Source organism: Allobosea sp., assembly GCF_017308015.1.
Lineage (GTDB): Bacteria > Pseudomonadota > Alphaproteobacteria > Rhizobiales > Beijerinckiaceae > Allobosea.
Genome location: NZ_JAFKFW010000019.1, coordinates 55,633 through 102,774, shown reverse-complemented (window position 1 = coordinate 102,774; position 47,142 = coordinate 55,633). Strand labels below are relative to the sequence as shown.

The 47,142-nt window shown below is 67.1% G+C and carries 42 protein-coding genes; 34 read left to right on the top strand and 8 right to left on the bottom strand.

Annotated elements, in window-relative coordinates; genetic code table 11:
• On the bottom strand, positions 1-909 hold a 909-nt coding region (locus tag J0I42_RS16420; RefSeq protein ID WP_291656296.1), incomplete at its 3' end, for a HAMP domain-containing protein.
• Positions 910-1,269: 360 nt separating this feature from the next.
• Between J0I42_RS16420 and hslV the strand changes: the two genes are divergently transcribed.
• The 17 genes from hslV (at position 1,270) to trmB (ending at position 17,961) form a co-directional block, all read left to right on the top strand.
• On the top strand, positions 1,270-1,839 hold the full coding sequence (gene hslV / locus J0I42_RS16415; protein ID WP_291656294.1) for an ATP-dependent protease subunit HslV: 570 nt from the start codon (positions 1,270-1,272) through the stop codon (positions 1,837-1,839).
• A gap of 41 nt (positions 1,840-1,880) precedes the next feature.
• Positions 1,881-3,191 carry an ATP-dependent protease ATPase subunit HslU gene (gene hslU, locus J0I42_RS16410; RefSeq protein ID WP_291656293.1) on the top strand — a complete coding sequence of 437 codons (1,311 nt, stop codon included), beginning with the start codon at positions 1,881-1,883 and terminating at the stop codon, positions 3,189-3,191.
• A complete protein-coding gene (gene murJ, locus J0I42_RS16405; protein WP_291656291.1) occupies positions 3,191-4,762 on the top strand; it encodes a murein biosynthesis integral membrane protein MurJ in 1,572 nt (523 codons plus the stop codon). Before hslU ends, murJ begins: the two co-directional genes overlap by 1 nt.
• Positions 4,763-4,808: 46 nt before the next feature.
• A complete protein-coding gene (gene trpS / locus J0I42_RS16400) occupies positions 4,809-5,858 on the top strand; it encodes a tryptophan--tRNA ligase (protein WP_291656289.1) in 1,050 nt (349 codons plus the stop codon).
• 73 nt (positions 5,859-5,931) lie between these two features.
• On the top strand, positions 5,932-6,426 hold the full coding sequence (locus J0I42_RS16395; protein WP_291656287.1) for a universal stress protein: 495 nt from the start codon (positions 5,932-5,934) through the stop codon (positions 6,424-6,426).
• A gap of 102 nt (positions 6,427-6,528) precedes the next feature.
• Positions 6,529-7,089, top strand: a complete 561-nt coding sequence (locus J0I42_RS16390) for a NifU family protein (protein ID WP_291656286.1) — start codon at positions 6,529-6,531, stop codon at positions 7,087-7,089.
• A gap of 55 nt (positions 7,090-7,144) precedes the next feature.
• Positions 7,145-7,831, top strand: coding sequence for a tRNA (adenosine(37)-N6)-threonylcarbamoyltransferase complex dimerization subunit type 1 TsaB (tsaB, locus tag J0I42_RS16385; RefSeq protein ID WP_291656285.1), 687 nt, complete (start codon positions 7,145-7,147; stop codon positions 7,829-7,831).
• 53 nt (positions 7,832-7,884) lie between these two features.
• Complete coding sequence (locus tag J0I42_RS16380; protein ID WP_291656284.1) at positions 7,885-8,382, top strand: GNAT family N-acetyltransferase; 498 nt, start codon at positions 7,885-7,887, stop codon at positions 8,380-8,382.
• An 82-nt stretch (positions 8,383-8,464) separates the two neighbouring features.
• Positions 8,465-9,265 carry a lysophospholipid acyltransferase family protein gene (locus J0I42_RS16375; RefSeq protein WP_291656282.1) on the top strand — a complete coding sequence of 267 codons (801 nt, stop codon included), beginning with the start codon at positions 8,465-8,467 and terminating at the stop codon, positions 9,263-9,265.
• 106 nt (positions 9,266-9,371) lie between these two features.
• Positions 9,372-10,742, top strand: coding sequence for a tRNA (N6-isopentenyl adenosine(37)-C2)-methylthiotransferase MiaB (miaB, locus tag J0I42_RS16370; protein ID WP_291656280.1), 1,371 nt, complete (start codon positions 9,372-9,374; stop codon positions 10,740-10,742).
• A gap of 249 nt (positions 10,743-10,991) precedes the next feature.
• Positions 10,992-12,098 (top strand): PhoH family protein, encoded by a 1,107-nt coding sequence (locus J0I42_RS16365; protein ID WP_291656305.1) that lies wholly within the window; start codon positions 10,992-10,994, stop codon positions 12,096-12,098.
• Positions 12,095-12,667, top strand: a complete 573-nt coding sequence (ybeY, locus tag J0I42_RS16360) for an rRNA maturation RNase YbeY (protein WP_291656278.1) — start codon at positions 12,095-12,097, stop codon at positions 12,665-12,667. Before J0I42_RS16365 ends, ybeY begins: the two co-directional genes overlap by 4 nt.
• A gap of 12 nt (positions 12,668-12,679) precedes the next feature.
• Positions 12,680-13,669 (top strand): hemolysin family protein, encoded by a 990-nt coding sequence (locus tag J0I42_RS16355; RefSeq protein WP_291656276.1) that lies wholly within the window; start codon positions 12,680-12,682, stop codon positions 13,667-13,669.
• A complete protein-coding gene (gene lnt / locus J0I42_RS16350) occupies positions 13,669-15,264 on the top strand; it encodes an apolipoprotein N-acyltransferase (RefSeq protein WP_291656274.1) in 1,596 nt (531 codons plus the stop codon). The genes J0I42_RS16355 and lnt overlap by 1 nt, the downstream gene beginning before the upstream one ends.
• 126 nt (positions 15,265-15,390) lie before the next feature.
• Positions 15,391-15,804 carry a helix-turn-helix domain-containing protein gene (locus J0I42_RS16345; RefSeq protein WP_291656272.1) on the top strand — a complete coding sequence of 138 codons (414 nt, stop codon included), beginning with the start codon at positions 15,391-15,393 and terminating at the stop codon, positions 15,802-15,804.
• A gap of 152 nt (positions 15,805-15,956) precedes the next feature.
• Positions 15,957-17,162, top strand: a complete 1,206-nt coding sequence (gene metK, locus J0I42_RS16340; RefSeq protein WP_291656270.1) for a methionine adenosyltransferase — start codon at positions 15,957-15,959, stop codon at positions 17,160-17,162.
• 109 nt (positions 17,163-17,271) lie between these two features.
• Positions 17,272-17,961 carry a tRNA (guanine(46)-N(7))-methyltransferase TrmB gene (gene trmB / locus J0I42_RS16335; protein ID WP_291656268.1) on the top strand — a complete coding sequence of 230 codons (690 nt, stop codon included), beginning with the start codon at positions 17,272-17,274 and terminating at the stop codon, positions 17,959-17,961.
• On the opposite strand, the gene J0I42_RS16330 is transcribed toward trmB, so the two are convergent.
• Positions 17,936-19,024 (bottom strand): DUF2336 domain-containing protein, encoded by a 1,089-nt coding sequence (locus tag J0I42_RS16330; protein ID WP_291656267.1) that lies wholly within the window; start codon positions 19,022-19,024, stop codon positions 17,936-17,938. The genes trmB and J0I42_RS16330 overlap by 26 nt on opposite strands.
• A 219-nt stretch (positions 19,025-19,243) precedes the next feature.
• Here J0I42_RS16330 and rimP point away from each other — a divergent pair, with 219 nt between their 5' ends.
• The 7 genes from rimP to J0I42_RS16295 all read left to right on the top strand — a co-directional run bounded on the left by rimP (position 19,244) and on the right by J0I42_RS16295 (position 27,082).
• Positions 19,244-19,939, top strand: a complete 696-nt coding sequence (gene rimP / locus J0I42_RS16325) for a ribosome maturation factor RimP (protein WP_366509837.1) — start codon at positions 19,244-19,246, stop codon at positions 19,937-19,939.
• A gap of 5 nt (positions 19,940-19,944) precedes the next feature.
• Complete coding sequence (nusA, locus tag J0I42_RS16320) at positions 19,945-21,537, top strand: transcription termination factor NusA (RefSeq protein WP_291656264.1); 1,593 nt, start codon at positions 19,945-19,947, stop codon at positions 21,535-21,537.
• Between the two features lie 14 nt (positions 21,538-21,551).
• Positions 21,552-22,244, top strand: a complete 693-nt coding sequence (locus tag J0I42_RS16315) for an RNA-binding protein (protein ID WP_291656263.1) — start codon at positions 21,552-21,554, stop codon at positions 22,242-22,244.
• Entirely contained in the window at positions 22,241-25,063 is a 2,823-nt protein-coding gene (infB, locus tag J0I42_RS16310) for a translation initiation factor IF-2 (protein ID WP_291656261.1), read from the top strand. Before J0I42_RS16315 ends, infB begins: the two co-directional genes overlap by 4 nt.
• 155 nt (positions 25,064-25,218) lie before the next feature.
• Complete coding sequence (gene rbfA / locus J0I42_RS16305; RefSeq protein ID WP_291656259.1) at positions 25,219-25,677, top strand: 30S ribosome-binding factor RbfA; 459 nt, start codon at positions 25,219-25,221, stop codon at positions 25,675-25,677.
• Positions 25,667-26,614, top strand: coding sequence for a tRNA pseudouridine(55) synthase TruB (gene truB / locus J0I42_RS16300; RefSeq protein ID WP_291656257.1), 948 nt, complete (start codon positions 25,667-25,669; stop codon positions 26,612-26,614). Before rbfA ends, truB begins: the two co-directional genes overlap by 11 nt.
• Positions 26,615-26,620: 6 nt before the next feature.
• Complete coding sequence (locus J0I42_RS16295; protein WP_291656255.1) at positions 26,621-27,082, top strand: DUF3592 domain-containing protein; 462 nt, start codon at positions 26,621-26,623, stop codon at positions 27,080-27,082.
• Positions 27,083-27,088: 6 nt separating this feature from the next.
• Here the strand turns inward: J0I42_RS16295 and hemA are convergent, their stop codons facing one another.
• From hemA to J0I42_RS16280, 3 genes are all read right to left on the bottom strand, one after another.
• Entirely contained in the window at positions 27,089-28,300 is a 1,212-nt protein-coding gene (gene hemA, locus J0I42_RS16290; protein ID WP_291656253.1) for a 5-aminolevulinate synthase, read from the bottom strand.
• Positions 28,301-28,380: 80 nt separating this feature from the next.
• The gene (locus tag J0I42_RS16285; protein WP_291656251.1) at positions 28,381-29,640 is read right to left on the bottom strand and encodes an allantoate amidohydrolase; all 1,260 of its coding nucleotides are present in this window, start codon (positions 29,638-29,640) and stop codon (positions 28,381-28,383) included.
• 97 nt (positions 29,641-29,737) lie between these two features.
• Entirely contained in the window at positions 29,738-30,484 is a 747-nt protein-coding gene (locus tag J0I42_RS16280) for an SDR family NAD(P)-dependent oxidoreductase (RefSeq protein ID WP_291656250.1), read from the bottom strand.
• Positions 30,485-30,896: 412 nt separating this feature from the next.
• Between J0I42_RS16280 and J0I42_RS16275 the strand changes: the two genes are divergently transcribed.
• Both J0I42_RS16275 and J0I42_RS16270 read left to right on the top strand, forming a co-directional pair.
• Complete coding sequence (locus J0I42_RS16275; protein ID WP_291656248.1) at positions 30,897-31,700, top strand: WecB/TagA/CpsF family glycosyltransferase; 804 nt, start codon at positions 30,897-30,899, stop codon at positions 31,698-31,700.
• A 10-nt stretch (positions 31,701-31,710) separates the two neighbouring features.
• On the top strand, positions 31,711-32,613 hold the full coding sequence (locus J0I42_RS16270; RefSeq protein ID WP_291656246.1) for a DUF6492 family protein: 903 nt from the start codon (positions 31,711-31,713) through the stop codon (positions 32,611-32,613).
• Here the strand turns inward: J0I42_RS16270 and J0I42_RS16265 are convergent.
• Positions 32,605-33,843, bottom strand: a complete 1,239-nt coding sequence (locus J0I42_RS16265; RefSeq protein WP_291656244.1) for a lipopolysaccharide biosynthesis protein — start codon at positions 33,841-33,843, stop codon at positions 32,605-32,607. The two genes, J0I42_RS16270 and J0I42_RS16265, sit on opposite strands and share 9 nt — an antisense overlap.
• Before the next feature lie 111 nt (positions 33,844-33,954).
• Between J0I42_RS16265 and J0I42_RS16260 the strand changes: the two genes are divergently transcribed.
• Both J0I42_RS16260 and J0I42_RS16255 read left to right on the top strand, forming a co-directional pair.
• Positions 33,955-35,049 carry an endo-1,4-beta-xylanase gene (locus J0I42_RS16260; protein WP_291656242.1) on the top strand — a complete coding sequence of 365 codons (1,095 nt, stop codon included), beginning with the start codon at positions 33,955-33,957 and terminating at the stop codon, positions 35,047-35,049.
• 9 nt (positions 35,050-35,058) lie between these two features.
• Entirely contained in the window at positions 35,059-37,518 is a 2,460-nt protein-coding gene (locus J0I42_RS16255) for a Wzz/FepE/Etk N-terminal domain-containing protein (protein ID WP_291656240.1), read from the top strand.
• A gap of 25 nt (positions 37,519-37,543) precedes the next feature.
• Here the strand turns inward: J0I42_RS16255 and J0I42_RS16250 are convergent, their stop codons facing one another.
• Positions 37,544-38,593, bottom strand: a complete 1,050-nt coding sequence (locus tag J0I42_RS16250) for a glycosyltransferase family 2 protein (RefSeq protein ID WP_291656238.1) — start codon at positions 38,591-38,593, stop codon at positions 37,544-37,546.
• A 167-nt stretch (positions 38,594-38,760) separates the two neighbouring features.
• Between J0I42_RS16250 and J0I42_RS16245 the strand changes: the two genes are divergently transcribed.
• A complete protein-coding gene (locus tag J0I42_RS16245; protein WP_291656236.1) occupies positions 38,761-39,930 on the top strand; it encodes a glycosyltransferase in 1,170 nt (389 codons plus the stop codon).
• Positions 39,931-39,936: 6 nt separating this feature from the next.
• Here J0I42_RS16245 and J0I42_RS16240 read toward each other — a convergent pair whose 3' ends face one another.
• On the bottom strand, positions 39,937-41,043 hold the full coding sequence (locus J0I42_RS16240; RefSeq protein ID WP_291656234.1) for an AbrB family transcriptional regulator: 1,107 nt from the start codon (positions 41,041-41,043) through the stop codon (positions 39,937-39,939).
• 380 nt (positions 41,044-41,423) lie between these two features.
• On the opposite strand from J0I42_RS16240, the gene J0I42_RS16235 reads away from it, so the two are divergent.
• The 5 genes from J0I42_RS16235 (at position 41,424) to J0I42_RS16215 (ending at position 47,113) form a co-directional block, all read left to right on the top strand.
• Entirely contained in the window at positions 41,424-42,506 is a 1,083-nt protein-coding gene (locus J0I42_RS16235; protein WP_291656232.1) for a DMT family transporter, read from the top strand.
• Between the two features lie 110 nt (positions 42,507-42,616).
• Positions 42,617-43,660, top strand: coding sequence for a GMP reductase (locus J0I42_RS16230; protein ID WP_291656230.1), 1,044 nt, complete (start codon positions 42,617-42,619; stop codon positions 43,658-43,660).
• A gap of 97 nt (positions 43,661-43,757) precedes the next feature.
• Positions 43,758-44,789, top strand: coding sequence for an amino acid ABC transporter substrate-binding protein (locus J0I42_RS16225; protein WP_465247688.1), 1,032 nt, complete (start codon positions 43,758-43,760; stop codon positions 44,787-44,789).
• Positions 44,790-44,909: 120 nt separating this feature from the next.
• Positions 44,910-46,073 (top strand): amino acid ABC transporter permease, encoded by a 1,164-nt coding sequence (locus J0I42_RS16220; protein ID WP_291656228.1) that lies wholly within the window; start codon positions 44,910-44,912, stop codon positions 46,071-46,073.
• Positions 46,070-47,113: an amino acid ABC transporter permease gene (locus J0I42_RS16215; protein WP_291656227.1), complete on the top strand. Its 1,044-nt coding sequence runs from the start codon at positions 46,070-46,072 to the stop codon at positions 47,111-47,113. Before J0I42_RS16220 ends, J0I42_RS16215 begins: the two co-directional genes overlap by 4 nt.
• Positions 47,114-47,142: the final 29 nt, after the last annotated feature.

Sequence of the window (47,142 nt, the reverse complement as noted above, 5' to 3'; positions counted from 1 at the left end):
GAGCCGGGCCGAGAAATCGCCGGCTGCGGCCGCCGCGACGACCTCCCCGACATCCGACACAACCGCTTCCATCGACTGCGCCCGGGCGAGCCGCGCAGATGCCGCAGCCCGCTCCTGTTCCTGCAGCAGGGTGACCTGCTCGGTGCTCTGGCGCAGCACGGAGACCGCACGCGCCATGGCGCCGATCTCGTCCGGACGAGTGGAGTGAGGGACCTCGACGCTGGTGTCGCCGGCGGTCAGCTTTTCCATGACCCGGCTGAGATCGAGGATCGGGCGGGTGATCGAGCGCTGCGCGAAAACGAGCGCAACGCCGACCGAAACCAGGAGCGTCGTCAGCAGGACGATCGGCAGCAGCCACTGGACCTGCCGGGTGAAGGCGGTCGCCTCGTCGCTGATCGCGTTGCCGGCCTTCTCGACACGTTGGCTGTAATTGATGAGCAGGTCGTTCAGGGCCTTGCGATTGGCGCGGTTGGCCTCGTTGTTGCCCTGCTCGTTCGCCGCTGCGGGCGATACCTCGCGGCCAAGCCGAGCGGTTTCGGTCCGGAACGTGATGAATTCCTCGACTGCCCGGGCAATCTGCTCGGCAGTATTGCGCTCTTCGGCGGGTGCGATCCTCTGCAGAGCGGCGCTGAACTTACGCAGGGTCGGGAAGCGGTCCTCGACACCTTTGACGAAGGGCTCGGCTTCCTTGCTGGTCTTCGCCATGTAGATGCCGCGAGAATCCATCACCACGGCTGTGACCACGCCGTTGATGCGCTGGGTCAGCAGCGCGACATCGGCCTGGATCTCGGAGCGCGTGTTCAGATCGTCGGCCTTGTGCAGACCGTACAGGCTGATGATTGCGGACAGGATCGCTCCGCCGGCCACGATAGCCAGCATGGCGAGAATTTTCAGGCGGATTGATTTCATGAATGTCGCCCCGAGGCGGCTTCCCCCCAATGGAAACCGTTACAGACGCCGACCTTTGGGGATTAATGATAAAAAACTGCTTAAAAGCTTAGGCGGCGAAGCCATTCAGCTCTGCTGCCAAGGCTTCAAGGCAGGCAAAAGACTCTCCCGCGACGCGACTGAACTGATCCTTGGCGGGGCTTCCGGGCTATGACGAATGCTGCCATTCGTCTTCGAGAGGGCGGTTTGATACGAGGGAGGAAGGGCTTCTGCCAGCTCGCCGGGCGAATGGCATGATGGCCTGCCCCTTGATAGAGCGTCCTCGCCTGAACATGTTTGGCATCATCCGCTGCCCCGTCCCGATCTCCGGTTAGCTATCTCATGTCCGAAAACAGCAATGCTCCCGTCATGCACGCCACCACCATCCTGATGGTGCGCAAGGGTGGGCGCGTCGTTATCGGCGGAGACGGTCAGGTCTCGCTGGGCCAGACCATCATGAAGGGCAATGCCCGCAAGGTGCGCCGCCTCGCCAAGGGCGACGTGATCGCGGGCTTCGCCGGCGCCACCGCGGATGCCTTCACGCTGTTCGAGCGACTCGAGAAGAAGCTCGAGCAATATCCGACCCAGTTGCTGCGCGCCTGCGTCGAGCTGGCCAAGGACTGGCGAACCGATCGCTATCTGCGCCGGCTGGAGGCGATGCTGCTCGTCGCCGACAAGGAGGTTTCGCTCCTGATTTCGGGGACCGGCGACGTGCTGGAACCGGAGGCGAGCGAGCACGGTGCGGTGATGGCGATCGGCTCCGGCGGCAATTACGCGCTCTCGGCGGCGCGCGCGCTGATCGATGTCGAGCCCGACGCCGAGGCGATCGTGCGCAAGGCGATGAAGATCGCCGGCGATATCTGCGTCTACACCAATCATTCGCTCGTCATCGAGACGCTCGAAGCGGCCTGAGATTCGCGGCTCGCACCATTTCACCCGGATACAGCACGACCATGACCAGCTTTTCCCCCCGCGAGATCGTCTCGGAGCTCGACCGCTTCATCGTCGGCCAGAAGGACGCCAAGCGCGCCGTCGCCATCGCGCTGCGCAACCGCTGGCGTCGCCAGCAGCTCGAAGGGCCGCTGCGCGAGGAGGTTTCGCCGAAGAACATCCTGATGATCGGGCCGACCGGCTGCGGCAAGACCGAGATCGCCCGTCGCCTCGCCAAGCTGGCGAATGCGCCCTTCCTCAAGGTCGAGGCGACCAAGTTCACCGAGGTCGGCTATGTCGGCCGCGATGTCGAATCGATCGTGCGCGACCTCCTCGAAGTCGCCATCGCGCTGGTGCGCGAGAGCCGGCGCAAGGATGTCCAGGCCAAGGCCCATGTCGCGGCCGAGGAGCGCGTGCTCGACGCGCTCGTCGGCGCGAATTCCAGCCAGGCGACGCGCGATTCCTTTCGCCGCAAGCTGCGCAACAACGAGCTCGACGACAAGGAGATCGAGGTCGAGGTCGCTGCCGGTGCGGGCGCATCCGCGCCGATGTTCGAGGTTCCCGGCATGCCCGGCGCCTCGATCGGCGCGATCAACCTCTCCGACATGCTCGGCAAGGCCTTCGGCCAGAAGGGCAAGCCCAGGCGCGTCCTGGTCAAGGATGCCTACCAGCCGTTGCTGGCCGAGGAGAGCGACAAGCTGATCGACCAGGATGCGATCATCCAGGCCGCGATCCGCGAGGTCGAGGAGAACGGCATCGTCTTCCTCGATGAGATCGACAAGATCTGTGCCCGCGAGGGCAAGGGCGGCGCCGATGTCTCGCGCGAAGGCGTGCAGCGCGACCTGCTGCCGCTGATCGAGGGCACGACCGTCGCGACCAAGCATGGTGCGGTGAAGAGCGACCACATCCTCTTCATCGCGTCGGGAGCCTTCCACGTCTCGCGCCCCTCCGACCTGCTGCCGGAACTGCAGGGCCGCCTGCCGATCCGCGTCGAGCTCAACCCGCTCGATATCGAGGATTTCAAGCGCATCCTGACCGAGACCGAAGCGAGCCTGATCAAGCAGTCGGTGGCCCTGATGGCGACCGAGGAGGTCGCGGTGACCTTCACGCCGGACGCGATCGACGCCATCGCCCGCATCGCCGTCGAGGTGAATTCGACGGTCGAGAATATCGGCGCCCGCCGGCTCCAGACAGTGATCGAGCGCATTCTGGACGAGATTTCGTTCACGGCGCCGGACCGCTCGGGCGAGGCCGTGACGATCGACGCTCCCTATGTCGAAGCGCGCATCGGCGACCTCGCCAGGAACGCCGACCTGAGCCGGTTCATCCTCTGATGGAGAAACCGGCGGCATCGGCCCCGGATTCCTCCCGTCTCGCACGCGATTCGGCCATCGTCGGCGCGGCCACGATCGCCTCGCGCCTGCTCGGCTTCGCTCGCGACGTGCTGATCGCGCGGTTGCTCGGCGGTGGCCCGGTGGCGGATGCTTTCCTGGCGGCCTTGCGCCTGCCCAATCTCGTGCGGCGCGTGCTCGGCGAGGGCGGGCTCAATGCCCCCTTCGTGCCGCTCTATCTCGCCGTCAAGGGCGAGCGCGGTGAGGCCGCGGCGCGCGGCTTTGCCGGAGAGGCGGCCGGGCAGATCGGCCTGCTGCTGCTGGTGCTGGTCGGCCTGGGCGAGCTTCTGGCCCCCTGGCTCGTGCTCGGCCTTGCCGGCGGCTTCGCCGATTCACCCGAAACCCTGGCGATGGCGGCGTCCTACACGCGATTGATGCTGCCTTTCCTGTTTCTGACGACGCTCGCAGCCATGCTGGCGGCGTTGCTCAATGCCGAGAAGCGCTTCACGGTCGCCGCGCTGGCCCCGGCGTTGATGAATGCGATGCTGCTCGTCGTGCTCCTGCTGTTGCACGCAAAGGGCGTACAGCCCCAGACCGGTGCGCGCTGGCTCGCGCTCTGTACGAGCCTGACCGGCCTCGCCCATCTCGTGATGATCCTTTTGGCCCTGCGCGGTCCCGGCCTGCCGCGCCCGAGCCTGCGCTGGTCGCCGGACCTGACCCGGCTTGTCCGCACGGGTGGAGCGACCCTGCTCGCCGCTTCCGCCGCCCAGCTTGTCCTGCTGGTCGCGACGCAGATCGCCTCGACCGGCCCGGGAGCGGTCGCGGCGCTCTATTATGCCGACCGCGTCTTCCAGCTCCCACTCGGCTTCGTCGGTGTCGCGATGGGCACCGTCGTGCTCTCCGACATGGCGCTGGCGGCGAACCGTGAGGGCCCCGACGCCATGCTCGGTCAGGCGCTGGCGCTGGGTCTTGCGCTCGCCTTGCCGGCGGCGACCGCGCTCGTTGCGCTCGCCGAGCCGATTGTCTCGGCGCTCTTCGAATATGGCCGCTTCGATGCCGCCGATCGCGCTCGGACGGCCACGGCGCTCGCCGCCTTCGGCTACGGCCTGCCCTTCGCCATCGCCGCCAAGGTCTTCGGCCAGGTTTATTTCGCCCGCCGGGCGCCGCGCCTGCCGCTTGTCTCGGGCGGCCTCGCGGTGCTGGTTGCTGCCTTTATCGGCTTCTGTCTGGCGGATGAAGGCAACGCGGCCGGGATGGCGGCGTTGGCTGCGACCTTTGCTTTCGTGGCGCAGGCCTGCCTGCTCGGCGGGATGCTCCTGCGCGATGGCATCTGGCGCCCCAGCGTCAGCAGCTTGCGGCCGATCGCCGCCAGTCTCGCAGCCAGCGCGATCATGCTCGCCGTGCTGGCGCTGCTGCTCGGGCTGCTGAACGGGCCGTTGGCCTTCGATCAGCCGGCTCTGCATCGGATCGGGGCGCTTGGTCTGCTCTGCCTCGCGGGGCTCGCGAGCTATGGCGCAGCGGGCTGGGTGTTCGGGGCCTTCGGCGCTCTCCCCTTGCGCAAGCGGCGGGGTTGAGCCAGAAGCGCCGCTTCCCTTCTCCATCGTGACGACGGAGCACCCCATGTCGGGTTTTCATCAGCGCGTATTCTCAGGCATGCAGCCGACCTCGACGCTGCATCTCGGCAATTATCTCGGCGCGCTGACCAATTGGGTGGCGATGCAGAGGACGCATGATTGCGTGTTCTGCGTCGTCGACATGCATGCGATCACGATGTGGCAGGATCCGGCCGATCTGAAACGCGCTATCCGCGAGGTTACCGCCGCCTATATCGCGGCCGGCATCGATCCGCAGAAGAGCATCATCTTCAACCAGAGCCAGGTTTCGGGCCATGCCGAGCTCGCCTGGATCTGCAACTGCATCGCGCGGCTGGGCTGGATGAACCGGATGACCCAGTTCAAGGAAAAGGCCGGCAAGGACCGCGAGAACGCCTCGCTCGGCCTCTATGCCTATCCGAGCCTGATGGCGGCAGACATCCTGCTCTACAAGGCGACGCATGTCCCGGTCGGCGAGGATCAGAAGCAGCATCTGGAACTGACCCGCGACATCGCGCAGAAGTTCAACAACGACTTCGGTCCGCAGATCGCCGAACTTGGCCTCGGCACGGGCGAACTGGGCTTCTTTCCGCAGCCCGAGCCGATGATCATGGGGCCGGCCCAGCGCGTGATGAGCCTGCGCGACGGTACCAAGAAGATGTCGAAATCGGACGCCTCCGACTATTCGCGCATCAACCTGACCGACGATGCCGAGGCGATCGCCCAGAAGATCCGCAAGGCCAAGACCGATCCCGAGCCGCTGCCCTCCGAGGAGAAGGGCCTGGAGGGCCGACCGGAGGCCGAAAATCTCGTCGGCATCTATGCGGGCCTGTCGGCTTCGTCGAAGGATGCGGTGCTCAAGCAGTTCGGCGGCGGTCAGTTCTCCGGCTTCAAGGCGGCGCTGGTCGATCTCGCGGTCGAGAAGCTCGCGCCCATCGCCGGCGAGATGCGCCGTCTGCTGGCCGAGCCCAGGCACATCGACGACATCCTCGGCGCAGGCGCGGACCGGGCCGATGCGATCGCGGCGCCGATCATGCGCGAGGTCAAGGACATCGTCGGCTTCGTCCGGAGCCGGTGACGCAGGGTGCACTTGCGCCGGGGTGCCGGCGCAGGCCACCATGCCCTTCCCTGAAGCGGCGGCAGGACAGTTCATGGTCAAGAGACGGCGGTCCTACGAGACGGGCCATCGCCCGAAATTCCTCGCCGTGGTCGATGGCAGCGAGGAGTGCTCCAAGGCGATTCGCTTTGCAGCGCGCCGCTGCGCGCGCGTCGGCGCGGCGATCGTCCTGCTCGGCGTCGCGACCCCGCCCGAGCACGAGACCTGGCTCGGCGTCGGCGAAGTCATGCAGGCCGAAGCCGAGGCAGAGGCCGAGAAGCGTCTCGAAGGTGCGGCTGCGGCTGTGCGTGCGCTGGCCGGCCTCGAGCCCGAAAAGGTCGTGCGCGTCGGCAACAAGGCCGATGAGCTCGTCAGGCTGATCGAGGAGGACGAGGATATCTCGCTGCTCGTCCTGGCGGCGGGCACCAGCCGCGAGGGACCGGGCCCTCTGGTCTCGGCGCTGGCCGGCAAGTCATCGGCGAGCTTCCCGATTCCCGTCGCCATCGTGCCCGGCCATCTGGAGGACGAGGAGATCGACGCCCTCGCCTGAGGATGTCGCCTGCGATTCCATGCCGCTGGAATGATTCCAGCCGGCGGCCTATATCGGAGCCAGGAACGGCGACCTTGAATCGCCTGTACCGGAGGCAAGTCCATGTTCATCCAGACCGAAGCCACGCCGAATCCGGCGACCCTGAAGTTTCTTCCCGGCCGCGCCGTCATGCCCGACGGTACGCTCGACCTGCGCGACGTCACGGACGCCGAGCGCTCGCCGCTGGCGCAGCGCCTGTTCGGCGTTTCCGGCGTTTCCGGCGTCTTTCTCGGCTCCGATTTCATCACCGTCACCAAGTCGGACAGCGAATGGCCGCATCTGAAGCCCGCGATCCTCGGCGCCATCATGGAGCATTTCATGTCGGGCGCTCCGGTCCTGGCAGCCGGCTCGGCCGCCGATGTGATCGAAGAGGGCGAGTTCTTCGATCCCGCTGATGCGCAGACCGTCGAGACGATCAAGGACCTGCTCGAAACCCGTATCCGTCCGGCTGTTGCCGGCGATGGCGGCGACATCACCTTCCGCGGCTATCGCGACGGCACGGTCTATCTGGCGATGAAGGGCTCCTGTTCGGGCTGCCCCTCCTCGACCGCGACGCTGAAGCACGGCATCCAGAATCTGCTGCGCCACTTCCTGCCGGATGTGCGGGAAGTCGAAGCCATCTGAGCGGAACGGAATTGTTGGTGACGATGAGCCGGGCCTTTCGCGGAATGACATCCTGATGCGCATTCTCGCGATCGATACCGCGCTCGGCGCCTGCTCGGCCTGCGTGCTGGATACGGCCGATATGGCGAAGCCCATCGCGATCGAGCAGATCGCGATGGACCGCGGCCATGCCGAGGCATTGATGCCGCTCGTCGAGCGCGTCATGAAGAATGTCGAGGGTGGCTTCGGCTCGCTTTCGCGCGTCGCAGTGACGGTCGGTCCCGGCAGCTATACGGGTCTTCGCGTCGGCGTCAGCGCGGCCCGCGCCATCGCCTTCGCCACGGGCATCCCGGCGGTCGGCGTAACCACGGTCGCAGCCTGTGCCGCGCCCTTGATCGGGCGTGAATCGGGCCGGGTGATCGCCGCCGCGCTCGATGCCAGGCATGGCCAGGTCTGGTTCCAGGCCCTCACCGCCGAAGGCAAGCCGCTGGTCTCGCTCCGGCAGGTCAGCTATCGCGACGCGGCCCGCGCCATCGGCGCGGGTCCCGTCAGCCTCGTCGGCTCTTCGGCTCTGGCCGTCGCCAACGAAGCCTGGGCGATCGGCCTCGATGCGCTGGTGATCGACGATGCCAAGGCGCCGGATATCGCCTGGGTCGCCCGGCTCGGTTTCATCGCCGATCCGGAAACAGCGCCCCCTCGGCCGCTCTACCTGAAGGCGCCCGAAACGACGCCGCAGGACAAAGCCCGCCTGCCGCGCCGGTGAGCCCATCCCCCAAATGGTGGTTGCCCCTGGGTCAGCCTGTGCGAACAGGCGGTATGGCTTGGCTTCGCAGACTGCTTCACCCTGATTCGGTCCCGCTGCGGACGAGGCGGCTCGATGCCGGGCATGCCCTTGATGTCGCGACCCTGCATCATCACGGTGGTTTCGCCCGCGGTTGGGAGCCGGCCGAATGCGCGGCACTGATCGCCGATTCGGCGGTGGCGGCGGATGGCGTCTTCAGCGGCGGCGGTCATCGTCCCGAGGGTTTTGTCATCTCCCGGAAGGCTGCCGACGAAGCGGAGATCCTGAGCATCGTGGTCGCGCCGGTGCGCCGGCGCGACGGTTTCGGCCGCGCGTTGCTGGCGGCGCATCTCGCCCGGCTGGCCGAGGAAGGCACTACCCAGGTCTTCCTCGAGGTCGAAGAAGGCAATCTACCGGCGGAGCGGCTCTATCGTCATTTCGGCTTCCGCGAGGTTGGCCGGCGCAAGGGCTATTACCCGAAGCCGGACGGCACCCGTGCCACCGCGATCGCGATGCGGCTCGATCTTGCGTGACAAGCCGATGCAATCGCGCCATTGACGGCACTCCGACCTCCGATGAGACCGCCCTTGCGCCGATGACCGGACCCGCCTCAGCATGAACGGCCTGCGCTTCGGTGCGCTCGCACGCCTGGCGATGCTGTGCACGGGCACGCTCGGGCTCGTCCTTGCCCAGCTCGTTTTCATGCGGGTCATGCCGTCGCGGCGCGGGGCCTTGCCGTTGCGTTTCCATCGCCTGACATGCCGTTGCCTTGGCGTGCGCACGCGGGTGCGGGGCAATCCGCCGCCGGCCGGAACCGGGGCGCTGATCGTCGCCAATCATGTCTCCTGGCTGGATATCGGCGTCATCGGTGCCGAGCGTGAGCTCGCCTTCGTCGCCAAGAGCGAGGTCGGCGAATGGCCGGTGGTCGGTTTCCTCGCCAATCTCCAGCGCACGCTCTACATCGACCGGCAGCGCCGCAGCGCGACGGCAGGCGTCGCGGCAACCATGGGCGCGCGCATCGCCAATGGCGAGGAGGTCGTGCTTTTCGCCGAGGGGACCACCGGCGACGGAACGCGCATCCTGCCCTTCCGCTCCTCGTTGCTCGGCGCGGCGCATCAGGCCATGGGCGATGCCGCGGCGGACGTAACGGTCTACCCGCTGACCATCACCTATACCGGCTCGCAGGGCTTGCCGGGCGGGCGCGACGGGCGGGCCGGGCTCGCCTGGTATGGCGATACCGAACTCTGGCCTCACCTGAAGCATGTGCTGGAACGCGGCACCGTCGATGTCGAACTGGTCTGGGGCGAGCCGATCGTCATGGGCCGGGCGACTTCGCGCAAGCAGGCGACGCGGCTGGCGGAGGCGTCGGTCCGCAAGGCCCGGCGGCAGGCCGTCACCGGCCGCCCCGAGGAATGACGCCGGCTGCTCCGCGGCCAGCCGTCGCTCGCTTTGCATCCCGCAGCCGTTTCCAAGGCGCCCGATCCGCAGTAAAGGATGCGTTTTGGAGACCCGATCTGCCGCGATGAAGAAAGTCCATATCAAGTCCTTCGGCTGCCAGATGAACGTCTATGACGGGCAGCGCATGGCCGACATCCTGAGCCATCAGGGCTATGAGGAAGCGGCGACGCCCGATGGCGCGGACCTGATTCTGCTCAATACCTGCCATATCCGCGACCGGGCGGTGCAGAAGGTCTATACCGAGCTCGGCAAGCTCCGTGACCTCAAGAACGCCCAGGGCGCGCAAGGCCAGGAGACGAGGATCGTCGTTGCCGGCTGCGTCGCGCAGGCCGAGGGCAGCGAGATCCAGCGACGTCAGCCCGCCGTCGATCTCGTGGTCGGTCCGCAGGCCTATCATCGCCTGCCCGAGCTTCTGGCCGAGGCCCACAAGCGCCGCGTCGTCGATACCGACCTGCCGGTCGAGGACAAGTTCGGCTTCCTTCCGGCGCCGAAGCGGCAGGCTATTCTGGCGCGCGGCGTCTCGGCCTTCGTCACGGTTCAGGAAGGTTGCGACAAGTTCTGCGCCTTCTGCGTCGTGCCCTATACGCGCGGCGCCGAGTTCTCCCGGCCGGTCGCGCAGATCATGGCCGAGGTCGAGCGCCTCGCCGACGCCGGCGTGCGCGACGTCACCCTGATCGGCCAGAACGTCAACGCCTATCATGGCGAGGGCCCGGACGGTGCCGTCTGGAGCCTGGCGCGCCTGATGCACCGCGTCGCGGAGGTGCCGGGCATCGCCCGCATCCGCTATACCACCAGCCACCCACGCGACATGGGCGACGATCTCATCGCGGCCCATCGCGACCTGCCGCAGGTCATGCCCTTCCTGCATCTGCCGGTGCAGGCGGGTTCGGACCGCATCCTCGCCGCGATGAACCGGAAGCATACCGGCGACGAGTACCGCCGCCTGATCGAACGCATCCGCGAGGCAAGGCCCGATATCGCGCTCTCCTCGGATTTCATCGTCGGCTTCCCGGGCGAGACTGACGCCGATTTCGAGGACACGATCCGCCTCGTCGACGAGATCGGCTTCGCTTCCAGCTATTCCTTCAACTATTCGCCGCGCCCCGGCACTCCGGCGGCCGATCTCGACGCGCAGATTCCACGCGAGCTGATGAACGAGCGGCTCTACCGTTTGCAGGAGCGCATCGAGCATCACCGGCAGGCCTTCAACCGCGCCATGATCGGGCGCACGGTGGATGTCCTCTTGGAAAGGGTGGGACGCTATCCGGGACAGCTTGCGGGCAAGTCACCCTATCTGCAGGCTGTGCAGATCGAGAGCGACGCGAATCAAATCGGCGATATCGTGCGGGTGGTGATCGAGAAGACGAGCACGAATTCGCTTTTCGGCCGGCTGACGGAAGCCGGGGATAGCGACGGAAAGGGCCTGGCCGCTTGAACGCGCCCGGTCACATTGCCGCTTGCGAGGGACGGGTGGTGGCCTGTCATCAGGCTGAAATCGTTGCGTCCGGTTATGCTGCGAGACGACCCGGCCGGGCACTCCTGCCCGTCTGGAACAGGTGCCGGCGACAGGCCATCCGCCACTCCGGCCCGAAGCGAGGCGACGCATTTGGCACAAGCTGATTCGACGCAAAGACCCGACCGGAACCCGCGGCGCGATCTCGCGCCCACCCGCCCCGAGGGCGGCGTGCGCGAAAGCGCGGGCCGTGAGGGGCTTGCGGCGACCGAGGTCGTGCTCTCCTTCGACGACAACCGCCTCGCAAACCTCGTCTTCGGCCAGTACGATCAGAATCTCGCCCATCTCGAGCGCCGGCTCGGCGTCGTGGTCAGCCCCAACGGCAATCACGTCACCGTGAAGGGCGCTCGTGAGACGGCCGAGCAGGCCGGGCGTGTGCTGAAGACGCTCTATGCCCGGGCCAAGGCCGGCGCGCCGGTCACGCTCGGCGAGGTCGACGGCGCGATCGAGGAAAGCAACGTCCAGCGCTCGCTGTTTCCGACGGCGGATGCCGCCAAGGCTTCGTTCGATGCGGTCGTGACGCGCAAGCGTGGGCCGGTCCGCGCACGCAACGCCGCGCAGGACGCCTATCTGCGCCAGCTCAAGCGTCACGAGCTCGTTCTCGCCGAGGGCCCGGCCGGCACCGGCAAGACCTGGCTCGCGGTCGGCCATGCGGTGTCGCTGATCGAGCAGGGTGTGGTCGAGCGCATGATCCTGTCGCGCCCGGCGGTGGAAGCCGGCGAGCGGCTCGGCTTCCTGCCGGGCGACATGCGCGAGAAGGTCGATCCCTATCTGCGCCCGATCTACGACGCGTTGAACGATTTCATGGAGGCGCGCCATGTCGAGCGCGGCCTGCAGACCGGCATGATCGAGATTGCGCCGCTCGCTTTCATGCGCGGCCGCACCCTGACCAATGCCGTGGTGCTCCTCGACGAGGCCCAGAACGCCACCTCCATGCAGATGAAGATGTTCCTGACCCGCCTGGGTGAAGGCTCGCGCATGATCATCACCGGCGATCCCTCGCAGATCGACCTGCCTCCGGGCCAGCGTTCCGGCCTGGTCGAGGCGGTGAAGCTCCTCAAGGATGTCGAGGGTGTCGGCTATGCCCGCTTCGAGGAAGGAGACGTCGTCAGGCATGAACTGGTGCGACGCATCGTCATGGCCTATGAGAGCGCGGCGCGTCATGAGCGCGCGGAACGGGAGGAGCGCTTGCGCAATCCCGAAACGCCCCCGGATCTCCACCGGGAAGGCGACAGCGAAGGGCTGAAGCGGATGTTGGCGCGGGAGCGGCCGCGATGAACGATCGACCTCGCGGGCGGCGCTCGGCGCCGCCACCCGAGAAGACGTCTCCTGAGATCCATCTCGACGTCAGGGCGCAGTCGCGTCGCTGGCACGAGTTCGGCAAGCTGCCGGGCCTGCGTGCGCTGCTGAACGAGGCGCTGGAGGCCGGAATCGCGGTATCCCCGCGCAAGCCCATGCCCGGGGCCGAGCTCAGCCTGCTGCTGACCGACGATAGGCGCATCCGCATCGTCAACCGCGACTGGCGCGGCTTCGACAAGGCGACGAACGTGCTCTCCTTTCCGGCCGCGCCGGCGGAGCGCATCACCCAAAGCCCGCTGCTCGGCGACATCGTCATCGCCTATGAGACGGTGCTGCGCGAGGCGGAAGCCGAATCCAAAAGCGTGGCGGACCATCTGCGCCATCTCGCCATCCACGGCCTGCTCCATCTCCTCGGTGAGGATCACGAGACCGAGGCCGAAGCGCGCCGCATGGAAGCGCTCGAAGTCGCAGCCCTCGCTCGTCTCGGCGTGGCCGACCCCTATGCCGGTGCCGAGCTTGTCACGGCGCCCAGCCCCTCTTCCGTATAAGTCCCCGCGATCATGAGCGACGACAGTCGACAATCCCAGAACGAAACCGCCGGCCGTGGCCTCGGCCATTGGCTCGGCCAATTCCTCGAACGCCTCGGTCTGCGTGCCGGCGGCACCGCCCGCGAGGAGATCGTCGAGGCCCTGGCCGAGGAGAATGGCGAGCTCGCCGATCTCTCCACCCAGGAGCGCGCGATGCTCAGCAATGTGCTGAGCTTGCGCGAGCGCCGCGTCGGCGACGTGATGATCCCGCGCGCCGATATCGTCGCTGTCCCGGCCGAGGCGACGCTGGATGAATTGCTCGCGCATTTCCGAACGGCCGGCCATTCGCGCCTGCCGGTTTTCGACGACACGCTCGATGACCCCCGCGGCATGGTCCATATCCGCGACTTCCTCGAATACATTGCCGAGAAGGCCCGGCCGGGGGAGAACCAGCCGCCGGAAGAGAACGGCAAGCTCGCCATCCCGCATACGCTCTCGTCCGTGGACCTCTCGACGCCGCTCACCGAGACGAAGCTGTTGCGTCCCGTCCTCTATGTTCCACCCTCGATGCCGGCGGTCGACCTGCTCGTGCGCATGCAGTCGACCCGCACCCATATCGCGCTCGTCATCGACGAGTATGGCGGGACCGATGGCCTCGTCTCGATCGAGGATCTGATCGAGATCGTCGTCGGCGATATCGAGGACGAGCATGATCTCGAGGAGACGCCGATCGTTCCGGCCGGCGAGAACCGCTTCACCGCGGATGCACGCGCGACGCTGGCCGAACTCAAGGACGCGACCGGAGTCGATCTCTCCGGCAACGAGGTCGCCGACGACATCGATACGCTGGGTGGGCTGATCGTCACGCTCGCCGGGCGCGTCCCGGCTCTGGGAGAGACGGTGAAGGGCCCGGATGGGCTCAGCTTCGAGATACTTGATTCCGATCAGCGGCGCGTGAAGCGCCTGACCATCCATTGCCGCGGCGAACCCGCGGCCGAAGAAGCGGCGATGGAACCGGGCTGATGGGGCTGGCGGGGGCAGCCGAGGCCGTCATTCTGGGCTGGGGCTGGCGGAAGCGCCTGATTGCGCTCGCTGCCGGCGCAAGCGGCGCGCTTGCCTTGCCGCCGCTCGATCTCTGGCCTGTTATCGTCGTGCCGATGACCGTCGCCGTTTGGCTGATCGACGGCGCCGTGGGCATCACTGCCTGGCGCCGCTTCAGGGCCGCCTTCGCCGTCGGCTGGTGGTGGGGTTTCGGTTTCTTCCTCGCCGGCTTGTGGTGGCTCGGCGCCGCCTTTCTCGTCGAGGCCGACAAATTTGCCTGGGCGATGCCGCTCGGCGTCGTCGCCTTGCCGGCCTTCCTCGCGGTCTTCCCGGCCTGCGCTTTCGGTCTGGCGCGTCTGGCGTGGCCCGAGGGAGCCGGGCGCATCCTCATGCTCGCCGCGATGCTGGCGCTCAGCGAGTGGCTGCGCGGCCATGTCCTGACCGGCTTTCCCTGGAACCTCTACGGCATGATGCTGGCGGGCGAGATTCACCTCGCCCAGGCTGCCTCGCTCGTTGGGCTCTATGGCCTGACCCTGTTCGCGGTAGCGATCGGCGCGGCTCCGGCTGTGCTCGGGACGGCGCGGACACCATCCGGGCGTAATGTGCCGCCACTCCTGGCTCTCGCCGCGCTGGCCGGCCTCCTCGCCTTCGGATTCTGGCGCCTGCCGGCGAATCCTTCCCCGCTCGTGGCCGGGGTGAAGCTCCGGCTGATGCAGCCCAATCTACCGCAGGATGCCAAGTTCAACGGGCGCAACGGTGAGGCCATCCTCAACAATTACCTGGCCTTGAGCGACCGGGCGACCAGCCCGACCACACCCGGCCTCCAGAACGTCACGCATCTCATCTGGCCGGAATCGGCCTTCCCCTTCCTGCTGGGCCGCACGCCCGGTGCCTTGTCCCGCATCGCTGCTGTGCTGCCGCCCGACGTGACTCTGATCACGGGCGCGGCACGTGCAGGCGAAACGTTGCCCGGCGAAAGCCGACCGCCGATCTACAATGCCATCCAGGTGGTCAATGATGAGGGTGTCGTCCTCGCCAGCTACGACAAGGTCCATCTCGTCCCCTTCGGCGAATACCTGCCGCCGTTCCTCGATACCCTGATCCGGGGCGTCGGTCTGTCCCAGTTCGTCTCGATTCCCGGCGGCTTCGCGGCCGGAAGCGCCCGGACGCCGCTCGCGATCAAGGGCCTGCCCGCTGCGGCACCCTTGATCTGCTACGAGGCGGTGTTTCCCGGCGAGGTCGCTGCGCGCGGTCCCCGCGCCGGCTATTTCCTGAATCTGACCAATGACGGCTGGTTCGGCCAGACCAGCGGCCCCTACCAGCATTTCGCGCAGGCGCGCCTGCGCAGCATCGAGGAAGGCCTGCCGCTGGTACGCGTCGCCAATACCGGGATTTCGGCAGTGGTCGATGCTTACGGCCGGACGGTGGCGAGCCTGCCTCTCGGCGTCGAGGGCGTGCTGGACTCGGGCTTGCCGCGCCCTGGCCCCATCACGCTCTATGGAAGGGCGGGAGACTTCGTCTTCGCCGGGCTTCTGCTGCTTTTCCTCGGGTTCTCCCGCTTCCGCGCACGGGAATGATCCCGATTGGAACTTTTTCGCGGCAGAGGGTGGATTAGCCGTGAAGCCTATAATAAAGGGACGGTTACCGCGCCGACCAGGATGGCGGCTCCTGGTCATGACACTGATGCCTGAGCAGGGTGAATCATGATCAAGAAGGTCCCCAATCCGATCGACAAGCATGTCGGCAGCCGCGTCCGCATGCGTCGGATGCTGGCGGGCGTCAGCCAGGAAAAGCTGGGCGAAGCCCTTGGGCTGACCTTCCAGCAGGTGCAGAAATACGAGAAGGGCTCCAACCGCATCAGCGCGAGCCGCCTGCAGCAGATCGCCAAGATGCTGGATGTGCCGGTGGCCTTCTTCTTCGATGGTGCCCCGACCGGCGACATGCCGGAGCCCGGCTTCGCCGATTCCGCGGCGACGACGTATATTTCCGAGTTCCTCACGACCAGCGAAGGCGTGCAGCTCACAAAGGCCTTCACGCGGATCAAGAGCGGCCGGGTGCGCCGGCGGATCATCGATCTCGTCGAGGCCCTGGCGGAGGAAGACGCCGGAACGGCGTGATATCGCGCTCATTTCGTTCGGTGTGACGAACGATCTTCCCGATGAGCGGATATTCCGCTTGACGGCGAACGCGTCCGCTGCAATGACCATGTGTCCATTGGCCGGCGTTCCGCGCCGGCCTTTCCATGTGCCGATTCAGGGAATCCCCGACCGTGTCACGCCAGAATTACCTATTCACCAGCGAGTCCGTCTCGGAGGGGCATCCCGACAAGGTCTGCGACCGCATCTCCGACGAGATCGTCGATCTGTTCTTTAAGGAAGCGGTCAAGGCCGGCTATGAACCCGCCAAGGTTCGGGTCGCCGCCGAAACGCTGGCGACCACCAACCGCGTCGTCATCGCCGGCGAGGTCCGCACCCATCTCGACGAGAAGCAGATCAAGTCGAAGGTGAAGTCGGCGGCCCGCAAGGCGATCCGCAATATCGGCTACGAGCAGGACGGCTTCCACTGGAAGAAGTGCAAGATCGACGTGCTGCTGCATCCGCAGTCGGCCGACATCGCGCAGGGCGTGGACGAGTCCGGCAACAAGGACGTGGGTGCCGGCGACCAGGGCATCATGTTCGGCTATGCCAGCCGCGAGACGCCCGAGCTGCTGCCCGCCCCGATCTATTACGCCCACAAGATCCTCGAAAATCTGACGCTCGCCCGCAAGAAGGGCGAGGGCGACGCCGCCAAGCTCGGCCCCGACGCCAAGAGCCAGGTCACGATCAAATACGAGAACGGCAAGCCGGTCGGCGTGACCCAGATCGTGCTCTCGACCCAGCATCTCGACGAGAGCCTGTCCTCGGCCGACGTCCGCAAGATCGTCGAGCCCTATATCCGTCAGGCGCTGCCGGATGGCTGGATTTCGAAGGACACGGTCTGGCACATCAACCCGACCGGCAAGTTCGTGATCGGCGGCCCGGACGGTGACGCCGGCCTCACCGGCCGCAAGATCATCGTCGACACCTATGGTGGCGCGGCTCCGCATGGCGGCGGCGCCTTCTCGGGCAAGGACCCGACCAAGGTCGACCGTTCCGCAGCCTATGCGGCGCGCTATCTCGCCAAGAACGTCGTCGCGGCCAAGCTCGCCGACCGCGCCACGATCCAGCTTTCCTACGCTATCGGCGTCGCCAAGCCGCTGTCGATCTATGTCGATCTGCACGGCACCGGCAAGGTCGACGAGGCCAAGCTCGAGGACGTTCTCGGCAAGCTGGTCGATCTTTCGCCGAACGGCATCCGTACCCATCTCGGCCTCAACAAGCCGATCTATGCCAAGACCTCGGCTTATGGCCATTTCGGCCGCAAGGCGGGCCGCGACGGCTCCTTCTCCTGGGAGAAGACCGATCTCGTCGACGCGCTGAAAAAGGCCGTCGCCTGATCCTTCACGTATAGCTGAACCATCGAACCGGGGCGCGAGCCCCGGTTTTTGTTTGAGCTGTGGCACCGGAGGACTTGATGTCCGCGTGTCGAGCAGCCAAGGCGGGGCCATGACCGAGCACGACAACGACCGCGCCTTCTACGGCCGCCGCAAGGGCAAGGCCCTGCGCGACGGCCAGAGCCACCTCATGGAACACACGTTGCCGCGTCTGCGCCTGCCGGAAGGCGAGATCGCCGATCTCAGGGCGCTATTCCCGCAGCCGGTCGAGGCGGTCCGGCTGGAGATCGGCTTCGGCGGCGGCGAACATCTGCTGATGCGGATGCGCGAGAGTCCGCAGATCGGCTTCATCGGCGTCGAGCCCTTCATCAACGGCATGGCCAAGTTCCTGGCGGTCGCCGAGCGCGAGGGGCTGACCAATATCCGGGTTTGGGACGACGATGCCGCGCTCCTGCTGCCGCGCTTGCCCGCAGGCAGCCTCGACGCGATCGACCTGCTCTATCCGGATCCCTGGCCGAAGCGCCGCCAGCGCAAGCGCCGCTTCGTCTCGGAGCATACGCTTGGCCTGTTCGCCCGCGCGCTGAGGCCGGGCGGCCGTTTCCGCTTCGCCAGCGACATCGACGATTATATCGGCTGGACGCTGTCGCGTCTGATGGCCTCGCCCGATTTCGACTGGACCGACGAACGGCCGGGCGACTGGCGCACGCCCTATCCCGGCTGGATACGCACCCGCTACGAGGCGAAGGCGGTCCGCGAGGGCCGCATCTCCAGCTACCTTACGGCTTTGCGTCGCGCATCCTGAGGAAGCCGAGCACGCGCTGGGCGGTGCCCTGCGCGAGGTTGCGGAAGCTTTCGCGGGCGCGGTCGACAGCGGCCTGCGACTTGCCGAAATCCTTGCGCAGCGAGATCAGCGCCGCCGTGGTCTCCCACGACCAGCCGAGCGCACGTGCTACCAGCAGCACAGCCTCGCGGTCGCTGCCGAGGATGATCTGCTCGCTCGCCGGCAGGCCGAGCTGCGCCAGCACCGCGACGCCGCAGATCGCATGCTCGGTCGCGCCGTCGCGAGCATAAGTACGAACCTTGGCCTCGTCGAGCAGGCCGGCTTCGTTGAGCTCGCGGATTTCGACCAGCGCGGCGCTGATCGCGCCAAGCTCGCCCGGCATCTGGCCGCTGGCGGCGATGGCGTCCGCCCCGCGCTCGACCGCGCTGTCGACATCGCCGGCAAGCGTCGGTTCGAGGTTTTCACTCAGCCGGCGTCGGGCCGAATTCTTGGCCGCGGTCATGAGCTGGGCGACGAGTTCGGCCGGAATATCGCGCCTTAAGCCCAGCGTGGCCTGCAGTGCATCGTCCTGCGCCGCTCGCATCACCAGCACGCCCATGCCGTGGCGCGAGAAGCGTGCGGTCTGGTTCGCGGCGACCGCATGGGTCACGACGCGCCCGCCGCGCAGGATCAGGAAATCGGTGACGGGTTCGCCGAGCTCGGGCCGCTCGGTGATGGCGAGCATATGGTCGCGTCCCTTGGCGGCGGAGACCGCGACCAGATCCTGGTCGTTCAGCCGCGGCGATTGCACCAGCACGGCGCGTGCCACGGCGATCTCGTCGAGCGCGAGCTGACGGACGACGCCGCTGGGCGCGTTCGGAACCGGTGCGATCCGTTCGGAAAGCTCGACCCGGGCGCGCAGCTCGATGGCGCGCGAGAGCCTCCCGATCACCACGTCGAAAACCCCGATCTGCTCCTCGTCCATGTGAATGGCTGTCGCCAGGAACAGGTCCGTCAGCCGCGAGAGGATGTCGGCGCGCTCGTCGCTCGAGCCGCGCAGCATCGTGGATTCGAGATCTCGCAGGAGCGAGCCGACCGCACTCATACCAAGTCCTCAACCGGTATCCTGTTGCTTAATCTGTCACGCAAAGGATGACCATCGGGTTAGCGCCGCCGCAACCGAGCTTGCATATCGGGGCGATGCGGACTAAATAGCGGGCAACAGCTCTGGTATCGGTTAACGCCGATGATCAAGAGCGGGCCCACCGGCCCGCTCTTTTTTATTGGCCGCGACCCGCCGGAGGCAGACGGAACGGTCCGGGCCATGAGTGAACCCACCCACGAGCCGATAGCGGCACCCGATCAGGAACCACGCCTCGTCGTCGAAAGCGGCGTGGCCGCGCGCGTCGCCGCGATCATCGAGCCGGCGATTGTCGATCTCGGCTACCGGCTGGTGCGTGTGCGCATCACCGGCCAGAACGGCTGCACCGTGCAGATCATGGCCGAACGGCCGGATGGCACGATGAATGTCGAGGGTTGCGAGGAGATCAGCCAGGCGGTCTCGCCGGCGCTCGACGTCGACGACCCCGTCCAGACGGCCTATCACCTCGAGGTATCGTCGCCGGGAATCGACCGGCCGCTCGTGCGCGCCAGCGATTTCGAACGCTGGGCCGGCCACCTCACCAGGATTGACACCAGCGAGCCCGTCGCCGGCCGCAAGCGTTTTCGTGGTATCCTGCGCGGCACGGCCGGGCAGGACGCACTTCTGACGCGTGACGACGCCAAGAGCGAGGAAGAGCGCGAGGTCGCCATTCCGATGCGGGCGATTGCCGAGGCGCGGCTCGTTCTGACCGACGCGCTCGTCACCGAAGCGCTGCGCCGCGGCAAGTCCGGCCTGCCGCCGGAAATGCCGGCTGCCGAAGATATCGCCAGCCCGAAGAAGGGCCGAGGGAAATCGCTGGGACCGCGGCCGAAGAAGGCCGGCAAGGCGGACCCGCAAGACAATAACGAAGAGGAGTGAGCGTCATGGTCGTCAGCGCCAACCGGCTCGAATTGCTGCAGATCGCCGATGCGGTCGCGCGCGAGAAGTCGATCGACCGCCAGATCGTCGTCGATGCCATGCAGGACGCCATCGCCAAGGCGGCTCGCTCGCGCTACGGCGCCGAGACGGACGTCCATGCCGAGATCAACACCAAGACCGGCGAACTGCGCCTCGCCCGCCATCTCCAGGTTGTCGACACCGTCGAGAACCCCGCGATCGAGATCACGGTCGACGAGGCGAAGCGTCATAATCCGGCCGCCCAGGCCGGCGACGTCATCGCCGACCCGCTGCCGCCTTTCGATTTCGGCCGCATTGCCGCGCAGTCGGCCAAGCAGGTCATCGTCCAGAAGGTCCGCGAAGCCGAGCGCGACCGCCAGTATGACGAGTACAAGGATCGCATCGGCGAAATCGTCAACGGCGCGGTCAAGCGCGTCGAATACGGCAACGTCTTCGTCGATCTCGGCCGTGGCGAGGCCATCATCCGCCGCGACGAGATGATTCCGCGCGAGACCTTCAAGGTCGGCGACCGCGCCCGCGCCTATGTCTACGACGTGCGCCGCGAGCCGCGTGGCCCGCAGATCTTCCTGTCGCGCACCCATCCGCAGTTCATGGCCAAGCTCTTCGGCCAGGAGGTGCCCGAGATCTACGACGGGATTGTTGAAGTCAAAGCTGTCGCCCGCGACCCCGGCTCGCGCGCCAAGATCGCCGTGATCTCGCGCGATTCCTCGATCGACCCGGTCGGCGCCTGCGTCGGTATGCGCGGCTCGCGCGTCCAGGCCGTCGTCGGCGAGCTCCAGGGAGAAAAGATCGACATCATCCCGTGGTCGCCGGACGTCGCGACCTTCGTCGTCAACGCCCTGCAGCCGGCGGAAGTCGCCAAGGTCGTGCTCGACGAGGAAGCCGACAAGATCGAGGTCGTGGTTCCCGACGAGCAGCTCTCGCTCGCGATCGGCCGCCGCGGCCAGAACGTGCGCCTCGCCTCGCAGCTCACCGGCTGGGATATCGACATCCTCACCGAGCAGGAGGAATCGGAGCGCCGCCAGAAGGAATTCGTGCAGCGCACTGACCTGTTCATGAACGCGCTGAACGTCGACGAGACGGTCGGCCAGCTCCTGGCCTCGGAAGGCTTCCGCAATGTCGAGGAGCTCGCCTATGTCGATCTCTCCGAGCTCGCCTCGATCGAGGGCTTCGACGAGGATACGGCCGGCGAGATTCAGAGCCGCGCCCAGGAGCATCTCGCCGCCGTCGAGGCGGAGCTGGACGAGAAGCGCCGCGCGCTCGGCGTCGAGGACGCCTTGCGCGAGGTCGAGGGCGTCACTACATCGATGATGGTTGCCCTCGGCGAGAACGAGGTGAAGACCGTCGAGGATCTCGCGGGCTGCGCCACGGATGATCTCGTCGGCTGGACCGAGCGCAAGGACGGCGAGACCACCCGTCACTCCGGTTATCTCGACGGGTTCGACCTGTCGCGTCAGGATGCGGAAGCGATCATCATGGCCGCTCGCATTCAGGCAGGCTGGGTCGAGGCGGCGGCCGATGAGCCCGAGGCGGAAGCCGGCGAGGCGGCCGAAGCCTGAGCAGGATTGTCGCGGTGAAGGCGGCGACACGGAAGGATGGACCGGAGCGGAGCTGCGTCGTGACGCGGGCCGTGAAGGTGCCTGACGATCTGATCCGCTTTGTCGCGGGGCCGGACGGCACGCTTGTCCCGGATCTCAGGCGCAAGCTGCCCGGACGGGGTGTCTGGGCGAGCCTCAGCCGCAAGGCCGTGGCGGAAGCGGTCAGGCGCAAGGCCTTCGAGCGTTCGCTCAAGGCGAAGGTCGCGGTTCCCGCCGACCTTCCTGAGATGATCGACGCGCTGATGCTGCGTGATGCGGTCCAGGCACTGGCGATGGCCAACAAGGCGGGGCTCGTGATCGCGGGCTTTGCCAAGGTAGAAGCCCTGATCGGCTCAGGTCGCTGCGTTGGCGTCATCGCCGCCAGCGACGGCGCCGAGGATGGCAAGCGCAAGATCGGCCAGGCCATCAGGCGGGCCGCGGCGGCGCGGGAGACCGAAGGGCTCAAGGCCCGTGAACTACCCGTCGTCGCTATTTTCGCGGCGGCGGATTTGGAATTGGCGTTGGGGCGGGCACATGTGATACATGCCGCGCTTGCTCCGGGTCCGGCGGCCGAGGGTGTTCTCTCCCGCTGGCGTCGGCTCGTCCGGTACCGGACGGACGATATCGCCGCATCCGACCAGAACGATACCGAAGACACGACCGAACCGGCAGGACCGAACGCGGAATGACCGATACCAAGACCCCGGGCGACAAGACATTGACCGTCAACCCGCCCAAGACCCTGTCGCTGAAGCGGCCTGTCGAGCAGAGCACTGTTCGCCAGAGCTTCTCGCATGGGCGCACGAAGCAGGTCGTCGTCGAGGTGAAACGCCGCGCCGCCGGGCATGAGGTCAAGGAGCCCGTCGCGCCGCGTGCGCCGCAGGCCCCGGCGCCGCAGGCGACGCCGTCGCGTCCTGCTGCTCCGCAGCCGCCGCAGCGTCCCGCCGGCAGCATGCTGCTGCGCACCCTCTCCGACGAGGAGAAGGACGCTCGCCAGCGCGCGCTTTCGGAAGCTCGCAGCAGCGAGGCCGAGGCCCGCCGTATCGCCGAGGACGAGGCGCGCCAGCGTGCCGCCGCCGTCGAGCGCGAGCGTCAGGAGCGCGAAGCTGCCGCGGCGCGTCAGCGGCAGGAGGAAGAGCGCCGTCGTCAGGAAGACGATCAGAAGCGCCGGGTCGAGATGGCCGCGCGCCAGCGCGACGAGCAGCCGGGCCGCCCGGTCGCTCCGCCGCCGCAGGCCCGCGAGTCGGCACCAGCGCCGCAGGCCTCCGCGCCGCAGCCCACCCAGTATTATGGCCGCCCGGCTCCGTCCGGCCCGCGGGAATTCGCCCCGCGTCCGCCGATGCGCGATACCGGAGCCCGCCCGCCGCGGCTCGACAGCCGCCCGCCGCGCTCCGATGCGCCGCGTCCGCCGCGGCTCGATACCTCGGCCCCGGCCGAGCCTGCGATCGCCCGTCCGGCGCGTCAGGCGCCTTCGGCCAACACGACGCGCAACCGCTCGGATGATGTCGACGTCAAGGCCGCCTTCCGCCGTCCCGGCCTGAGCGCCGGTGCCGGCCGCGGCCCGGCTCCCGCCGCGCCCAAGACGCCGAAGACCACGAACGACAAGCCGCGCGGCCGCCTGACGCTCGCCACCGCCACCGGCGGCGACGACGAGCGGACACGCTCTGTCGCCTCGTTCCGCCGGCGCGTGCAGCGCATGACGGGCCATCGGGCTTCGGATGCGCAGAAAGAGCGCGTGATGCGCGAGGTGATCATCCCTGAGACGATCACCATCCAGGAACTCGCGAACCGCATGACGGAGCGCGGTGTCGATGTCATCCGCTTGCTGATGAAGCAGGGCGCGATGCACAAGATCACCGATGTGATCGATGCCGACACCGCCCAGCTCATCGCCGAGGAAATGGGCCACACCGTCAAGCGCGTGGCCGAATCCGACGTCGAGGAAGGTCTGTTCGACACGCCGGACACGGATGAGACCCTGGAGTCGCGGCCGTCGGTCGTGACCATCATGGGCCATGTCGACCACGGCAAGACCTCGCTGCTCGATGCGCTCCGCAAGACCAAGGTCGTCGCGGGCGAGGCCGGCGGCATCACCCAGCATATCGGCGCCTATCAGGTGACGACTCCGCTGGGCTCGAAGGTGACCTTCATCGATACCCCCGGCCACGCCGCGTTCACGGCGATGCGCGCCCGCGGCGCCAAGGTGACGGACATCGTCGTGCTGGTCGTCGCGGCCGATGACGGCGTCATGCCGCAGACGGCCGAGGCCATCAATCACGCCAAGGCGGCCGGCGTTCCGTTGATCGTTGCGATCAACAAGGTCGACAAGCCCGACGCCAATCCCGATCGCGTTCGCGCCGAACTGCTTCAGTACGAGATCCAGGTCGAGACGCTGGGCGGCGAGACGCTCGAGGTCGAGGTTTCCGCCAAGACCGGGCACAATCTCGACAAGCTGCTCGAAGCCATCTCGCTCCAGGCCGAGCTGCTCGACCTCAAGGCCAACCCCGATCGTGCGGCCGAGGGCACGGTCATCGAGGCGAAGCTCGACCGTGGCCGCGGCCCGGTCGCGACCGTGCTCGTCCAGCGCGGCACGCTGCGTACCGGCGACATCGTCGTGGCGGGTGCCGAGTGGGGCCGCGTCCGCGCGCTCATTGCCGATACCGGTGCGCAGGTGAAGGAGGCCCCGCCCTCCATGCCGGTCGAGGTTCTCGGCTTCAACGGCACGCCCGAGGCTGGCGACCGCGTCGCAGTGGTCGAGTCCGAGGCCCGCGCCCGCGAGATCACCGACTACCGCGAGCGTCAGCGTCGCGACCGCCTCGCTGCGCGCGGCGCGGCTTCCGGCGCCGGCCGCTCGCTCGCCGAGATGATGCGCGAGCTGAAGGAAGGCGCTGGCCGCAAGGAGTTTCCGCTTGTCGTCAAGGGCGACGTGCAGGGCTCCGTGGAAGCTATCGTCGGCATGCTCGAGAAGGTCGGCAACGACGAGGTGCGGGCTCGCGTCCTGTCCTCGGGCGTCGGCGCGATCACCGAGTCGGACGTTACGCTCGCCCAGGCTTCGGGCGCGGTCGTGGTCGGTTTCAACGTCCGGGCGCACAAGGAAGCGCGCGAGGCGGCTGAGCGGGCCGGCGTCGAGATCCGCTACTACAACATCATCTATAACCTCATGGATGACGTGAAGGATGCGATGTCGGGCCTGCTGGCGCCGACGCTGCGCGAGACCATGCTCGGCAACGCGACGATCCTCGAGATCTTCAACGTCTCGAAGGTCGGCAAGATCGCCGGCTGCCGCGTCACCGACGGCACGATCGAGCGCGGTGCCAATGTCCGTCTGATCCGCGACAACGTCGTGGTTCACGAGGGCAAGCTCGGCCAGCTCAAGCGCTTCAAGGACGACGCCAAGGAAGTCGTGGCAGGCCAGGAATGCGGCATGTCCTTCGAGAGCTATCAGGACATGCGCGTCGGCGACGTGATCGAGTGCTATCGCGTCGAGGAGATCAAGCGCAGCCTTTAACGGCCGCGCTTCCTGAAACAGCGCGTCATGGCCGGGCCTTGAGGTCCGGCCATCTCGTGACGAGAAGAGCGCGTCCAGCGCCTTATCATCCTGAGACGGCGGGCTTGGGCTCGCCGGGACGTTTGATCCGGTCCGATCCCGGAGAAACGAGAACCATGGCTAAACCTGCAAAACCCTCAGGCCCGTCCCAGCGGCAGTTGCGCGTCGGCGAACTGATCCGCCATGCGCTCGCCGAGATGCTGGCGCGTGGCGATATTCATGACGACGTGCTGGCCCGTCATGTCGTGACGGTGCCGGAGGTACGGCTTTCCCCGGACCTCAAGCTCGCGACTTGTTACATCATGCCGCTCGGCGGGCAGGACATCGCGGCGGTGCTCAAGGCGCTCGACGCCAACAAGCGCTATCTGCGCGGCGAGATCGCCCATCGCGTGAACCTGAAATATGCGCCGGATCTGCGCTTCCGCGCCGACGAGAGCTTCGCCGAGGCCGAGCGCATCGACGCGCTGCTCGACACCGAGGCGGTGCGTCGCGACACGCAGGTCCAGCGCCTCAAGATCGACCAGGACCACGAAGACCAGATTCCCGAAGAAGACCGTCGCAACGATGACTGCTGAGACCCCATCCGAGTCCGCCCGGAATCAGGATACCGCGCCGGCACCGCGCCCGAAAAAGCGCGATATCCATGGCTGGGTCATTCTCGACAAGCCGATCGGCATGACCTCGACCCATGCTGTCAGCGTCGTGAAGCGTGCGTTCGGGGCCAAGAAGGCCGGCCATGCCGGCACGCTCGACCCGCTGGCGTCGGGCCTGCTGCCGATCGCGCTGGGCGAGGCCACCAAGACCGTTCCCTTCGTGATGGATGGCCGCAAGGCCTATCAGTTCACCGTCGCCTGGGGCACGCAGACCAATACCGACGATACCGAGGGTAGCGTCATCGCGACCTCGGACAAGCGCCCGGACGAGGCGGCGATCGCCGCCCTGCTGCCGCGCTTCACCGGCACGATCCTGCAGACGCCGCCAAAATTCTCGGCGATCAAGATCGCCGGGGAGCGCGCCTATGACCTCGCCCGCGACGGCGAGGAGGTCGAGCTGGACGCGCGGCCGGTCGAGATCGACGCCCTCGCCATCGTCAGCCATGACGGCGCCACCACGACCTTCGAGGCCGAATGCGGCAAGGGCACTTATGTCCGCGCCATCGCCCGGGACCTTGGCCTTGCGCTCGGCTGCCTTGGTCATGTCGCGCATCTGCGCCGCACCCGCGTCGGACCGTTCTCCGTCGCCGAGGCTGCGAGCGTCGAGAACCTGCGTGAGAGCCCGGAAAGCGCGTTGGCGGCGCTCCAGCCGGTCAAGGCGGCACTGACGCTGATCCCGGAGATCGTGCTCCACCGTGACGCCGCAGCCCGTCTCAAGCGCGGCCAGAGCGCGCTGCTGCGCGGCGCCGGCGCCCCGATCGAGCTGGAGGCTGCCTACGCCACCTGCGCGGGCACGCTGGTCTCGACGGGTTCGGTCCAGAACGGCGAGTTCGTCCCCCACCGCGTCTTCAATCTCTGAGAGCGGATGGGCGAAAGCCGCAGGAAGCAGCAGTTCGGGAGCCTGGCCCAGGATGGCAGGCTCCAGTTCTGGCGCATCGGCTGCGTTTTCGGGATCGCCGCCGTCATCCTCGCGACGGCCTGCTATTTCACCTACAGCCACAACCGGAAGCTCCTGGCGCGCGCCGATCGCGCGGCAGGGACCGTGGTCGAGATGCGGCATGGCGGCGGGGATTCGACCTATCGGCCGGTCGTGAGCTTTCAGACGGCGCAGGGGCAGGCCGTCACCTTCATGACCTCATGGGGCACGAGCCCGCCGGCCTATCGCAGAGGCGATCAGGTGACCGTGCTCTACGACGCTGCGACGCCGGAAAAGGCCGAGATCGAGGGTTTCCTGTCCCAATGGCTGGGAACCCTGATCCTTGCCGGCCTGACCACGGTCTTCGGGCTGCTCTCGGCGATCCTGATGATCGTGGCGAAGCGGGGCTGACCGGCTTCAGGCCGCCCGCTTCAGCCCATCCCGTGCCCAGATCGCGCCGAGCGCGGCCACCAGCCGGTCGATATCGGCGTCGGAATGGAAGGGCGAGGGCGTGATCCGCAGCCGCTCCGTGCCGCGCGGCACGGTGGGGTAGTTGATCGGCTGGACATAGATGTCGAAGCGCGCGAGCAATTCGTCGCTGATCGCCTTGCAGGCCTTCGCCTCGCCGACCATGACCGGCACGATATGGCTGGGATTGGCGAGATGCGGGATGCCAGCGGCGTCGAGCTTGCCCCGCAAAGCCGCGACGCGGTCCTGCTGCCGTTCGCGCTCGACCGAGCTTTCCTTGAGATGCCGGATCGCGGCGATGGCGCCTGCGGCCACGGCCGGCGGCAGCGAGCTGGAGAAGATGAAGCCGGAGGCGAAGCTGCGGATGAAGTCGCAGAGCGCAGCCGAGCCGGTGATGTAGCCGCCGATGACGCCATAGGATTTCGCCAGCGTGCCCTGGATCAGGGTGAGCCGGTCGGTCAGCCCCTCGCGCTCCGAGATGCCACCGCCGCATGCGCCATACAGGCCGACGGCATGGACCTCATCGATATAGGTCATTGCGCCGAATTCCTCGGCGATGTCGCAGAATGCGGCGATGGGAGCGATGTCGCCATCCATCGAATAGACTGACTCGAAGGCGATGAGCTTCGGCCGGGCCGGATCGAGCGCCGCAAGCTTGCGGCGCAGGTCTGCTGGGTCGTTATGGGCAAAGATATGCTTCTCGGCCCTTGAATGCCGGATGCCCTCGATCATCGAGGCATGGTTCAGCCCGTCCGTCAGCACGATGCAGCCGGGAATGCGCGATGCCAGCGTGGAGAGCGAGGCCCAGTTCGAGACATAGCCGGAATTGAAGATCAGCGCGGCTTCCTTGCCGTGCAGGTCCGCGAGCTCGCGTTCCAGCAGCACGTGGTAATGGTTGGTTCCGCCGATATTGCGGGTGCCGCCGGCGCCGGCGCCGCTGCCGTCGAGCGCCTCATGCATCGCGGCGAGTACCTTCGGATGCTGGCCCATGCCGAGATAGTCGTTCGAGCACCAGACGGTGACGTCGCGCGGGCCGCTCTCGCCATGATAGGTCGCGGTCGGAAAGCGGCCGGCCTGGCGCTCCAGATCGGCGAAGACGCGATAGCGACCCTCGCTGCGCAATCCGTCCAGCTCTTCGCGGAAGAAACTCTCGAAATCCATTCCAGCCTCCTGCGGCGCGCCTCTCCTAGGCCTTTCGGGCCTTTAGCGGAATGGTGCGCGGTGTCGCGGCTGGAATCGTTCTACTTCGAGTGACCGGCCAGTTCCAGAATCGTTTCGATGAGGACGCGGATGGCGATGCCTGCATCCGCCTCGGTCATGTTCTCCAGCGGCGAGTGGCTGATGCCCTTCTCGTTGCGCACGAAGAGCATGGCGACGGGCGCGACCGCGGCGATTGCCATGGCGTCGTGCCCGGCGCCGGAGGGGAGGCGCCGGCCGGCGAGGTTGCTGCCGGTCCGCGCGATGGCGGCAGCCAGCGCATTCTGCAGGGTCGGCTCCATCGGCACGGCCGCGGCCCTGGCATAAGGGATGATCTCCAGCCTGACGCCGCGACGCTCTGCGATCTCGCCGAAGCGGCTCTTGATCTGCGCCTCCATCGAGGCGAGCGTCTCGTTCCTCGGCGCGCGGTAGTCGATGGTGAATTCGGCCGCCCCGGGGACGACATTGGTCGCACCGGGCTCGGGCCGAAGCACGCCGACCGTTCCGACGGCAAGCTCATGTGCGCTCGCGATCTGTTCCAGCGCCAGCGCCATCTCGGCGGCGGCGGTCAATGCGTCCTTGCGCAGGGTCATCGGCACGGTTCCGGCATGGCCCGCCTCGCCGCTGACGCGCACCTGCGCCCGGCTTTGCGCGTTGATGGCGGTGACGATGCCGACCGGCTCGCTCTCCGCCTCCAGTACCGGCCCCTGCTCGATATGGACCTCGAGATAGGCCCGGATCGAGCCAGGCTTGCGGGCGAGCGCCGGAATTCCCGCCGGATTGCCGCCAAAGGTGACGAGAGCCTCGCCGAGTTTGACGCCGTCGCTGTCGCGTGCCTCGAGCCAGGCGGGATCATAGGCGCCGGCCAGCGCTTCCGAAGTCGAGAGATGGGTGGGAAAGCGGACATTCTCCTCGTCGCCGAAGCCGACCACCTCCAGCGGGAAGGGCAGGTTGATCCCGGCATCGCGCAGCGCCTGCGCCGCGAGGATGCCGGCGACGACGCCGAGATTGCCGTCGAAGCGCCCGCCATCCTTGACCGTGTCGATATGCGAGCCGATCAGCACGGCCGCTGCGCCCGGCACCGTGCCTTCCCGCCTTCCCTGCACCGAGCCGGCGGCATCGATGAAGGCGGTGAGACCCGCGACTTCCATTGCGCCCTTGACCCATTCCGCCGCCTGCCTGTGTGCGGGCGAAAGATAGAGCCGCGTCAGCTTGCCGGGCTCGTCGCTGAAGCGATTGAGGCCGGCAAGGGCGGCGAAGGCACGGGCACCGAGGACGGCGGCGGAGGGAAGCGTCTGCGTCATGCCTGTCAAGCTAGAACAGGGCTCTTGAAACGGCGACCGTCAATTTCGCCCGGCAGCTTCTCTCCGGCGGCATGATCCGTCTTCGCTGACGCTTGCCTCAGTAGGTGGCGCGGCCGCCGGAGAGGTCGAATACACCGGCTGTGGTGAAGCTGTTCTCGGCCGAGGCGAGGAAGGCCACCATCGAGGCGACCTCGTCCGGCAGCAGGAAGCGCCCGCGAGGGATCTTCGCCAGCATGTAGCCGATATGCTCCTCGCTCATCTGGTCGAAGATGCGGGTGCGCGCGGCGGCCGGCGTGATGCAGTTCACGGCGATGTCCTTGTCGGCGAGCTCCTTGCCGAGGGATTTCGTCAGCGCGATCACCGCCGCCTTCGAGGCCGAATAGGCGGAGGCGTTGGGATTACCCTCCTTGCCCGCGATCGAGGCCACCAGGACGATGCGGCCGTAGTTGCGCCTGACCATGCCGGGGATCACCGAGCGGCAGCAATGCAGCGTGCCGTCGACATTGAGCTTCATGACGCGGGCCCAGTCCTCCAGCGGGTATTCCCAGGTCTTGTGATTGGGGCCGGCGATGCCAGCGCTGGTGACGAGGATATCGATGCTGCCATGCTGGGCTTCCAGCGCGTCGCTCGCCTTCTGCACGGCTTCGGCATCGGTCACGTCGACGCCGACGCCGATCGTGCCGTGGCCGATCTCGACCGCCGCCTTGCTGGCGAGTGCCGCGTCGACATCCCAGATCGCGACGCTCGCACCGCTCTTGGCAAAGCGTTCGGCGACGGCACGGCCAATGCCCTGCGCCCCGCCTGTCACGATGGCGACGCGCCTCTTTAAATCGATTTGGTTCATGCCCAGCCCTCCCGGCTTTTGTACGGGTCACCCTAGCCGGGCGGATCGGCGCCGGCCAAGAGGGCATGGCCGTTTCGGTGAAATGTGCAGAGCTGCCATGCAGCCCGTTAAGGACGATGCCAGAAAGCCCGGCGAGGTGAGGCTGCTCCCGCGTGTCGGATCGGAGCGGTTTCTGGGGCGCCTGTTCCGACATGGGACGGTGCCCGGAAGGGGGCGGCGAGCCGAAGGCGGCTTTCGTTCCGGTTCGGTACAAGGCCTTGTTGCTGCAAGAGGATTGCCATTAACGCGGCTTCGCGGATCGCGGGAATAAGCCGTTCACCTTTCAGCCGGCTTCGCCTTGACCCGGGCCCTGAAACGGCAAAGACAATCATGTCATTCGCACCGGGCTGCCACGCCCCGAGCCGAGGACACCGTGCCCGCAACCGCCATCACGCTCGCCAGTGAAGCCAGGAGCCGCAAGCGGCCGGGCTATGCCAAGCGCGACATCGGCGGCATAGGAATCGCCGTGATGGAGCGCGAGACGGCGATCGCCGAGGTCACTGACGCGGTGCTGACCGGCGGTCATATGAAGCTCGCCTTCTGCAATGCCAATCTGGTGAACGTGGCGGCCGACAACACCGCCCTGCAGCGCAGCCTCTCGACCTTCCTCGTGCTGGCAGATGGCATCGGCGTCGATCTCGGCAGCTGGATGCTCTACGGCAAGGCCTTCCCGGCGAACCTCAACGGGACGGATTTCTTCCCCACGCTCTTCGCTCGTGCCGGGCGGCCGATACAGGTCGCTCTGCTCGGCGGCCGGCCGGGCGTTGCGGATCGCGCCGTCGCGAACCTGGCGCAACGCTATCCGGCGCATCGGTTCAGCGTCGTCTCGCACGGCTATTTCACCGCCGACGAAGAAACCGTCCTCCTCGGCAAGCTGAAGATCCAGCGCCCGGACCTGCTGCTGGTGGCGATGGGCAACCCGCTGCAGGAGCGCTTCATCGCCGACAAGCTGGGGCCGCAGCATTGTTCGGTCGCGGCCGGTGTCGGCGCGCTGTTCGACTTCTTCGCCGACGAGGTGCCGCGCGCGCCCGAGCTGGTGCGCCAGATCAGGCTCGAATGGATGTATCGGCTCTGGCTTGAGCCGCGCCGGCTCTGGCGCCGCTACGTCCTCGGAAATCCCGCTTTCCTCCTGCGCATGGCCCGGCAATATGCTGTCGGCGGCCGACGGAGCGGGTGAGTCCGGCACATTGAGCGAAACCTTTGCCCTGGCGACCCCGAGCTACAGGGGCGATATCGAACGCTGCCGGCTGCTTTGCGCCAGCATCGACCGTTTCGTCACCGGTCATGCGGTCCATTATCTCCTGGTCGAGGATCGTGACGTCCCGCTCTTTCGCGATCTCGAAGGACCGCGTCGCCGCATCCTGCCGGAATCGCAATTGCTGCCGGGCTGGCTGCGATCGCGGCCCGATCCCCTCAGCTTCGGCAAGCGCCGCCTCTGGACCGGCGCGCAAGCCCTTGCGCGCGGCGTCCCGCCCTTGCGCGGCTGGCATGCCCAGCAGCTCCGGAAATTCGCGGTGGCCCAGGCCGGCACCGAGGACGTCATCCTCTTCGCCGATTCCGACATGCTGTTCGTGCGGCCTTTCGACCTGACCAGTTTGTCGGACGATGGCGCGATCCGGCTTTACCGCAAGCCCGATGCGATCACCGCCGACATGGCGCGCCATATTCCCTGGTGCACGCATGCCTGCGCCCTGCTCGGCATCGATCCGCCCTCGTTTCCGAGCCCCGATTACATCAACAACATGGTGAGTTGGCGCCGCGACCATGTGCTGGCCCTGCTCGACCATGTCGAGAGCGTCAGCGGGCGCGACTGGATCTCCGCGATCGCCCGCGAGCGGCAGTTCTCGGAATACATGATCTACGGCTATTTCGTCGAGCGCGTGCTTGGACTCGAGGCCGCCGGCCACTGGCCGGACGCCCGCGAGCTCTGCAAGGTCTACTGGTTCAGCGAGGACGTAGCCGGGATGGATCGGCTCGCCTCCTTCGAGGAGGTGCTGGAGCCCTGGCAGGTCGCCGTCGGCATCCAGTCTTTCATCGGCCAGCCGCTCGACCGCATTCGCGCCCTGTTTGAGCAACAAGCCTCAGCGTGAAAGCCTGCGTCCCTGCGCCAGCAGCGTGTAGGTGAAGCCGGCCGAGGCGAGATAGACCACGCCGAAGACGACATTCATCCCGGCAGCCCAGCTTCCGGCCGCCGGGAAGCGTGTCATCACCAGCGAGATCAGCCCGGCCTTGATGGCGGTCAGCAGGCACAGGAGCGCGATGCGCGAACCGGTGCGTTCGCGGGCATAGAGCAGCTCCGCATGGTACTCGACGAGATTGCGGAAGGCCGGGACCAGCAGCATCGGCACGAACAGATAGGCGGCTTCCGAGACATTGCGCCCGAGCAGATGCGGGAAGGGCTTGAGCGCGATGATCACGGCGACGAGCCCGGCGATCGAGACCAGCGCGATGCCGGCCTCGTAAGCCGCGAGCCGTTTGAAGCCGCCGATGCCGCGATCCTGCATGATCTTCTGTACCAGCATCTGGTTGAAGCTCCGCACCGGCATGGCGGTGAGGTCGATCACCCGGAGCGCGATCGCGTAGAGACCGGCGGTGCGCTCACCGGCGAGGCCCAGCACCAGGAGCTTGTCGAGCTCGGACTGGACGTAGAACACGATATCGGCGGCGCCGGCGAAGACGGCATCCGCCATGCGGCGCGGATAGAGGCTGCGCACGAGGCGCCAGCGCGCCCTCGGCAGGAACGCGATGAGCGCGATCAGGGCGCTCGCCATCGTCGCTCCGCAATAGGCGAAGGCCCAGATCTCGAGACTGGCCTGACCGAAGGCGGCGAAGAGCAGCGCGGCGATTGTCCGCAAGCCCGAGCCGATGATGACGAGGACGGCTGCCTGCCGGAAGCGCCTCAAGCCGTTATTGACGATGGCGACGACCTCGACGAGCCGCCAGCCCAGCACCTCCGCGGCGATGATCACGGCGAAGGGCAGGAGCGCGAGCCGCTCCGCGAAGAGCAGAAGATAAGCGGCTCCGGCGACTGCGACGATCAGGGGCAGCGACAGGGCGGAGAGGCCGGCGAAGCCGGAGAGATAGGCGCCGAGCAGGCGCGGCTTGACGGTGGCGACGCGGTAGAGCGGCGAGATGAAGCCGAAGGCCAGCAGGCGCGACAGGATGAGCCCGGTCGAGGACGCGGTCGCGAACAGACCGAATTCGCCAAGGGTCAACGTATTCGCAACGATGAGGAAGTAGACAAGGGAGATCACGAGCCGGCCGGCGGAGCCGCTCAGGATGGTGAGGTAGGCGAAGATGGTGGTGCGATCCGGCAGCATGACCCGTTTCCGCGGCGGCTGGCCCGGCGCGTGCCTTAAGCGTTCCAGCGTGAAGAAACCCTCTTAGCCCAGAGGCGTTGAGCGACCCTAAACGACACGGAAGCGTCCCGATTGACCGAGCAGAAGCCCGACATGGACTGGAATGAAGCGGTGCCGACGCGCCGCGGCGTGCTGCGCGGGGCCTCCGCCTGCCTGATGGCCGGCGCCATGTCCGGGAGCGGCGCTGCAGCCGTGCGGCCGATCCCGTTCGGCTCTGCAGCGGAGATCGGCGCCTTCCGTGACGATGCGCGCTACCGCGACGCGCTGAAGCGCTATTGCGATGTCGTCGTGCCGATGAACGACCTGAAATGGGAGGCGTTGCGGCACGACCAGCCGCGCTTCGATTTCTCCGGCGCCGACGAGCTCGTGGCCTTCGCCCAGGCGAACAGGAAGGCGCTGCGCGGGCATACCCTGCTCTGGGGCGAGGCATTGCCCAACTGGGCCAGGGAGATGACGACACGGGCCGAGGCCGAGCGCGAGCTCGTCAACCACATCGAGATCGTCGTCGACCGCTACAAGGGCAAGATCGCGACCTGGGACGTGGTCAACGAGGTCATCAAGTACGATCCCACGGATGGCGGGCCCTGGCGCGACACGATCTGGCAGCGCCTGCTCGGGCCGGAGCATGTCGATATCGCCTTCCGCACCGCGGCGCGGGTCGATCCCAAGGCTCGGCTCGTGCTCAACGATTTCCATTTCGAGGAGCCGATCCCCGGCGCCGCCGCGCGCCGCAAGGTCGCGCTCGATATCTGCCGGCGCCTGAAGGACAAGGGCATCCCGGTGCATGGCGTCGGCATGCAGGCGCATCTCTATGCCGACAAGGGCATCGATGTCGACGGCGTGCAGCGCTTCATGCGCGATCTCGATGAGCTCGGCCTCGATGTCGAGATCACCGAGCTCGACGTGATCGACTGGAAGCTGCCGGCCCCCGCGGCGCAACGCGACAGGATCGCGGCGGCTCTGGTCTCGACCTTCCTCGAAGCGGTCGTCTCGGCCAAGCGCCCGAAGGCGATCGTCGCCTGGGGGCTGACCGATCGCTATTCTTGGGTTCACGAAACCTTCCCGCGCAAGGACAGCGCCCGAGCCCGGCCATTGCCGCTTGATGCCGATTACCGGCCCAAGCCGATGATGGCAGTGCTCGAGCGCTACAGGCGCGGGCTAGCATGATGCGGGACAGTGAAGCGTAGCGTCATGTTCACGACCGAGCCGGCTGCGAGCGAAGCACAGGAGAGACCGGACCGCCGCGAGCGGCCGGCCTCAGACATGCCTGCCCAGCTCGCCCGTCTCGCTGATCCCGTCTGGATCGTCGGGACGCTCTGGGCGCGGCGCGGGCTGATCCTGCTGATGGCTGCGCTGGGCCTGGCGCTCGCGATCCTCGCAGGATTGCTGATGACGCCGAAATATGTCTCGACCGCGCAGCTCTTCATCGATCCGCGCGACCTGCGCGTGCTCCAGAACGACGTCTCGCCGAACACGGTCGGCAGCGACCCGACCTCGATCACGGGCTATCTCGAAAGCCAGGCACGGATCATCGCCTCCGACAGCATCAAGTCGCGCGTCGTCGAACGGCTAAACCTCGACCGCGACTCCGATTTCGGCGGGGGGGCGGCTGGTTTCCTCGCCCGCATGCTGGGGGCTGATACCGGTCCTTCGCCCAAAGCGACGCTCTATGCACTGGCGGCCCTCGACCGCACGGTCGCGGTGCGCCGTGGCGAGCGCACATTCGTGATCGACATCTCCGCGACGGCTCAGGATCCGGACAAGGCCGCGAAGATCGCGAATGCACTGGCCGAGGCCTATCTGGAGGATCAGGCCGCGGTGCGCGCCGAAGCCGCGCAGAAAGCGACGGCCGCGCTGACCAGCCGTCTCGAGGAGTTGCGCAACCGACTGCGCATCGCCGAGGAAAAGGCGGAGAAATACAAGGAAGCCAACAACATCGTCGGCGTAGGCGATCGCTCGCTCGGCGAGCAGCAGCTTTCGCTCAACAGCACGCAGCTCGTCGCGGCCCGGACCCGTGCGACCGAGGCGAAGGCGAAATACGACCAGATAGCGAGCACCCGTGCGTCCAGCATCGAGGCCGGGGCCATTCCGGAAGCGGTCGCCTCCAATACCATGACTGCCCTGCGCGCCCAGCTCGGCGCCGCGCTGGCGCGCGAGGCCGATCTCGTCTCCTCGCTCGGCGTGCGGCATCCGGCGCTCGCCTCGGCGCAGTCGCAGGTGCGCGACGCCAGGCGCCAGATCAGTGAGGAACTCGCCCGCATCGGGCGCGCAGCCAAGGTCGAGTATGACCGCGCGGTCGAGGCCGAGCGCCAGCTCGCACGTCGGGTCGATCAGCTCACGGCCGGGCAATACGCGGCCGGTCGAGCGTCGGTGCAATTGCGCGAGCTCGAGCGCGAGGTCGAATCTTCCCGGGCTATCTATGACGCTTTCCTGAAGCGCGCCCGTGAGACGGGCGAGCTCGGCGGCATCGACACGACCAATGCCCGCATCATCAGCCCGGCCATGCCGCCGCTGGAGAAGAGCGGCATGAGCCGTCGGACGCTGGCGCTGCTCGGCGCTTTCGGCGGGGGCGGGGCGGGCGTCCTGCTGGCGCTGGGTCTCGCCGTTTTCGCCGTGCCGCGTCAGCCGCCGCAGCCTTCGAAGCGCGCGCCGTTCTGGCGCCGCGCGCAGCGTCCGGTCGCTACCGAACCCGTCGAGACCGAGCGACCGGCACCGGCGCCGGCGCCCGCGCCGGCTGCCGTGATTACGCCGCCTCCGCCCAGGCCGGCTGCGCCATCCGAGCCGCCACCGCAGCAGCAGCCCTCTCGGACAGGTGCTGCGCCAGTGAACTGGCGGCGCCTCATGGCGATCCCGGGCGGCGCCGCGAAGCGCGCTGCAAATCCGCCGCAAGCCGTGCCTGTCGCTCAAGCTGCTCCGGAAATCGCTTCCGGTCCCGCTGCGCTGCCGATGCTTGGCACCGTCCCGCAGGTGCGCAACCGTCGTTGGCGCCGCGACGTGGCCGAGGCGCGCTCGGTCTTCCAGGGTCAGACCCATCTCGTCGATGTCATCGACAAGCCGCAATCCGGTTTCGCCGCCGCCATCGCTGCGACCCGGCACGAGCTGGCCGGGGCCGCAGGCGGCGAGCAGCGTCGCCGTATCCTGGTCGTCGGCCTGGAGCCACGTGCGGGGGCGACCACGCTGGCCCTCAACCTGGCGCTCGATGCGGCTCGATCCGGTCTGCCCGCGCTGCTGGTCGATGCCGGCGGTGGCGCCCATGGTCTGACAAAGGTCTTTGCGGCGGATGCCGTGATCGGGCTCGGCGATGTCATGTCCGGCCGGGCCGCGCTGGGCCGTGCGATCATGAAGGACGAGGGCACTGGCCTGACCTTCATGCCCTATGCAGGGGGAATCCCGCCGGCCGGGGTGGGCCCGTTACGGACGGGGGCCTTCGCGGCGACGCATCGCTTCGGGCCCGTGATCGTGGATGGCGGCCATCCCGCGGCTGATGGCCTGATCGGACGCTTCGCCGAGATCGTTGACGATATCGTGCTGGTCGGGCGCGAGGGCAAATCCGTTCAGGCCGAGGCCGAGCGCCTGAAGGAATGGCTCGGAGTGCATGCGGGCAAGCTTCGCGGTCTCGTGGTCAACGCGGCTTGAGACGAGCGGCCCGGCGCGATTCCAGTCAGTTCTTCTCAGGCTTGCGATACTGCTCGTTGGTGACGCCGAATTCAGACATCAGCCGGCCGAGCGCGACCTGGGCATGGTAGAGTCCGATCAGGGCGGAGCGGGTGCGGGTGCCCAAGGCGAGACCGCGCGGAACTGACGCGGCAAGCAGCACGAGCGATTTCGCCAGCACGCGTAACCTCCCGCCCGGCCCCGGATTCTGCCGCCGTTCGATCGCCGCGGAGATCGCGCCGTTGCGCAGGCCGCGGGCATGGATCCAGTCGAATTCGCTGCGCCTCTTCGGCATGGTCTCGCGTTGCGCGGCCTCCTGAACCCACCAGAAGCGGAAGCCGGCAGCTTTGGCGCGGGTGAAGAAATCGGTGTCGCCCCCGCCGGTGAAGTCGAAGCTTTCATCGAGGAAGGGGAAGCCCAGCTTGTCGAGCACATCGCGTCGGATCAGGTAGTTTGCGCTCGAATACAGCATGGGCACCGGGCCGCTCGTGCCATAATGCGAGCGGAACACCGGATGTGCCGAGAGCCAGGCGCGCGAGTCATCGGCGAAGACGGGCGTGACCGAGCCGCCGAACAGGTCGGCGGGCGCTGTGCGGGCTGCGGTGATCAAGGCGTCGAGCCAGCCGGGATCTGCCTCTTCGTCGTCGTCGATTCCGAGAATCTGTTCCAGCGCCGGGAAGCGCGTCAATGCGCAGCGCCAGGCGGCGTTGTAGGCCTTGCAGTTGCCCTGGCGTGGTTCGACGATGACCAGGCCCTTGAACAGCCCGTCAGCGAGCAGGGCGCTGGCGCGCGCGGCGCCGGCTCGCTCGATGCCCTCGTTCTCGACGACGATAACGGCGAAGTCGTGCCCGCCCTTCTGGCCGGCGAGCGAACGCAACGTGGCCTCCAGCATGTCCGGGCGTCGGAAGGTCGGGATACAGACGACGCTGGTGACGTGGGAGAGCTCGTCCGGCGCCGAACGCGCCGCTATCTCGAAACTTTCGGGCGTGTCGAAAGCCGGTGCGGCAGAGCGGGCTCGCTCGCCTCTGGTCGTGCTTTCGTTCGTCTGGCTGGCCATGGTCATCGTGCCGCAGGCTAGGTCATGGCAGCTTAAGGTTCGGTGTTCGTCTTCGTCGAAAGGGTGACCACTCCCGGCGGCTCCCGTTGATCATAGCCGCCGCCACGGCTTGACCTGCCCGGCCAATGAGAGGAGTGGAGTTACCAACCTGCCGACGAGCACTCTCCTTGCGCCTTGCTTTCCTGACCTCGCTCATCCCCGTCGCCCGGCCGGATACCGGCTTCGAGATCGCCAATGCGGCGATCCTTTCGGCGCTGCGCGAGGCGGGTCACGATGTCGTCGCGATCGGTTTCCTCCGCCCCGGCGAGATCCCGGCCGACCCGGCGCAGGCGATCGTGGTCGCAGAGACCGATATCGAGAACGCGGTGGCGCCGACCGCTCGGAAGCTGCGCTGGCTGTCCGCCGCCGTCCGGTTCGGGTTGCCGGTGGCCAGCGCGAAACTCAGGCTCGCCGGAGCCGGGCGCTTCGTCGAGGCTATCCGGGCGCACGGGCCTTTCGATGCGCTGGTCCTGAATTCGGTGATGCTGCCCGGTGCTTTTCCCGAGTTGCTTGGGATCGCGCCCTGTATTCTCGTCGAGCACAATATCGAGCATGTCTCGGCCCGCCAGAATGCGGGGCATGCCGGAAACCCGCTGCTGCGCCGGCTCTACGGCCGCGAGGCGCGGCTGCTGGAACGGCTGGAGCGACGGCTCTGGGGCGAAGCGCGTTTCATCTGGACGCTGGCTGAGGAGGACCGGCAGGCGCTTGGCCTCGCCTATCGGGAAAAATCCTGTGTCCTGCCGCTGGTCTCCAGCGACCCCGTCGGGACGCAGTCCGACGATCGCTGCGAGCCCCCGATCTTCGACATCGGCTTGATCGGCACCTGGACCTGGGGCCCCAACCTCATCGGCCTCGAGTGGTTCCTGCGCGAGATCGGCCCGCTTCTCCCCGCGGATATCCGGATCGCCGTTGCCGGCCGCATGCCGCCTGAGCTGCAGGCGTCGCCCAATGTGAGGCTGGTCGGGCGCGTGCCCTCGGCCGAAGGCTTTCTACGCTCCTGTCGGCTCGTCGCGTTGTCGAGCCGGGCCGGAACAGGCGTGCAGCTCAAGACGATCGAGGCGATGCAGCTCGGCCTTCCGGCAGTCGCCACGACCCTGTCCTGCCGCGGTTTCACGGAGCTGCCCGCCAATTTCACGCTTGCCGATACGGCCGGAGATTTTGCCCGGGCCCTGATGGAGCGCGTCGCGGCGATCCGCACGGGAGATCGTCAGCGCGTCGACGGCGCGGCCTTCATGAAGGGCCAGCGCGCGGCGCTCGCGAACGGTCTCGCGCAAGGCCTCGCCGCAGCTCTGGGTTGAGAGCGTCTATTCCGCCGCGACCCGGTTTCGGCGGCCGATCAGGCCGAAGATCGGCCCGGCAGAGACCATCACCAGGAAGACGCGGATGATGTGGTGGGCCGCCACGAAGGCGACTTCGGTATGGAGCGCCAGCGCGATCAGGCTCATCTCGGCGAGGCCGCCGGGCGAATAGGCGAGGATCAGCGGGACATGGCCGTGCACGGAGACCAGCGCGACGAGCCAGGCGAAGCCCAGCGTCAAGGCCAGCAGGATCGCGGTCGAGCCTACAGAGAGCACCAGCACGCGCAGGATGATGCGCGGTGCAGTCCCGATGAATCGGCAGCCGATCGTCACACCCAGCACGAGTTGCGCCGCGTTGACGATTTCCGAGGGCGGCATTGCGGCGCTGAGCCCCGTGATATGCACGACTGCGCTGGCGAGCATCGGGCCGAGCAGATACTTCGCGGGCATCCGCAGCCAGTGCCCGATGATCACGCCGGCGATGCCGCAGCCGATCAGCCAGAGTTCGGAACCGAGCGGCGTCTGCGACAGCGAAGGGCCGGCGACGCGCCCGCCGCCCAGCGTAACGCCTCCGATCCACTGCACGATGAAGGGCAGGGTCATCACGACGAGCAGGATGCGGGCCGAGTGGATGAGCGCGATGATGCGGGCGTCGCCGCCCTTCTCCTCGCCGACCGTGACCATCTCGATCAGACCGCCCGGCATGCCCGAGAAAAAGGCAGTGACCGGATCGAACCCGGCGACACGACGGAAATAGGTGACGCAACACAGCCCGCAGGCGACCATGAACAGCACGAGCCCGGCGAGCGTCGGCAGCCAGTTCGGCAGTTGCGAAACCACCTCCGGCCTGAACGAGGCGCCGAGCATCACGCCGATCACCGCTGTCATCGGGGGGCGGATCACCGCCGGCGCCGCCACGGGCATGCGGACCAGGGCGGCAAAGGTGCAGAACACCATCGAACCGAGCATCCAGGGCAGCGGCAAACGGGCCTGCACGAAGAGCCAGCCGCCGAGCCCGCCGAGCGCCAGCGCCAGGGCGAAGCGCCGATAGGGGAAGCGGCGGGGAGCAAGCGCCTTGAGCCCGCCCAGGAAATCGTCGAGCAGGACCTTCATCGCCGCGTTCCGCCGCGCCGGCCTGTTGCGATGGTCTGGAGGCGGGAAGAGAGGCGGGCTGGAAGCGTCAATCGGCGGGATCCCTTTCGGGTTCGTCCTGGAGCATTTTCGAGCGAGGCGGATGCTGGTTCGCGGTAAGAAAATGCGATGAAATGAAAACTCGAGGCAGTTCCGCGATTCAGGGAATCGCGGAACTGCTCTAGAGGCTGCTCTCATCGTTGCACAGCCCGCCCGGGGTATGTCGCCCCTGCGCGTCGCGCGGCCGGGACAACGCGGCCATGCCGCATTGTCATTGGCCGAATTGCAGCGTTTCCTCAATGATTTGCGGCAGGGATGAAATGCCGGGCCGTTCATCGGCCGCCGACCATTGGTTGAGGGTGATGAACGACGAGCGGCAGTCCCGCCGGCACGGGCGGCCGGGGTTCGAAGGCGATGTCCCGGCATGGCACGAACAGGCCGTTGCCTCGCCTTCCGAGCCGGATTCGCCCCATCCCGCCCAAATCGTCGAGTGCGAGCCGCCTGCCGGCGCCAGGACGGCCCCGCCCGGCTGGTTCGAAAGCCGCGGGCAGCATCTGCGCTCTTGGTGGCGTGGTGCCAGCCCGAATCTGCGCGGCTCGGTTTTCATGTTCGCCGCGCTGCTCGTCTATGCCGTGATGGTCGCCGGCATCAAGCATGTCGGACAAGGGATCCCGCTCGTACAGATCCTGTTGATCCGGCAGGTGATCATGACCGCGATCCTGCTGCTCTTCGCCGCCGGCAGTCTGCGCCGCGCCCTGCATACCGACCGGCTCGGTCTGCAGATATTCCGCAGCGTGGTCACGCTGCTCTCGATGCTCTGCGGCTTTACGGCGGTGATCAAGATCCCGCTGGCCCAGGCGACGGCGATCGGGTTCAGCCAGGTGCTCTTCGTCACCATAGCGGCGGTGCTCTTCCTCAAGGAAGTCGTCGATGTCAGGCGCTGGACGGCGACGGTGATCGGTTTCGCCGGCGTGCTGATCATGCTGCGGCCGAGCTCGGAGGGGCTGGATATCTATGCCCTGCTCGCGGTTGCCGGCGCGATCTGTGGCGCCGCCATTACGGTCAGCGTCCGCAAGCTCGCCGCGAGCGAGCGTACCGATACGATCCTGCTGTATCAGGGTCTCGTTCTGATCATTCTCCTGGCAGTGCCCGCCTGGGCCTGGTGGCAGCCGCCGACGTCCGATCAATGGTTCTGGCTGATCACGCTCAGCCTGTTCGGTACGGCCGGACAATGGCTGATAACCCGTGCCTATCAGGTCGGCGAGGCGGCAGCGCTCGCACCGCTCGATTTCAGCCGCCTGCTGCTGGCGAGCTTCACCGGCTTCGTCTTCTTCGCCGAGATTCCCGAGCTCACCACCTGGCTCGGCGCGGCCGTCGTCATCGGCGCGACGCTCTACACGATCCGCAAGAACGCCCGGACGAGCCCGCCGCCCGCTGCGGCCTGACAGGCGGGATTGCGCGGCTCGCGTCCCGGACGCTATGAATCGGCGCACGCCTCTCCCGCGTGCGTGCCGCCCCGCTTGTTCGCGCGGCAGCGACAGCCAGAGGCCCGATCATGCGCATCGAAAACGACCCGAAGCTCGATTTCCGCGACGTTCTGATCCGCCCGAAGCGCTCGACGCTGGGCAGCCGCGCCGAGGTCGATGTCGAGCGCTCGTTCCGCTTCACCCACACCGGCAAGGAGTGGAAGGGTTTTCCGCTGATCGCCGCCAACATGGACGTCGTCGGCACCATGGCGATGGCGCGCGCGCTGCTGACGCACGGAGCCATGGTCGCCCTGCACAAGCATTACAGCGCCGAGGAGCTGATCGCCTTCTTCCGCGAACCGGGCTCGGTCAACGCCTTCTATTCGCTGGGCACCACGGATTCCGATCATGACAAGCTGAAGGCCGTCCACGCCCGGTCGCCGATCGCCAAGATCTGCCTCGATGTCGCCAACGGCTATACCGAGAAATTCGTCGACACGGTCAAGGCGACGCGCGCCGCCTTTCCGGACGCGGCGATCATGGCCGGCAATGTCGTGACCGGCGACATGACGGAGGCACTGATCCTGGCCGGCGCCGACATCGTCAAGGTCGGCATCGGACCGGGCTCGGTCTGCACCACGCGCAAGATAACCGGCGTCGGCTATCCGCAGCTCTCCGCCATCATCGAATGCGCCGATGCCGCTCATGGCCTGAAGGGCTTCGTCTGCGGCGATGGCGGGCTCACCGTGCCCGGCGATGTCGCCAAGGCCTATGGTGGCGGCGCCGATTTCGTGATGATGGGCGGCATGCTCGCCGGCCATGACGAATGTGAGGGTGATATCCGCTACGAGGAGCGCGATGGCGAGCAGGTGCCGGTCGCGATGACCTTCTACGGCATGTCCTCCGACACGGCGATGAACAAGTATTCCGGCGGCGTCGCGAGATATCGCGCCTCCGAGGGCAAGACCGTCGAGGTGCCCTATCGCGGCCCGGTCGAAGGCACGATGCAGGAATTGATGGGCGGGGTGCGCTCGGCCATGACCTATATCGGCGCCGTCCGCCTGAAGGAGATGTCGAAGCGTACCACCTTCGTCATGGTCGGCAGCCAGCTCAACACCATCTTCGGCAACTGACGCGGATTGGCATTTCCGCCGCTACCGCTTTGCCGGCGCCTGTTGCATAGTTGCTCTCCAAACACAGAAAGCCGCCGACGGCTTCGGGGAGACGGACATGACCTTCAGGATCTTGGGAGCAGCGGTTCTGCTGACCGCGGGAATTTCGATGGCGCAGGCGCAGCAACTGGCGCCGAGCCCGACGCTGGACGCCATCAAGGCGCGGGGCAATCTCGAATGCGGCGTGCATCTCGGCCTGCCCGGCTTCTCCTTCGCCAACGACAAGGGCGAGTGGAGCGGGCTCGACGTCGATTATTGCAAGGCACTGGCCGCCGCGGTGCTCGGCGACGCCAGCAAGGTGAAATACACGCCGACCTCGGTGCAGCAGCGCTGGCCGATCCTGCAATCGGGCCAGGTCGACGTGCTCTCGCGCAACTCGACCATCACCTTCTCGCGCAACGCGACGCTCGGCCTCAACTTCCAGGGCATCAACTTCTACGAGGGCCAGACCTTCATCGTCCGCAAGTCGGCCAATGCCAAGACGGCGGCCGATCTCGACGGCGCCTCGGTCTGCGTCGCCGCCGGTTCCACCGAGGAGAAGAACGCCGCCGACTGGTTCCGCGAGCGCAATCTCAAGACCACCATCACCAATTTCCAGAAGAACGACGACGCCATCGCCGCCTATGATGCGGGCCGCTGCGACGCCTACACCGCCGGCGTCGGCGCGCTCGCCGGCCAGCGTGCCAAGCTGAAGAACCCGGAAGAGCACGTCATCCTGACCCAGCCGATCTCGAACGATCCGCAAGGACCGGTGACGCGCTGGGGTGACGAGCGCTGGCAGCTCATCGTGCGCTGGGTGCTGAACGGCACGATCGCGGCGGAAGCGCTCGGCGTCACCTCCAAGAATGTCGACGAGATGAAGGCGAATTCCAAGAATTCGGAAGTCCGCCGCCTGCTCGGCGCCGAGGGTGGCTTCGGTGCGATGATGGGGCTCTCGAACGACTGGATGTACAATGCCATCAAGCAGGTCGGGAATTACGGCGAGAGCTATGAGCGCACCGTCGGCATGGGCTCTCCGCTGAAGCTCGAGCGCGGCCAGAATCAGCTCTGGACCAAGGGCGGTCTGCTCTTCACCCCGCCCTTCCAGTGAGAGCAGCCAAGGCTCCTGATCGCCGGGCTTGACCCGGCGATCCCGGAATCCAGCCCAAGCGTCACGAGATTCCCGGGCCACGCCCGGGAATGACGTCCGCGAACCTCGATCGAGGTGGCCGTGAGCAGCTTTCTCTCCCTCGTCAACGACAAGCGCGTCCGGGACTGGTTCTACCAGATCGCCGTGATCGTGCTGCTCGTCGGTCTGACCGGGTTCTTCGTGCGCAACGCCTCGGAGAACATGGTCAAGGCCGGCATCGCCTCGGGCTTCGATTTCCTCTGGCGGACATCGGGCATCGAGGTGCCCTTCGTCCTCACCGGTTATACCCAGTCAGACGACATCTTCGCCCTGTTCTGGGTCGGTGTCGCCAACACCATGCTGGTGACGGTGATCGCGATCGTGCTGGCGACGCTGCTCGGCTTCGCGCTGGGCATCGCGCGCCTGTCCTCGCACTGGCTGCTCTCGACCATCGCGGGCGCCTATATCGAGTTCGTCCGCAACATCCCGCTCCTGTTCTTCGTGCTGTTCTGGTATTTCGGCGTCATCGCCGCCCTGCCGCAACCGCGCCAGAGCATCGGCCTGTTTGGCGTCGCCTTCCTCAACAATCGCGGCCTCACCATTCCGCTGCCGGATGCGCCCGGCAATTTCCGCTGGGCGGCGCTGGCGATCCTGCTGTCATGGCTCGGCTACTGGCTGGCCAGCGCCTGGGCGCACAGGCGCAAGGACCGCACCGGGCAGGACGCACCGCTGCTCGCGATCGGCATCGGCCTGATCGTGGTCGTCCCGGCGCTCGCCATCGTCTGGGCCAGTCTTGCCACGCGCTGGGACATCCCCGTGCTGCGCGGCTTCAACTATCGCGGCGGCTTCGTCGTCATCCCTGAATTCGTGGCGCTGCTCGCGGCGCTGGTCACCTATACCGCCGGCTTCATCGCCGAGATCGTGCGCGGCGGCATCGAATCGGTGGCGAAGGGGCAGACCGAGGCCGCCTCGGCGCTGGGCCTGCGGCCCGGCCGTATCCTCAGCCTCGTCGTGATTCCGCAGGCGTTGAGGGTGATGACCCCGCCCTTGACCAACCAGTATCTCAACGTGCTCAAGAACTCGTCCTTCGGCGCCGCGATCGCCTACCCCGACGTGGTCAGCCTGTTCATGGGCTCGGCGCTCAACAATACCGGCCAGGCGATCGAGATCATCGCCATGACGCTGGCCGTCTATCTGGTCATCGGCCTCGTCGTCTCCGCGCTGATGAACTGGTACAACGCCCGCATCGCCCTGGTGACGCGATGACCCGCGCATCCTCCCTCTCGATCTGGCGCGAACGCCTCTTCGCCACGCCCTTCACGGGTTTCGTCTCGATGGTGCTGGTCGTCCTGATCGCCTGGGTCGGCATTCCGCTGATCCGCTGGGCGGTGATCGATGCGACCTGGGCCGGCTCGACGCGCGCCGATTGCGCGCCCGGCGGCGCTTGCTGGGTCTTCATCCGCGCCCGCTTCGGCCAGTTCATGTACGGGCTCTACCCGGTCGACCAGCGCTGGCGCGTCGACATTGCCGGCATCGCCTTCGTGCTGGGGATCGCATCGATTGTCCTGGCGCCGCAGCGTCTCAGGCTGAAGCTCGGCCTCGCCATGCTGGTCGCCCTGCCGCCGCTCGGCATCTGGCTGCTCTCGGGCGGTTTCGGCCTGCGCTACATCGAGACGCGCGAATGGGGCGGGCTGATGCTCACCCTGTTCATCTCGATCTATTCGAGCCTGATCGCGATCCCGCTCGGCATTATCTTCGCGCTCGGCCGGCAATCGGAACTCAGGATCATCCGGCTGATCAGTGTCATCTTCATCGAGTTCTGGCGTGGCGTGCCGATCATCGCTGTGATCTTCCTGGCTTCGCTGCTGCTGCCCTTGATCCTGCCGGGGGGCATCGGCATAGACCGCTTGGCGCGCGCCGTCATCGGTCTCGGCTTCGTCATCGCCGCCTACATGGCGGAAGCTGTGCGCGGCGGCCTGCAGGCCCTGCCCAAGGGCCAGCGCGAGGCGGCGACCGCTCTCGGCCTCAACTACTGGAAGGCGACGGGTCTGATCGTGCTGCCGCAGGCGCTACGCATCTCGTTGCCTGCGATGACCAACGAATTCATCGCTCTGATCAAGAACACGACGCTGGTGCTGGTTGTCTCGATCCTCGATCTGCTCGGCGTCGCTCAGGCGTCGCTCGCCGACCCCAACTGGGTCGGCATGAACATGGAAGCTTATGCCTTCTCAGGCGCGATCTATTGGCTGATCTGCTTCGCTCTCTCGCGCTGGAGCCGCTCGCTGGAGAAGAAGCGGAGGTTGTGAGGCGGCGCGGCCCCCTTCGATCTCAGGCA

Bases quoted from the DNA above. Each gene is read 5' to 3' on its own strand.
- J0I42_RS16390 (WP_291656286.1), top strand. From the start codon at position 6,529: ATGTTCATCCAGACCGAAGCCACGCCGAATCCGGCGACCCTGAAGTTT.
- J0I42_RS16225 (WP_465247688.1), top strand. From the start codon at position 43,758: ATGACCTTCAGGATCTTGGGAGCAGCGGTTCTGCTGACCGCGGGAATT.
- rbfA (WP_291656259.1), top strand. From the start codon at position 25,219: ATGGCTAAACCTGCAAAACCCTCAGGCCCGTCCCAGCGGCAGTTGCGC.
- J0I42_RS16285 (WP_291656251.1), bottom strand. From the start codon at position 29,640: ATGACGCAGACGCTTCCCTCCGCCGCCGTCCTCGGTGCCCGTGCCTTC.
- truB (WP_291656257.1), top strand. From the start codon at position 25,667: ATGACTGCTGAGACCCCATCCGAGTCCGCCCGGAATCAGGATACCGCG.
- J0I42_RS16295 (WP_291656255.1), top strand. From the start codon at position 26,621: ATGGGCGAAAGCCGCAGGAAGCAGCAGTTCGGGAGCCTGGCCCAGGAT.
- J0I42_RS16345 (WP_291656272.1), top strand. From the start codon at position 15,391: ATGATCAAGAAGGTCCCCAATCCGATCGACAAGCATGTCGGCAGCCGC.
- J0I42_RS16375 (WP_291656282.1), top strand. From the start codon at position 8,465: ATGAACGGCCTGCGCTTCGGTGCGCTCGCACGCCTGGCGATGCTGTGC.
- lnt (WP_291656274.1), top strand. From the start codon at position 13,669: ATGGGGCTGGCGGGGGCAGCCGAGGCCGTCATTCTGGGCTGGGGCTGG.
- J0I42_RS16265 (WP_291656244.1), bottom strand. From the start codon at position 33,843: ATGCTGCCGGATCGCACCACCATCTTCGCCTACCTCACCATCCTGAGC.
- J0I42_RS16380 (WP_291656284.1), top strand. From the start codon at position 7,885: ATGGCTTGGCTTCGCAGACTGCTTCACCCTGATTCGGTCCCGCTGCGG.
- tsaB (WP_291656285.1), top strand. From the start codon at position 7,145: ATGCGCATTCTCGCGATCGATACCGCGCTCGGCGCCTGCTCGGCCTGC.
- J0I42_RS16330 (WP_291656267.1), bottom strand. From the start codon at position 19,024: ATGAGTGCGGTCGGCTCGCTCCTGCGAGATCTCGAATCCACGATGCTG.
- infB (WP_291656261.1), top strand. From the start codon at position 22,241: ATGACCGATACCAAGACCCCGGGCGACAAGACATTGACCGTCAACCCG.
- hemA (WP_291656253.1), bottom strand. From the start codon at position 28,300: ATGGATTTCGAGAGTTTCTTCCGCGAAGAGCTGGACGGATTGCGCAGC.
- J0I42_RS16235 (WP_291656232.1), top strand. From the start codon at position 41,424: ATGAACGACGAGCGGCAGTCCCGCCGGCACGGGCGGCCGGGGTTCGAA.
- trpS (WP_291656289.1), top strand. From the start codon at position 4,809: ATGTCGGGTTTTCATCAGCGCGTATTCTCAGGCATGCAGCCGACCTCG.
- miaB (WP_291656280.1), top strand. From the start codon at position 9,372: ATGAAGAAAGTCCATATCAAGTCCTTCGGCTGCCAGATGAACGTCTAT.
- murJ (WP_291656291.1), top strand. From the start codon at position 3,191: ATGGAGAAACCGGCGGCATCGGCCCCGGATTCCTCCCGTCTCGCACGC.
- J0I42_RS16395 (WP_291656287.1), top strand. From the start codon at position 5,932: ATGGTCAAGAGACGGCGGTCCTACGAGACGGGCCATCGCCCGAAATTC.
- J0I42_RS16215 (WP_291656227.1), top strand. From the start codon at position 46,070: ATGACCCGCGCATCCTCCCTCTCGATCTGGCGCGAACGCCTCTTCGCC.
- ybeY (WP_291656278.1), top strand. From the start codon at position 12,095: ATGAACGATCGACCTCGCGGGCGGCGCTCGGCGCCGCCACCCGAGAAG.
- J0I42_RS16250 (WP_291656238.1), bottom strand. From the start codon at position 38,593: ATGGCCAGCCAGACGAACGAAAGCACGACCAGAGGCGAGCGAGCCCGC.
- nusA (WP_291656264.1), top strand. From the start codon at position 19,945: ATGGTCGTCAGCGCCAACCGGCTCGAATTGCTGCAGATCGCCGATGCG.
- rimP (WP_366509837.1), top strand. From the start codon at position 19,244: ATGAGTGAACCCACCCACGAGCCGATAGCGGCACCCGATCAGGAACCA.
- J0I42_RS16355 (WP_291656276.1), top strand. From the start codon at position 12,680: ATGAGCGACGACAGTCGACAATCCCAGAACGAAACCGCCGGCCGTGGC.
- J0I42_RS16230 (WP_291656230.1), top strand. From the start codon at position 42,617: ATGCGCATCGAAAACGACCCGAAGCTCGATTTCCGCGACGTTCTGATC.
- trmB (WP_291656268.1), top strand. From the start codon at position 17,272: ATGACCGAGCACGACAACGACCGCGCCTTCTACGGCCGCCGCAAGGGC.
- hslV (WP_291656294.1), top strand. From the start codon at position 1,270: ATGTCCGAAAACAGCAATGCTCCCGTCATGCACGCCACCACCATCCTG.
- hslU (WP_291656293.1), top strand. From the start codon at position 1,881: ATGACCAGCTTTTCCCCCCGCGAGATCGTCTCGGAGCTCGACCGCTTC.
- J0I42_RS16280 (WP_291656250.1), bottom strand. From the start codon at position 30,484: ATGAACCAAATCGATTTAAAGAGGCGCGTCGCCATCGTGACAGGCGGG.
- J0I42_RS16240 (WP_291656234.1), bottom strand. From the start codon at position 41,043: ATGAAGGTCCTGCTCGACGATTTCCTGGGCGGGCTCAAGGCGCTTGCT.